The organism is Micromonospora sp. NPDC023633 (assembly GCF_040640035.1).
Lineage (GTDB): Bacteria > Actinomycetota > Actinomycetes > Mycobacteriales > Micromonosporaceae > Micromonospora.
Window position 1 is genome coordinate 1 of sequence record NZ_JBFABB010000040.1, and the last position, 55,673, is coordinate 55,673.

Below are 55,673 nucleotides of genomic sequence, written 5' to 3' on the forward strand. Positions count from 1 at the left end.
GCGAGGAACTCCTCGGCCCGCGCGGCCGGGTCCCCACCGTCGGCGGGGCGCCACTGCCAGCGGGCCCGCTCGACGAGCGTGCGGCGGCAGCCGGGCGGCGCCGCCGGCACCCGGACCCCTAGCCCTGGAAGCGTTTCCACGCCGTCCGGCCCATCGCCCCTCATCCGTTCAGTGGATTTCGGAAAAACCATGCGCGTACCTGCTCGATGCCGGCCGCTTTCGCTTGGTACTGTGCGTCACTGGTCATGTGAACCATGACACAGTGCCCCCACAGTCCGGAGATCCCGATGTGCCAGCACCAACCCACCTGCCCCTCCGCCGAAGCGACCGACCGGGAAGCCGCCCGGGTCCTCGCCTGCTTCCCTGAGCAGGGCTGGAGCCTGCTCTGCAACGGTGTCATCGTCTTCGAGGACACCGGCGAACTGCTCCCCGACGGCAGCAGCATCGCCCCGCACCGCGGCCCCGCCCGACACGCCCTCGTCGCCTGACCTGTCACGCTCCGTCACACACGTCAGACGCGTCGATCCAGGCTAGTCCCCCGGTCGGGACACCCCCCCGCCCAGGTCGGCGCACCGCCGGGGCGGCACCACGACCGCCCCGGCGTCACGCGACGTCAGCTCTCGAACGCCTCCGGCGCCGGGCAGGAACACACCAGGTTCCGGTCGCCGTACGCGCCGTCGATGCGCCGCACCGGCGGCCAGTACTTGCCGGCCCGGTCCACCCCGCCCGGGTACGCGCCCACCGACCGCGGGTACGGGTGCGGCCACTCGTCCGCGGACACCATCGCCGCCGTGTGCGGGGCGTTGGCGAGCGGGTTGTCGCCGGCCGGCCACTCCCCCGACCCCACCCTGTCGATCTCCGCCCGGATGGCAATCATCGCGTCGCAGAACCGGTCCAGCTCGGCCAGGTCCTCGCTCTCGGTGGGCTCCACCATCAGCGTCCCCGCCACCGGGAACGACATCGTCGGCGCGTGGAACCCGTAGTCGATCAGCCGCTTCGCCACGTCGTCCACGCTCACCCCGGTCGCCTTCGTCAGCGGCCGCAGGTCCAGGATGCACTCGTGCGCCACCAGGCCCTTGTTGCCCGCGTACAGCACCGGGAAGTGCCCACGAAGCCGCGCCGCCACGTAGTTCGCCGCCAGCACCGCCACCCCGGTCGCCCGGACCAGCCCCGCCGCGCCCATCATCCGCAGGTACGCCCACGGGATCGGCAGGATCCCCGCCGACCCGTAGCGGGCCGCCGAGATCGCCGGCCGGCCGTCGACGTGCGCGCCCAGCGGGTCGCCCGGCAGGAACGGCGCCAGGTGCGCCCGCACCGCCACCGGACCCACCCCCGGACCGCCGCCACCGTGCGGGATGCAGAACGTCTTGTGCAGGTTCAGGTGCGACACGTCCGCCCCGAACTTCCCCGGCTTGGCGAACCCGACCAGCGCGTTGAGGTTCGCCCCGTCGACGTACACCTGACCGCCGGCATCGTGGACCTTCGCGCACAGCGACGCGATGCCCGTCTCGTACACCCCGTGCGTCGACGGATACGTCACCATGATCGACGCGAGGGCGTCCCGGTGCTTGTCGATCTTCGCGTCGAGGTCCACCAGGTCGATGTTGCCCCCGTCGTCGCAGCCCACCACGACGACCCGCATGCCGGCCATCACCGCGCTGGCCGCGTTGGTGCCGTGCGCCGACGACGGGATCAGGCACACGTCCCGGTGCCCCTCGCCCCGGTCGCGGTGGTAGGCCCGGATCGCCAGCAGACCCGCCAGCTCACCCTGCGAACCGGCGTTGGGCTGCACGCTGACCGCGTCGTAGCCGGTCACCTCCGCCAGCCACCCCTCCAGCTGCGAGATCATCTCCCGGTAGCCGGAGGTCTGCGCGTCCGGCGCCAACGGGTGCACGTGGGCGAACTCCGGCCAGCTCACCGGCTCCATCTCGGTGGTGGCGTTGAGCTTCATCGTGCACGACCCGAGCGGGATCATCCCCCGGTCCAGGGCGTAGTCGAAGTCCGACAGCCGCCGCAGGTAGCGCAGCATCGCCGTCTCCGAGTGGTGACTGCGGAACACCGCGTGGGTGAGGAAGTCCGACGTGCGGGCCAACGCCGCCGGCAACGCGCCCTCGACCGGCGCGTCCGTCACGGCCACCGGCCGCCCGCCCACGGTGGCCCCGAACGCGTCGCACACCTTCCGCAGGTGCGACACGGTCGTCGTCTCGTCGCAGGACACCCCCACGTGGTCGGCGTCGACCAGCCGCAGGTTCACGCCCCGGGCGGCGGCGTCGGCGACGACCGCCTCGGCGCCACCGGGAACCCGCACCAGGACGGTGTCGAAGAACGCCTCGTGCACCACCTCGACGCCGTCCACACCCCCCAGCGCCGCCGCCAGCCGGGCCGCCATGTCGTGGGTACGGCGGGCGATGCCGCGCAGCCCCTCCGGACCGTGGTAGACGGCGTACATGCCGGCCATCACGGCCAGCAGCACCTGCGCGGTGCAGATGTTGCTGGTCGCCTTCTCCCGCCGGATGTGCTGCTCACGCGTCTGCAACGCCAGCCGGTACGCCGGGTTGCCGTCCGCGTCACGCGACACCCCGACCAGCCGGCCGGGAAGCATCCGCTCCAGCCCCGCCCGTACCGCCAGGTAGCCGGCGTGCGGACCCCCGAAGCCCATCGGCACGCCGAAGCGCTGGGTGGTGCCGGCGGCGATGTCGGCGCCGATCTCCCCCGGCGCCCGCAGCAGCGTCAGGGCCAGCAGGTCCGCCGCCACGGTGACCAACGCCCCGACGGCGTGCGCCGCCTCGACCAGACCCGCCTGGTCGCGCACCGCCCCGGACGCCCCCGGGTACTGCAGGTGCAGACCGAAGAACTCCGCCGGCAGCTCGTCGCGCCCGGTGTCGACGATCCGCACGTCGATGCCGAGCGGCTCGGCCCGGCTGGTGATCACCGCGATGGTCTGCGGCAGGGTGTCGGCGTCGACCACGTACACCGGGCTCCTGCTCTTCGACGCGCGGCGGGCGAGGGTCATCGCCTCGGCCGCGGCGGTGCCCTCGTCGAGCATCGACGCGTTCGCGGTGGCCAAACCGGTCAGGTCGGTGACCATGGTCTGGAAGTTCAGCAGCGCCTCCAGCCGCCCCTGGCTGATCTCCGGCTGGTACGGCGTGTACGCCGTGTACCAGGCCGGGTCCTCCAGCACGTTGCGGCGGATCACCGCCGGGGTGTGCGTGCCGTGGTAGCCCAGACCGATCATCGACACCACGACGGTGTTACGGGCCGCCAGGGCCCGCAGCTCGGCGAGGGCGTCGTGCTCGCTGGCCGGCTCCGGCAGGTCCAGGGTGCCGTGCCAGCGGATCACCTCGGGGATCGCCGCGTCCATCAGCTCCTCGATCGAGCCGTAGCCGACGGCCTCCAGCATCCGGCGCTCGTCGTCCGGATCCGGGCCGATGTGGCGGGCGGCGAACTGCTCTGCGGTCATGGGCGGCGCTCCCGGGGGGCGAGGTCGACAGGTCGGCCTCCCCCTCTGTCGCGCCCGCGAGGCGCTCCACAGTGCCTGCCCACGAGGTCCTTTTGCCTGAGAGGTTCCGGGGAGGATTTGCCCCTTCGGCGCCGCCCTGGATGCTGCTGGGCGGTCTCTCCCACGTGGGTGCTGCCGGCATGGTCAACGCTACCAGCGCCGCCCCGCCCACCGGAGGTCGGCCGCTACCGGCCCACGCCCGTCAACCCCGCCGCCACCGCACCCGGGTCGGCACCACCGCCCGCCCGGTCGGCCAGCGCCGGCAGCAGCCGGCCCAGCGGCGCGTCGACGGTCAACGCCGCGTACCCGTCGCCCCGGGTCGGCCCCTGGTTGACGATCACCACCGGGACGCCCAGCTTCGCCGCGCGCAGCACGAACCGGCGACCCGACATCACCGTCAACGACGACCCCAGCACCAGCAGCAGCCGCGCCCGGCCCACCAGGTCGAAACAGCGCGCCACCCGGGGCGCCGGCACCGTCTCACCGAAGAACACCACGTCCGGCTTCAGCATGCCGCCGCGGCAGAACGTGCAGTCGACCGTACGGAACGCCGCCACCTCGTCGTCGGCGAGATCCACGTCACCATCCGGGTTGACCGCAGCGACCCGCGCGTCGAACCCCGGATTCGCCTCCCGCAGCCGCCGGTCCAACTCCTCCCGGGACGTCTGGTTGCCGCAGTCCAGGCACACCACCTCGTCGAGGCGGCCGTGCAGCTCCACCACCCCCGCGCTGCCCGCGGCCGTGTGCAGCCCGTCCACGTTCTGCGTGATGATCCCGTCGACCAGCCCACCGCGTTGCAGCCGCGCCACCGCCCGGTGCCCCTCGTTCGGGGCCGCCCGCGCGATCACCCGCCACCCCAGGTGACTACGCGCCCAGTAGCGGCGCCGCGCCTGCGCGTCGCGCGTGAACACCTGGTACGTCATCGGGGTGTGCCGCCGCGCCGCGCCACTGGGCCCCCGGTAGTCCGGGATGCCCGACTCGGTGGACAGGCCCGCCCCGCTCAACACCACGACACCCCCGCCGGCCACCAGGCCAGCCAGCGCGTCGACCGTCTCCGTCACCCGTCCATGCTGCCTCAGGCAGCCGCCCCGCAGCGAACACCCGGGCACCCACGGCCCCCGCCGACCGGCCGCGCCGCACCGCGACGACGGCTAGGTTGACGGTATGCGCGTCGTCATCGCCGGAGGACACGGCAAGATCGCCCAGCTGACCCACCGCGAACTCGCCGGACGCGGCGACACCGCCGTCGGCCTGATCCGCAACCCCGACCACGCCGCCGCGCTGCGCGCCGCCGGCGCCCACCCCGTCGTGGCCGACCTCGAACACGTCGGCGTCGACGAACTCGCCGCGCACCTCCACGACGCCGACGCCGTCCTCTTCGCCGCCGGCGCCGGCCCCGGCAGCGGCGCCGCCCGCAAGGACACCGTCGACCGGGCCGCCGCCGTCCTGCTCGCCGACGCCGCGCAACGCGCCAACGTCCGCCGCTACCTGCTGCTGTCGTCGGTGGGCGTGCAGGACGAACCACCCGCCGGCACCGACGAGGTGTTCGCCGCGTACCTGCGGGCCAAGAAGGCCGCCGAGGACGACCTCACCGGCCGCGACCTCGACTGGACGATCCTGCGCCCCGGCCGGCTCACCGACGACCCACCCACCGGGCGGATCACCCTCGCCCGGCACGCACCCCCCGGCGCCGTGACCCGCACCGACGTCGCCCGGGTGCTGGTCGCCCTGCTCTACCACCCGCACAGCGCCGGCGCGATCCTGGAAGTCGTCGGCGGCGACACCCCCATCGCCGACGCCGTCGCCGCCGTCGACCGGCGCTGACCCGACGCCGCTACTCGCCGACGACGGCCCGCAGCTGCGCGCTGACCGCCCCGGCCGCCGCCGCGTCGGCCCGCAACTGCTCCGACTGCTCCGACAGGTACGCCTGCCACCGGCTCAGGTGCTGCTGCGCCGTCGCCACCGCCGCCACCAACGCCGCCTGCCGGCCCTCCAGCTCCCGCACCTGCCGCGGCAACTCCTCGCCCCCCGCCGAACCGGCCACACCCCCGGCCAACACGTGCGCCTCCGCGATGATCTCCTCGGCCTGCCGCCGCGCGTCGGCGATGATCTCCGCGCCCTCCGCGCTGGCCTCACTGATCGTCCGGTTCGCCTCGTCCTGCGCCCGCACCGCCAACTCGATCACCATCGGGTCCGGGCCCTGCGGCGCCGTGCTGGGCAACGCGCCGTGGCGCAACATCTCCACCTGCCGCGCCAGAGCCTCGTTCTCCCGCCGCAGCCGGTCCACCTCACCACCCAGCAACGCCACCCGCTCGTCCGCCGAGCGGACCAGGCCGGCGACCTGGTCGGCCGACAGCCACCGGCTGCCCCGGAACCGGCGCGCCTCCAACGCGGCCACAGCCCGGGTGAGCTCACCGTGCGGGTCGGCGACCACCCGGTCGCCGTGGTCAATGCTCATCGCGTACCCGTCCAACTCAAGTCACGGGGTGCGGCGGGAGCCGCACCTGTCCAAGTCAAATCGGACGGCGCGGCGGCAGCCGCGCTCGCCAGAGGCGGATAGAGGGAGTGATCGTAGCTTTCGGTCAGGATCCGCTCCGGCGCCACACCCGACGCGGCGAGGGCGCTGATCGTCTCCCGGGTCATCTCCGGGCTGCCACACACGAGCACCTCGGTGTCCCGCCACGGACCCAACCGCGCCGCGGTGTGACCGGCCGTACCGATCGCACCCTGCCACTGCCAGCCGCTCTCCACCGTCGGCACGTACCGGAGCCACCCACCGACCTCACCGGAGCGCCACGAACCCGCCGGAGGCATCCCCGCCAACTCCCGCAACGCCCGGTCGTCATACAGGTCGTCGGGCGTCTTGCCGCCCACCACCAGAGTCGTCGGACGCCCCGGCCCCTGCTGCAACGCCTCCACCACCGCCCGCAACGGCGCCAGCCCGGTGCCCCCGGCCACCAGCAGCAACGGCAGATGCGGCGACCGGTCGTACGACGCCAACGCCTCACCCACCGGCAAACCCAACAGCAACTGGTCGCCCTCGCGCACCCTGCGCACCAGATGGGTGGAGAACCGTCCCGTGGCGCGCACGTGGAACTCGATCGTCCCGTCCGGACGTGGCGCGTTCGCCGGCGACAGATAGCGCCACGTCCGCAGCTGCGGCACCTGCACCGGCAACGACTGCCCCGGCAGGTACTCGCACAGGTAGTTCGGGCGGACCGTGAACACACACACGTCGGACCGCCGCCGCTGCACCCTGAGCACCTCCGCCTCCCAGTACGGCGGCGACGTCCGCACCGCCTCCGCCGCACCGGTCAGCATCAACCGCGCCACCAACTCGTACGCCGCGGCCCACTCCGCGCGCAACGCCGGCGTCCACCGTGGCCCGAGGAACCGCTCCAACGTCAACAGCAACGCCTGCCCGACCTGGCTGTAGTGCCACTCCGCCATCGGCACCGGCCGACCCTGCCGGTCCTCCCCCCGGAACCGGCGGTGGTCAGCCCCCAACCGCTGCGCAAACGACGTCACCACCCGCTCGTCGTCGATGTGAGTGATCACGTGCCCCAACGCCGCGAGCAGCTTGTCCTGCTGATACTCCATGTTGGTCGGGAACATCGTGCGGACCTCGGGCGCGATCACGAACAACGTCGCGTAGAAGTGCTTCGCCGCCTCCGGACCAGCCACGCAGAACTGAGCCCAACTGTGGCGTAACGCCGCGACATCCATGCCTCAGCCCTCCTGCCAGCGAGCGACGTCATGACGCTGCCGCAGGGTCGGCTGCGTCACGCCCGACGTTCCGTACGCACGGTCCGCCTGCCACAGGTTCGGGTTCGGGATCCCCTCGTCGTAGTAGCGGTGGTGCACGGCATGCAACGCCGCCCACCCCACACTGCCGTTGAGCCACGACCAGTCACCATGCACCGGCCGACCCGCCCGCTCCTCGAACTCACAGAACCTCATGAACTGCTCCGATTCGGTGTGCGGATCCGACACCCGCACACCAGCCAGCCGGAACGAGTGCAACACCGCCTGATTGATCACCAACACGGCGTGCTCGCGCCACAGATTGTCCTCGCGGGAGGTGTCCAACCCCAGCCCCCGGGCCACCGGCAGCAACTGGTCGTAGCGGCCCCGGTCACCCATGTTGCGGGTACCGATCTCGTCACTCAGATAGTGACCGTTGAAGGGAGCACAGCTGTAGTCCACCCCACCGATCCGCAAGCGCATGTTGCTGATCACCGGCAGGGCATGCCAGCGCAGCCGCAGATCCTCGAACCACGGATAGTCCGGATGCACCAGGGCGACCTCCCGAACGAGGTCCCGGGACACCTCCACCACCGTCGGATCCTCGTACGCCGTCTCGATCACCCATGGCAACAGGTCGAACCGGCCCGGTACCGCCGGCGGACGCCACCCCAGACCCCGCGCCGCCTCGGTCATCGCCACCTGCGCCGGATCACCCCACACCGACCCGTCGTCCAGTCGATGCCCGCAGTACCGGATCAACTGGTCGTTCCAGATCCGCGCCCGCGGACCCACCCCCGGCCGGTCGGGCGCGAACACCGTCATCACCGACTGGATCCGCCCACCGTTGTCCGCCACCGCCAGGTGCTGCGCCAACTCCTGCGAGATGCCCGCCACCGTCGTCACCCCGCGCCGGTCCCGGACCTTCAACCCTGCCCACCGGACCCGCCCCACGCAACGCACCGACTGCCGCCAGGCGACCTTCGCCCCGTACGCCAACTCCTCCGTGGTGTGCCGGTACGTGCCGGTCAGCGCGATTTCCTGCCGGACCTCCGCGATCCGCCCGATCAGGCCCGGCAGCCGCCGCTCCGCGTGGTAGAGCTGCAGGAACTCGACGGCCTCCGCCGCGACGTCCTCCACCAGAGGTTCCTGCGGCCGGGAGGCATGAGCCACCGGACAGCCCGAGGCGTTGCCGTCCACGGCACGCTCACCGGCACCCAAGACCATTGGGTCGACGTGATAGTCAGTCTGCACTCTCGTCTAAATCCGATCGTCGGGCAGGCGTCGCCGCCGCCTTCTGCGTCGTCCCGTACAGGTTCGCCGAAACAACCCGGCACATCACCGAGGGTGATATGCGCGCAGAAGATCGCGAACGCCGCACACAGGATTCACGCAGACGCAATGACTGTCAACAAGGCGACTCGTCCCCAACGCGTCCACTGTCGGCATTTGCCTCCGAGCAGGCCACACTGGACATCGCCGCAGCGGCTCCTGGATCCCCCGGCCAGCCGCCGGAGATCAACCGGCCCGGCGCCGCGCCCGACGCGCCGCCAACTCGTCACCCACCGGATCCGCCGCCACCGGCGGCTCCGCCGGCGTCGCCGGCTCCGACGGCAGGTGCGACAGAGAACCCTGGATCTCCTTGAACGCCCCACCGATCGCGATGCCGAACACGCCCTGGCCACCCTGCAACAGGTCGACCACCTCCTCCGGCGACCGGCACTCATACACGGTCGTGCCATCGGAGATCAACGTGATGCCCGCCAGGTCCGCCACCCCACGCGAGCGCAGCGCCTCGATCGCCTTCCGGATGTTCTGCAACGACACCCCGGCGTCCAGCAGCCGCTTCACCACCTTCAGGACCACCAGGTCCCGGAACGAATACAACCGCTGCGTGCCCGAACCCGAAGCGTCGCGCACACTCGGCACCACCAACCCGGTACGGGCCCAGTAATCCAACTGACGGTAGCTGATCCCCACCGCGTGGCAGGCCGTCACGCCCCGGTACCCCACGGCACCGTCACCCTCGGTAGCCCAACCCGGCGGCGCCACACCCGGCTCGTCCAGCTCCGTACCCGGATCGGGATCTCGCGGCTCGTGCATCCGGACAACCTCCCCGCCAGTGCGGTGACACGTCGTTTCCGGGACGTGCACCCCTCGACAACGGCAACCCTATAGCCGCCTTCAGGAATTGCCCCGCAGGAACCGTCGCGACACGCCGCGCCACGACAAACGAAGATCACCCACAGCACCGGAACATCACCGAACGTGACACCCCCGGGCGAAGACCGGAATCAGCCGGCGAAGTCCTCCGGACGCACCTGGTCCAGGAACTCGCGGAACTTCTCCACCTCGTCCTCCTGCTCGTCCGGGATCACGATCCCCGCCTCGCTGAGGACCTCCTCGGCACAACGAATCGGCGCACCGACCCGCAACGCCAACGCGATGGAATCACTCGGCCGGGCCGACACCCGCACCCCGTCCCCCAGCAACAGATCCGCGTAGAAGACGTTCTCCTTCAACTCGGTGATCTCCACCGCCCGCAACGGCGCCTTCAACGCCGCCAACACGTCCCGCAGAAGATCATGGGTCAGCGGCCGGGCCGGCTTGACCCCCTGCTGCTCATAGGCGATCGCCGTCGCCTCGACCGCACCGATCCAGATCGGCAGATAGCGGTCCCCCTCGACCTCCCTGAGCAGGACGATCGGCTGGTTGCTGGGCAGCTCCACCCGAACTCCGACCACGCTCAGCTCGCGCACCGCCGCCTCCGTGTCGTTGTCACCTACGCCGCACCGCGCCCTTCCCTGCACGGTACACGGACCGCGACACGGCCGTCCCATGCGCTACCCGCACACGCCCGCGCCAGAAAGGGGTTACCCCGGCAAGCCTACGACACGCTTCCCGGGGAAGATCTTTCCGCACGGCCCCCGCCGGATCACCGACCCAACGTCGACCGCAACCCCACCCGCACCAACGCCGCATGCAACTGCTGCGACAGCGCCACCAACTCCCGCGCCGTCTCCGCCGCCCGCGCCCGCGCCGCAGGATCACTCTGCCGCGCCAACGGCGCCACCAACTGCGCGAACAGACCGACCTCCCGATCCGCCGCCGTCCGAAAGGCCCGCAGGTGCCGCGGCTCCAACCCGTACGCCGCCAGACCCGCCACCGCCCGCGCGATGATCAACGCGTCGCCGTCGTACCAACCCGGCGGATCCGACACCACCACACCGAGCCGCTCCAACTCGCCCAGCGTCGACTCGTCGATCCCGCTGCGCGCCACCAGATCCGTCCGGCCGAGCCGCACCTGCGGCGACCCGGCCGGCTCCTCCGGCGCCCGCCCCGGAACCTCACCGTCCGGACCCACCGCCACCAACGTCGGCCGCTGCCGACCCGGCGACTCCCCGGACGCGTCCCACTGCGCCAACTGGTCACGGATCACCCGCAAAGGCAGGTACTGGTCCCGCTGCGCGGTCAGCACGAACCGCAACCGCGCCACATCGTCCCAGCTGTACTTCCGGTAACCCGCCGCCGTCCGCTGCGGCTCCACCAGACCCTCGGCCTCGAGGAACCGCAACTTCGAAATGGTCACGTCCGGGAAATCGACCCGCAGCTGACCCAGCACCTCACCGATGCTCATCAACGGTCGGGCGCGGGCCGCCTCGGGCGGCGTGGAGGCCGCAGGCTCGTTCACCCCCGGCCGGCCCCCTCCTCGGGACGCGGACCGGCGATGAACACCACCCGGAACTTGCCGATCTGCACCTCGTCACCATTGCTCAACGTGGCCGCCTCGACCCGCTCCCGGTTCACGTACGTGCCGTTCAGGCTCCCCACGTCCCGCACCGTGAACGTCCCACCGTCACGGTGGAACTCGGCGTGCCGCCGCGACACCGTCACGTCGTCGAGGAAGATGTCACTGTCCGGGTGCCGACCGCTCGTCGTCACATCGTGATCCAACAGGAACCGGGCACCCGCGTTCGGACCCCGGCGAACCACCAGCAGCGCCATACCCGGCGGCAACGAACCGGACATCCGGCTCGGCACCACATCGGTGTCCGGCCCCTCCAGCACTTCGTCGAGCGAACCGAGATTGAGCGTCGAAGTGACGTCGAGTGGGGGGAACTCGTCGTCTGGGCGCGTCATGGGACCACCTCACGGATCTGTTCGGTCGGCGTCGGGTAATGGCGGGTCTGGCCGCCGGGCACTCCAACACCCGGCGGCTGGCTCCCCGTGCCCGGAAAGGCAATTCCGCAACGCTGAACTATTGGTTCTCGGTCGACTGGGCGAGCCTAGCCAGCGCCGAAATGCAGGGCAACCGGACGCGCGGAACACCCGCCGCGCCCGGAGGGGACGCACTCAGCTCTCGGTGAGCTCACGATACGCGTCCGCGGACAGCAGGCCGTCGACCGCCGCCGGATCGTCCGGGGTGATCTCCAGCAACCAACCCGCACCGTACGGATCGGTGTTGATCACCTCAGGGGTGTCGCCGAGCGCCTCGTTGCGCGCCGCCACCGTACCGCTGAGCGGCGCGTAGATCTCCGACACACTCTTGGTCGACTCGATCTCACCCAGCGACTCACCGGCCGCCACCACCGCACCCGCCTCGGGCAGCTGGACGTACACGATGTCACCCAGGGCGTCCTGCGCGAAGTGCGTGATGCCGACCCGGACAGTGCCGCCGCCGTCACCCGCCACCCACTCGTGCTCGGCGGTATACCGCAGATCCTCAGGAATCACCAGACGCGTCCTTCATCCATCGGCGCACCGGAAACCCGGTGCGAGCCGCGCCGGTCAGGAGACCGGACGGGCGTGTTCCAGCTTGATCGGCGCGTGCAGCGCCGAAACCTCGGCAGCCTCACGATCCTCGACGATCAACTTACCGCCGTCACCCGTCACCGACGCCACCACCCCGCCAGGAATGTTCAAGGCCGTACGCATCGTCGCCGGATCACCGATCACCGTGATCGTGAACGGACCCGTCAACCGACGCCCGTCCACCACCAACGACCCGCCCTCCCCGTCCAGGAAGAACGTCGACGCGATGATCCGCACCGTCGCCCGGTCACCACCGGAGATCTGCATCGCCTCCGCGCCCGCGCCCCGCAGCTCCTGCACCGCGTCCAGCACCCGCGACGCCGAGATCGGCTTCTCACCCGCCTCGAACCGCACCGACAGCCCCGGCCCCGTCGCCGGCAACGTCCCCGCCAGGATGCCCAGTTCGTCGGCCCGCCGCGTCGCCTCCTCCAACGCCGCCTGCCGCCCCTGCTGACCCGAACGCAACTGCCGCTGGCTCTCCTCCAGCGTCGCAATGTCCTGCCGCAGCCGGACCTCCCGCGAGTTCAGGTCGTACAGGATCCGGACCAGGTCCTCCTGCCGCGTCGCCGCCACCGTCGGATCCGTCGACGTCGTCTTGAGCTGCACCACCAGCGTGAACCCCAGCAACGCCAGCAGCGCCGCGATCATCACCCCGGCCGAGCTCACCCGCCGCCGCGGCGTCCCGCCGCCCCCGGACACCGGCCGCGTGACCGCACCCCCGGACACCGCCGGCGTAACGCCACCCGCACCGGCGGCGCGGCTCAGATCCACCGTCTCGCCGTCGTCGGGCTCCCGCACGGCAGGCTCCCGCGCCGGTGGCTCCACCGGCGGCGCGGACCGCTCCGGCGCCAACGGGCTCAACTCGTCCGGATCCGGCGCGTCCGGCCGCGGATCGGGCTCCCCCGCCGGACCCGCCGGCCGCCCCGGACCCGCCGGCTGCGGCCAACCCGTGCCCGTCTCCGTGTGCTCGTCGCTGCTCATCGCCACCAACCTACGCCCGGAACAGGTGCCGACGGATCGCCGCCACGTTTCCGAAGATCCGCACCCCGAGCACGACCACCACGCCGGTGGAGAGCTGACCGCCCACCCCCAACTGGTCGCCCAGATACACGATCAGACCCGCCACCAGCACGTTCGAAATGAACGACACCACGAACTGCTTGTCATCGAAGATCCGGTCGAGCTTCGCCCGCACCCCGCCGAACACCGCGTCCAGCGCGGCCACCACCGCGATCGGCAGGTACGGCTGCAACGCCGTGGGCACCGTGGGGTCGAGCCACACCCCGAGGACCACACCGGCGAGCAACGCCAGCACCGCGATCATCGACCACCTCCGGAGGGGCTGGGAGACGTCCTCGAACCGGCCGGCCCAGGACTGACGGAACCGTCGGCCCCCGACGGCGACGGCGTCGGGCTCACCGAGGGCTTCGCGTAGCGTAGCCGCGGGTCCGGAGCGGCCGGCAGGGTGAGGTCCTCGGCCTCGCGCACCCCGAACGACAACCCGGTGCCCTCGGCCACCTTCCGCATCGTCAACGCGCTGCGGCTGTCCTCGTACCGGTCCCGCATCGACCCCGGCCCGATCGCCGACACCTCGTACGGCCCGGTCACCGGCCGGAAGTCCACCAGGATCGCCTGCCCCGCCGAGCGGATCGTCGACATCGCCGTCAACCGCTGACCGTTGATCGAGATCGCCTCCGCCCCCGCCGCCCACAGGTCGTTGGCCACACCCTGCAGATCGCTGTAGATCACCCGGGGCGGACCCACGTCCGCACCGGTCACCGCGTCCGGATTCTGCGGCGCGTCCGCCAGGCGCACCACCACGCCGTCACCGCGCACCGGCCCCAGGCCGGTGCCCGCCTCCAGGTTGTGCAGCCGCGCAGCCTCCGAGCCACCCAGCGCCGCCGCCCGCTGCCGCGCCACCTCCGCCCGCAGCTCGTCGGCCCGCACCGACAACCGGTCGGTCTCGCTCTCCCGCTGCTTGATCTGCTCGACCAGGCCCGAGCGGGCCTGGCTGCGCCCCGGCTCGGCCTCCAGCGTCTGCCGGTACGCCACCGCGAACAGGAAACCCAGCAGCAGCACCACCACGAGGCTGACCGAGCGCGCCGACCAGCGCCACCACCGCGGGGCCGGCGCCTGCCGCTCCCGACGCCGGGCCGCCGCGTCGGCGTACCCGGGATCCAGCGGGTTGCGGAACAGCTCGGTGAGGAAGTCCGGGGCGTACACCCGGTCGGCGCGTCCCCGCCCGTCGCCCGGCGTACCCGTCATGCCGGCGCTCCCCCGGCCCGTACCGCCCTGACCAGCCGGCTGGCCTGCACGACGTAGAGCGCGCCGGCCACCCAGTAGAGCACCAGGCCCCACCAGGCCAGGCCCCAGCCGATCGCCCCCGCCACGGTCGCGGCGCCCGGCACCGCCGCGGCGAGCAGCAGGACCGGGAAGGCGGCCAGCAGCAGGAAGGTCGCGGTCTTGCCGACGTAGTGCACCGGCGGCGGGCCGTACCCGTACCGGCGCAGCACCGCCAGCGAACCGAGCAGGAGCAGTTCCCGGGCCAGCAACGCCGCGGTGAACTGCCAGGGCACCACGTCCCGCGCGGTGAAGGCGAGCAGGGTGGCGAGGATGTAGAGCCGGTCCGCGAGCGGGTCGAGCAGCTCCCCCAGCCGGCTGACCTGGCGCATGCGGCGTGCGACCCAGCCGTCCACCCAGTCCGTGGTGCCGCCGACGGCCAGCACCACGAGCGCGGCCACGTCGGCGTGCGCGACGAGCAGCAGGTAGAGGAAGAGCGGCACGCCGAGCAACCGGACGAAGCTGATGACGTTCGGCAGCGTGACGACCCGGTCGCCCACGGCCGACCCGCTCGTGCCGGCGGTGACCTCCGGGTGCTCTTCCCGAGCCGGCGGACGCGACACCGAACCTCCTCCGCGACACGCTCCGCCGCCCGGCCGAGGACGGGCGGCGCGGAGAACGTGGCCGCTGTCGGGCCGGCTGACGCCGGCGTCCCCTGCGGTCCCCGTACGGGACCTTCGCCTGACACGGCCCCCGATCGTGACGATCACGGGCCGGCTGATCGCGCTGCCACTATATCGGGCTCCCGCTGCCCGCCCCGGGCTCAGGCTTCTTCGCCTGTCAGCGGTTGGCTGTCGTGTCGTGACGCGTCACCACGCCTAGGGCATCCTAGGACACTAGTGGGACGGTTTCGGGATGGCGCGGATGAAGGGGAACCCGCCCGTCAGGCGGTGCGGGTCGAGGAGTCGGCCGGCGACTCGACCGGCGCGGCGGCGGCCGCGCGCTCGAAGGCCACCAGCGCCAGCAGCAGCTCGTGCTGGGCCCGACCGGGCATCCGGTCCAGCACGGCCTGCACCGCACGGTGCCGGCGCTCCTGCAGCTCGCGCAGCAACGTCTCGGCGGCGGGGGTCGGCACCAGCCGCACCTCCCGCCGGTCGCGGGGGTCAGGCACCCGGCGCAGCAGCCCGACGGCCTCCAACCGGTCACAGAGCCGGCTCGCCGAGGACGGTACGACGTCCAGCAACTCGGCCAGCCCGTTGACGTTGGTCTCCGGCCGGCCGCTGATCAGCGACAGCACCCGCAGCTGGGTCGGCGAGACGGCCATCTGGTGCCGGGACACCGCCGAGTCGAGCACACCGACGAGCGCCTCGGCGGCGGCGCCGACCGCCGCGGCGAGATTCGGAGGTCGCTCCACCCGGTGTCCCCTGCGATCGTCCCGCTCGTGCCCTGCCGTGGCGACGACGGCTCTCACCCGTCGCCCCGCCCGGCGGGGCCACGCCAGTCCAGGCAGACGACGACCGCGTCGTCGCGCAGGTCGGCATCCGCGTGCCAGGCGTGCAGTTCGCGCATCACCGTACCAACTGACTCCGCCGGCGGCTGCAGCCGTGTGGACCGCATCGCCCGCGCCATCGCCCGCTCGCCGTACGCCCCGCGGTCACCGGGGTCGGCGGCCCACACCCCGTCGCTGACCACGAACAGCCGGTCCCCCGGTTCCAGATCGAACTCCTGGACGTCGTAGCGGGCCTCGGCGAACATGCCCAGCGGCAGCTGCTGCTCGAGGTCGATGGGCGTCACCGTGCCGCCGCGCAGCCGCAGCAGGTGCGGGGAGCCGGCGTCCACCGCCCGCACCCGGCCGGTGACGGTGTCCAGTTCGAGCAGCAGCGTGGCCACGTAGCGGCGGCCGCGGTGCTGGTAGAAGACCGTGTCGGAGGCCAACTCGGCCTGCTCGACGAGGCCGCCCCCGGAACGCCGGGCGTTGCGCAGCGCGTTCACGGTGACGGCGGTCAGCAGCGACGCCGCCAGCCCGATGCCGGTGCCGTTGAGCACCGTCACCGTGAGCCGGTCGTCGTCCACGGACCAGTCGAAGTGGTCCCCGCCGACCGTGTACGCCGGCTCCAGCTGGCCGGCGAGCTCGAACGCCGCGTGGCTCACGCCGCGTCCCGGCAGCAGCTCCCACTGCATCTCCGCGGCCATGCTGAGCCGCTCCCGCCGGCGGATCCGGCGGTACCGGTCGGTCTCCCGGTCCGCCGCGCGCAGCACGACGGACAACTCACCGGCGATGTCCGCGGCCCGCTCGACGACGTCCGGGCCGACCGGGCCGGGCAGCTCGACCAGGAGCACGCCCAGCCGCTCCCCCCACACCGACAGCGGCAGGTAGAGCCGGCACGGACCCTCGTCGTCGGCGTCGGTCACCGGCTGCTGGCTGCTGAAGCAGCGCTGCGCCACGGTGTGGCAGGCGAGGAAGCCGCCGTCGGCGAGATCGGTGTCCAGCACCGGCCAGAGCCCGGTGATCCGGTAGTCGGCGATGAACACGTCCGTCCGGCAGGCGCCGAGCGCGGACCGGATGGCCCGGTCCGCCGCCTCCACCACCCGGTCGGGCGGAGCCGCACGAAGCGCACGCGAGACCTGGCCCGGTGCCTCCAACATGATCACCCTCCGGAAGCTTGCCGTAGGGCAAGCATCATACGGATGCCCCTCCCCCGTCCTCCGGGCGGGCGGGCGTAGGAAGCGCCGTCGCGGCGGGGCGTACGCACGGCGCGGGGCGCCGACGTCGCCTCGGGCGGCGCCGGCGCTGGCCGGGGTGCTGCGGTGGACGGTCGGTCAGGCCGACGAGCGGACGGCGAGCCCGCCGTGGAAGGCGTCCGGCACCTGCGCCGGCGGGCCGTCCGGACGCCACCGGTTGATCGGGACGATGCCGTCCCCGGTGGGCGTCCAGCGGCCCAGCAGCCGGGCGAACGCGGCCGGCGGGCGCATCCGGAACGCCGGCCCCATCAGCGCGAGGGCCTCCGGGAAAGCGGCCAGTTCCTCGGTGTCGAAGTCGACGGCGAGCAGGCTGCCCGGCGCGGTGGCCTCGTAGAGCTCGTCGAGGGTGCGCGCCAACGTCTCGTCGTCCAGGAACGCGGCCAGGCCGAGGAAGACCACGCCGACCGGTCTCCTGCCCCACCCCGGCACGAACCGGTGCAGCTGCGCGCGGTCGACCGTGCCGACGTCGGTGGCGTCGCCGTAGCCGTAGCCGGCCCGGTCGCTGCCGGCCAGCAGGCGCTGGCCGAGGCGGATGGCGACCGGGTCGACGTCGGTGTAGAGCACCGTGGCCTCCGGGGCGACCTCGTGCACGTTGCCCATGGTGGGCACCCCGGCGCCGAAGACGAGGAAGCTGTCCACCCCTTGCGCGACCATCGCCCGGACCGTCCGGCCGAGAAAGGCGCGCAGCTCGCGGAAGACCGGCGCGCACGGCCCGTACGCCTGCTCAAAGGCGTGGGCGGCAGCGACGTCGACCGGGAAGTGGTGCTCCCCGCCGAGCCAGAAATCGATCATTCGCGCGGTGCTCGGCTGGTCCGGCTCAACCATCGACGACGCTCCCTCCCCGGTGGGCGTGGACAGCGTACCCACCGGTCGGGCTGCGCGGTATCGGCCCGCCGACAGGCGGCCGGCCGCGATACTGGCCGGGAACCGGCAGGAGGTGGGCGGTGAACTCGGCGAACGGCGCGGCGGTGGTCGTCGGCGTGGACGGCTCGGAATCGGCGCTGCGCGCCGTGCGGCTCGCCGCCGTCGAGGCGGCCCGCCGACACCGGCCGCTGCGGATCGTGCACGGCTTCATCTGGCCCCTGCTGCACGTGCCGGTCAGCGCGCCCGCCGGCGGCCCACCCGGCGCCGGCCTGCGGCACCAGGCGGAGCAGGTCGTCGCCGCCGCGACGGACGAAGCCGAGGCGACGGTGCCCGGGCTGCGGATCTCCGGCGAGATCATCGACGGCGAGGCCGCCGCGGTGCTGCTCGGCGAGTCGCCGTCCGCCGCGATGATCGTGCTCGGCGACCGGGGGCTCGGCGGCTTCTCCGCCCTGGTGGTCGGGTCCGTCGCGGTGCAGGTCGCCGCGTACGCCGACTGCCCGGTGCTGGTCGCCCGGGGCACCGACCATCCCGGCGGGCCCGTGGTCGTCGGCGTGGACGGCTCCGAGACGGCGCGGCTCGCCGCGGAGTTCGCCATCGAGGAGGCGTCGGTGCGCGGCGCGCCGCTGGTCGCGGTGCACGCCTACCGGCATCCGACCTCCACCGGCCCCGGGGACATGCGACCACTGGTGTACGACGACACCGAGCTGCGCTCCGAGGAGGAGCGGGTGGTCGCCGAGTCGCTGGCCGGGCTGACAAAGCGGTGGCCGGACGTGCCGGTCAGCCGGGAGACCACCCGGGGCCGCCCCACCACCGTGCTCGCCGAGGCGTCCCGGCGGGCCCAGCTGCTGGTGGTCGGCCGGCAGGGGCGCGGCGAGCTGACCGGGCTGCTGCTGGGCTCGGTGAGCCAGTCGCTGCTGCACCACGCCGACTGCCCGGTCGCGGTGATCCGCGCGCCGCGCTGAACCGGTCGCGGGGTTGGTCCCGGCGCAGGCGGGTAGACGACCGCGGTACGCCAACGGCGACGACGACCGGAGGAGGCAGTGATGCCAGGACCACGGCCGGGCAGCAACGCCTACGACAAGCAGCGGGCGCGCATCCGGAACGCGATCGACGATTCGGGACGGCGGGTGCCGGACGACAAGGCCAACGACGTGGCCAACCGGATCCTGCAGTCCGACCGCGGGCAGCGGGGGGTCGTACGCGGCGAGCGGGTCTACGGCCCCAAGGGCGAGCGCGAACCGGGCGACCCGAAGTGAGGGCGACGGGCCTGGCCGACGGGGCGATCGCCGGCGCGGTCGGCAGCACCGCCCTGAACGTGGTCAGCTACCTCGACATGGTGGTCCGCGCGCGGCCGGCGAGCAGCACCCCGGAGCGGAGCGCGGGACGGGTGGCCGAGGTGGCGCACGTGGGTCTGGGGCCCGAGGACCGGGCGGCGAACCGCCGCTCGGGCCTCGGGCCGCTGCTCGGCTACGGAATCGGCGTCGCCGCGGGAGTCGGGTACGCCCTGCTCGCCCGGGGCCGGCGGATGCCACTGCCGCTGGCCGTCGGGGTGCTCGGCGGCGGCGTGATGACGATGTCCGACGGGTCGATGACCCTGCTCGGGGTGACCGATCCGCGCACCTGGCGCCGGTCGGACTGGCTGGCCGACATCGTTCCGCACCTCGCGTACGGCGTGGCGGCCGCAGCCACCTGGAACCGGCTGCGACCGCCCGCCTCGGGCCGGGGCTGTTAGCCCCCGGCGCTCTCGTCGTCGGCGACGGGCTCCGTGGCCGGGCCGTACGGGGACACCTGCCCCCGCGGCACCGGCCGCCCCTCGTCGCCGTGCGACGAGCCGCGGTTGAGCGGGTGCCCGGTCGGGCGCGGGCCCTTGCTGTCCTGGCTGGTGGCGCCCTTGTTGTTGCGGCGGAACTCCTCCTGCTGCGGGTTCACCACGGGTCTCTCCTTCCGGGGTCCGACCGTGTCCGACAACGGTTACCCGCCCGCCCCGGCCGCATACCCGCCCGGGAGCACGCTCGCAGGGGTGGCCGGGCGCAGGGCGGGTACACCCCGAGGATGGGCGACGACCAGAAGGTGGCGCGGGTCCTGCTGGACCGGCGGGGCCGCACGTACGCCGAGGAGGCGGGCATCACGCTCGCCGACCGGCCCGCCCCGCTCTACCAGTTGCTGGTGCTCGCCACGCTGCTGAGTACCCGGATCCGGGCGGGGGTGGCCGTGGCGGCCGCGCGGGAACTCTTCGCCGCCGGCTACCGGACCCCGCAGGCGATGGAGGCGGCGAGCTGGCAGGACCGGGTCGACGCGCTGGGCCGGGGCCACTACCGCCGCTACGACGAACGCACCTCGACGATGCTCGGCACCGGGGCCCGGCTGTGCCTGGACCGCTGGCGGGGCGACCTACGCCGGCTGCACCGCGACGCCGGCGGCGAACCGGCCGGGCTGCGCCGGCTGCTGACGGAGTTCCCCGGCATCGGCCCCACCGGCGCCGACATCTTCCTGCGCGAGGCGCAGGTGGTCTGGCCGGACCTGCGCCCGTTCGCCGACCGGCGGGCCCTGGCCGGCGCGAAACGCCTCGGCCTGCCCGGCTCGGCGGAGCGGCTGGCCGGGCTGGTCGACCCGGCCGACTTCGGCCGGCTCGCCTCGGCGCTGGTCCGGGTGGCCCTCGGCGAGGAGTCCGCCGGCGAGGTCACCCGCGCCGCCGCGTGACGGGGTCTACTTGACCGTCTTGTCGCCCGGCTTCGTCAGGTGCCACACCAGCAGCGCCGCCAGCAGCGCGAGCACGACGAGGCCGCCGGACACGCCTCGGCCGTCCTCCTCGCTGCGGCCGGTGGTACCGAAGTAGATCACCGCGAGCCCGGCCAGCACCGTGACGAACGTCCGCATCCCTCGGTCCTTCACACCCCGGACGGTAGGACCCGACCCGCGCCGGACGCAGCCGTTTCGTCCGTTTCAACCCGGGCGGGTGTCGGGTCGGGGGCCGGTGGGGAAGTCACGCAGCCGGACCCGGCGGATCGTCCGGCCGGACACCTGCACCACCTCGACGGTCAGCCCCGGCAGGTGCACGGTCTCCCCCGGGCCGGTCGGCAGGTGCCCCAGCCCGGCCAGCACCAGGCCGGCCACCGTCGTGTACTCCCGCGACGGCCGGAAGTGCAGGCGCACCCCGACGTCGGCCAGGTCGTGCAGCGGGAAGTCGCCGGGCACCAGCAGCGCACCGTCCGGTTCCCGGGTCACCCCGGTCACGTCCCGGTCGGTCTCGTCGTACAGCTCCCCGACGACCTCGGCCAGCAGGTCCTCCATGGTGATCATGCCGTCGACCCCGCCGTGCTCGTCGACGACGAGAGCGAGCTGCTGGTGGCACAGCCGCAGCTCACGCAGCGCGTCGGAGACGGGCAGGGTGCCGGGCAGCAGCAGCGGCGGACGGGCCCGGTCGGCGACCGTCGCCGCGTCCGCCTCGACGAGTTCGCGGATGTGCACCACGCCCCGCACCTCGTCCAGCCCACCCGGCCCGACGACGGGGGCGCGGGAGCGGCCGGCGGCGGCGAGCCGGCGCAGCCCGTCGGCGGCGGGCAGCGTCGCGGGGAGCACCGTCACGTCCAGCCGGGGCACCAGGATCTCCCGCAGCGTCCGGCCGGCGATGTCGAACGCGCCGGTGAGGATCTCCCGCTGCTGCGCGGACAGGCCCCGCTGGCTGACCAGCATCTCCCGCAGCTCGTCCTCGGTCATCTCCGTCCGGCTGGCGCGCGGGTCCCCGCCGGCGAGCCGCACCACCCCGTTCGTGGCCTTGCTGAGCAGCCAGACCGCCGGCCGCGACAGCCGGGCCAGCAGGTCCAGCGGACCGGCGCTGACCAGTCCCCAGCGCTCCGCACGCTGCATCGCCAGCCGCTTGGGGGCCAGTTCGCCGACGACCAGGGTGACGAACGTCAGCAGCACGGTGACCAGGACGACCGCGACGCCGCGCGCGGCCCCGCCGAGGAAACCCAGCGGCCCGACCAGCGGCTCGGCCAGGGAGACCGCGGCGGCGGCGGAGGCGAGGAACCCGGCGAGGGTGATGCCGAGCTGGATGGTGGCCAGGTACCGGTTGGGGTCGCGCACCAGCCGGGCCAGCCGCTCCCCCGACCCGCTGCGCCGGCCCAGCTGCCGCACCTGCCCCTCGCGCAGCGTCACCAGCGCCATCTCGCTGCCCGACAGGGCCGCGTTGACCAGCACCAGCACCGCCACCAGCGCGAGCTGACCGAGCTGCGCCCCCATGTCAGTCGACCTCCAGGTCGTCGAGGGAGATCTTGTGCGTCATCAGCCACCGGGCCAGCGCCGACATCCCGAACAGCCACAGCGGCGCGGACTCGGTGGTGCCGTTGGTGGCGAAGATCGCGAAGCGCAGGTCCGGCGCCCGGTACGCCTCGATCCGCCATTTGTGCTGCCTGTCCCGCCAGACCGCGGAAGGGTCCATGGCGCCACGCTAGGCGACCACCGGCCCCGCCGGGGCGGCTTCAGGACCGGGCCGTGACCACGACCCGCGCGTCGTCGGGCAGCCGCCGGGTGACGCCGCGACGGTCCAGCAGCTCCAGCAGCGGCACCGCGACCCGGCGGGTGGTGTCCAGCGCCCGCCGGGCGGCGCTGAGCGTGAACGGCTGGGGCAGCCCGGCCAGCACCCGCACGGCGTCGTCGGCCGCGCCGGGCAGCAGCACCACGTTCTCGGCGAGTCGCAGCAGCGCCCCCGCGCGCACGGCCGCGCCGATCTCCCGGGGACCCAGCCCCAGGTCGGCGAGGTGCTCGGCCTCGGGGGCCCGGAACGGGCGGTCGGCGTACTCGGCGCGGACCCGGGCCACGGCCCGGGCCACGGGTTCCGGCAGCGCGTCGGCCGCCGACGCGGTGACCCGGCCGGCGCGCAGCCGCAGCGGCGGCCGGACCAGCGCCTCGACCAGCGCCCGCTCGGGCAGGTCGAGGCGCTGGCGCAGCAGCTCGACCGGCGCGCCCGGCTCCAGCGGGTGCTCCCGGGCGTGCCGGGCGACCTCCTCGACCAGCCGGGCGCCGAGGCCCCGCCAGTGCTCCGGGTCGGCCAGCCAGTCGCCGGCCACCGGCCGGCCGGTGCCCTCGACCCCGGTGCGGAGCAGGTCGGCGGCCCGCGCCAGCCCCCGCCGGCGCAGCTCGCCGGCCAGGTCGGGGCGGCCGTCCACCGTCGCCAGCACGACCGCGCGGGCGGCCGCCGCGCCCCGACGAGTCAGCGGCGGCGGCGCCACGTCCAGCACGGTCACCCCGCCCGCGACGTGGTGCCGGCCCGGGTCGCGCAGCAGCGCCCGGTCGCCGACCAGCAGCGGCAGCGGCCGGGCCAGCCGCAGCCGGGCGGTGTCCGGGCCGAGGGGCCGGACCCGGGCCGGCACCGCCGCCGAGCCGATGTGCAGGGTCAGGGTGGCCGGTAGTTGCGCCGTCGGGTCGCCGGCCAGCCGGACGTCCAGCAGGTCCGTGCGGTGGAAGCGGCCGGGGGTGAGCAGCGCGTCGCCACGCCCGAGGCGGTCCCGGGGCGTGCCGCGCAGGTTCACCGCCACCCGGGCGACCGGAGCAACCTCGGGCCGGGCCACGCCGAGGGAGTGCAGGCCGCGTACCCGCACCGCCTCCGCGCCGCCGGCGAGCTCCAACTCGTCGCCCACGCGCAGCCGACCGGCGCCGAGGGTGCCGGTCACCACGGTGCCGGCGCCCCGGACGGTGAAGGCGCGGTCCACCCACAGCCGCACCGGGGCGTCGGTGCGCGGGGCGGGCAGCCGGGCGGCGAGCCGATCCAACGCCGCGCGCAGCTGCGGCAGGCCGGCGCCGGTCACCGCGCTGACCGCGACCGCGTCGACCGCGCCGAGGGAGGTGGCGGCCAGCTCCGCCCGGGCCCGGGCCGTCGCCGGGCCCGGATCGGCCAGGTCCGCGCGGGTCACCACCAGCAGGCCGTACGCCACCCCGAGCGCGTCCAGTGCCGCCAGGTGCTCGGCCGACTGCGGCATCCAGCCCTCGTCGGCGGCCACCACGACCAGCGCGGCGGGCACCGGGCCGACGCCGGCGAGCATGTTCGGCACGAACCGCTCGTGCCCCGGCACGTCGACGAACGCGACCGTCGCGCCGGAGGGCAGCGTGGTCCAGGCGAAGCCGAGGTCGATGGTCATGCCCCGGCGGCGTTCCTCGGCCCACCGGTCGGGTTCCATCCCGGTCAACGCCCGGACCAGGGTCGACTTGCCGTGGTCGACGTGCCCGGCGGTGGCCACCACCAACACGCCTCAGCCCTCCCCGGACACGCGCAGCACGGCGGCGTGGACCGCCGCGTCGGCGTCGGCGGGTACGCAGCGCAGGTCCAGCAGCAGCCGCCCGCGCACCACCCGGCCCAGCACCGGCGGCTCTCCGACGCGCAGCGGCTGCGCGTACCGCTCGGGCAGGCTGAGCGCCCACGAGGCCAGCTCGACGCCGGGCGCGCCACCGCCGCCGACGACCGCCCCGGCGGGCACCACCTCCGCCTCGCACCCGTCGGCGGCGAGCGCGTCGCGCAGCCGCTCGGTGCGCGCGCGCAGCGCGCCCGCGTCGGCGTGCAGCGCGGCCCGGGTGGGGGTGGCCGGGTCACCGAGGGTGGCGGCGAGCGCGGCGAGGGTCAGCTTGTCCACCCGCAACGCCCGGGCGAGGGGATGCCGGCGCAGCCGTTCGACCAGGTCGGCGGCGCCGAGCAGCAGCCCGGCCTGCGGGCCGCCGAGCAGCTTGTCGCCGCTGGCGGTGACCAGCGCCGCCCCGGCCCGCAGGGTGCTGGCGGCGTCCGGCTCGGCGGGCAGCAGCGCATCGGGCGCGAGCAGCCCCGAGCCGATGTCGGCGACGACGGGGACGCCGAGGGTGGCCAGCCGCCGCACCGGCACGGCGGAGGTGAAGCCGGTGACCTGGAAGTTCGACGGGTGCACCTTGAGCACGAACCCGGTGCGGGCACCGATCGCGGCGGCGTAGTCGTCGAGCGTGGTGCGGTTGGTGGTGCCGACCTCGCGCAGCCGGGCGCCGGTGCTCTCCAGCAGGTCGGGCAGGCGGAATCCGTCACCGATCTCCACCAGCTCGCCCCGGCTGACCACGATCTCTGCGTCGGCGGCCAGCGCGGTGGCGGCGAGCACCAGCGCGGCGGCGCCGTTGTTGACCACGTGCACCGCGCCCGCGTCGGGCACCGCGGCCGCGAGGGCGTCGAGGGCGTCGCGTCCGCGCCGGGCCCGCCGCCCGGTGCGCAGGTCCAGCTCGACGTCGGTGTGCCCGGTGGCGGCGACGACCGCCGCGACGGCGGCGGGCGACAGCGCGGCCCGACCCAGGTTGGTGTGCAGCACCACCCCGGTGGCGTTGAGCACCGCCTGGGGCGCCGACGCGGGCAGGGCGGCCAGCGCGGCGTCGCGTACCGCCTCGGGGGCGATCTCGCCCCGGCGGGCGCGCTCCTGGGCGCCGTGGACGGCGACCTTGACCCGCTCCCGGCCCAGGGTGGCCGCCGCGGCGGCCAGCCGGGGGTCGGCGAGCAGCGCGTCGGTGCGCGGCACCCGCCGGCGCGGATCGGCCGCGACGTCCCCCATGGCCCCCTCTTCCACAGCTTGGCGGAGACGGACGGGAATCGAACCCGCCTGGCCCGGATCCCGGACCACACCGGTTTTGAAGACCGGGAGGGGCACCAGCCGCCTGAACGCCTCCACGCAGCAGTGAACCACAGGCCCGACGGGCGTGCGCGGGAGGCGTCAGGCCCCGGCGGCGCGCCGCCGCTCGAGGCGCTCGCGCTGCGGCACCACCGTGTACTTCGGATCCTTCGCCGAGGCGACGCCGCCCTCGAAGATGCCGAACCGGGTCGCCACCGAGGCGCCCAGCAGGGCCGCCCCGGACAGCGCGGAGAGCGCCCGGCTGCGCCGGCCCAGCAGCGCGCCGGCCACCCCGACCACGGTCAGGGCCCGCCCGGCGCGCAGCAGCCGACCGGCCCGCCCGGTGCGGTAGGGCTCGCTGAGCAGCCCGAGGCGGGTCTCCACGCGGTGTGCGCCGTACAGCTCCAGGGCCGCGCCCGCCACCGCCATCCGGCGGGCGGGCCCGGCCTGTGCGGTGGGCGCGGCGATCAGCCCCACGCCCGCGCCACTGGCCAGGGCGCTGCCCGCGAAGATGACCGGCAGTTCCGGGTACGCCTCGTGCCAGGACGGCACGGCCGTGTCGGCCAGCAGCACCCCGGTGTACGTGGCCAGCGCCGGCGCGGTCGCCGCGGCGGCCAGCCCGGCGGCGTGCCCGACCGGCGGCAGCACCCGGCGGACGAGCCCCGGCAGGCCCCGCTCGGGCAGCCACGGCGCGCCCTCGGCCACCGCCGCGATCCCGGCGGCCGGGCCGAAGGCACTGAGGATCCAGGTGCCCACGGACATGGGCGAGGTGGGCTTGGCCACCCGCAGCATGTGGTGGAACCGGGCGGGCCGCCCCAGGTCCCTGATGAGGAAGACGGTGCTGGCGGTGACCGCCGCCAGCGAGGCGACCCGGCCGGCGTGGCGCAGCGCGGGCCGGCCGGTGAGCTGCCCGCCCGCCGCGAGCAGCGACGAACCGGCAGCCAGCCCGCCGGTGAACAGGTACGCGGCGATGTCCCACTTCCAGACCGGCGCCTTGAGGATCGGCCGGCCGTAGTAGGAGGTGAACTCGGCCTCCGGGACGGCCAGCTCCTCGCCGCCGCGCCGGCCGCCGCCCCGCCGTCGGACCTCGCCGGGTGCGCGGGTCGACGCCGGCGCGAGCCCGGCCGCCGCGCCGGACCCGCCGGGTGGCAACCCCGGCGAGCCGGCAGCGATCTCGCCGGCGCCGGCCGGCCCGCCAGGGACGGCGGCGTCGAGGCGATCGCGGAAGCGGCGGAACAGGTCGCCCACCGGGCGGTCCGGACTCACCGGATCACCGCCAGGATGCCCCGTCCTTCAAAGCGGAAAGGAATGGCGGACGCGTTGTCAACCATGATTGTCCTTTCTGGTATGACTGGTCCTGTGTCGGACGGCGTACAGGTGTCGGGCATACCCGACCCCGGAGCAGGCGGCGGTGCTGAACCGCACGTTCGGGTGTGTACGTGTCGTCTGGAATCGCACTCTCGCCGCCCGTCACGCCCGCTGCCACACCGAACGGAGATCCACCTCCTATGCGGAGACGGATCGGGCGCTGACCGGGATGAAGAAGCAGCCCGACCTGGCGTTTCTGGGTGAGGTGTCGTCGGTGCCGTTGCAGCAGACCCTGCGGCACCAGCACACCGCCATGACCGCTTTCTTTCAGAAGCGGGCTCAGTATCCGCGGTACAAGTCCCGGCACGGCCGCCAGTCGGCCTCCTACACCAGGTCGGCGTTCCGGTTGCGCGGCGGGAACCTGTCGTTGGGGAAGACACCGGGTGTGCTGCGGTTCGTGTGGTCGTGGCCAGGCGTGGATGTGACCGGGTTGGATCCGACGATGGTGACGGTGTCGCGTGACCCTGACGGCCGCTGGTTCGTGACCCTCGCCGTCGACGTCGACGCACCCGCCGCACCCCAACCAACGGGCGAGGTGGTCGGCGTGGACCTCGGCCTGACCGACTTCGCGGTGCTGTCCACCGGCGAGCGCACCCCCCACCCGAGGCACATGGAGCGCCGGGAGCGCCGGTTGAAGCGCTACCAGCGGATGATGGCCCGCCGACAGAAGGGCTCGGCCAACCGCGCCAAAGCCAAACGGAAGGTCGCACGGGCGCATTCGCGGGTACGCGACGCCCGCCGGGACTTCCTGCACCAGCAGTCCACCATCCTGGTGCGCCGGTTCGCCGCCATCGCCGTGGAGGACCTGGCGGTGGCAAACCTGGTCCGCAACCGCTGCCTGGCCAGATCCATCTTCCGTAGCGGCTGGGCCGAGTTCCGTACCCTGCTTGCCTACAAGGCGCACCGTGACGGCCGTACCCTCGCGGTGGTGGACCGCTGGTACCCGTCGTCGAAGACGTGTTCGGCGTGCGGGCACCTGCTCGCCCAGCTTTGCCTCGGCACACGCTATTGGGTGTGTCCGGGTTGCGGCACCCGGCATGACCGGGACGTCAACGCCGCCAAGAACATCGCCGTCGCGGCCGGGCTGGTCGAGACGCAAAACGCCTGCGGAGCGGACGTCAGACACGAAGGACCTCCTTCCGTGCGGTCTGCGGTAAACCAGGAACCCCCATCCGTGAGGGTGGGAATCCCCCGCCTCTAGGCGGGGGAGGATGTCAAGAGGAACCTCCCACGAACGCGGCCACGGCCGCCGCCGCCATCGCCAGCGCGGCCAGGCCAGCCCGCTTCCACATCTTCGGCAGGTCCCGGGTGGTGACCACCGGGTCCGGCGGCAGCCCGTACACCTCCGGCTCGTCGAGCAGCAGGAAGAACGCGCCGTCGCCGCCGACCCCGTCGCCCGGGTCGTGTCCGTAGAGCCGCGCCTCGGGTACGCCCCGCTCGTGCAGCGTCGCCACCCGGGCCGCGGCCCGCTCCCGCAACTCGTCGAGGGGGCCGTACTGGATGGACTCGGTGGGGCAGGCCTGCGCGCAGGCGGGGGTCCGCCCGGCGCCGATCCGGTCGTAGCACAGCGTGCACTTCCACGCCCGGCCGTCGCCCTCGCGCTGGTCGATGACGCCGTAGGGGCAGGCGGAGATGCAGTAGCCGCAGCCGTTGCAGATGTCCTCCTGCACCACGACCGTGCCGAACTCGGTGCGGAACAGCGAGCCGGTGGGGCAGACGTCGAGGCAGGCCGCGTGGGTGCAGTGCTTGCAGACGTCGGACATCATCAGCCAGCGGAAGTCGGTGCGCCCCTCCGCGCCCCCGGCGCGCCCCGGCGGCTGCGCCCCGGGCATCCCCAGGAACTCCGGCCCGGCGGTTCCGCCGGCCGTTGCCATGTCGGGGCCGTCGCTCGTGCCGGTGCTGGTCGCGCCGCCTGGGCCGGTGCCGGCGGCCATCCGCGCGGCCGCGTCCGCCGCGCCCGGCGGCACCCCCGGCTCGGTGCCGGTCCGGTTGTCGACGCTGGCGGCCACGGCCGCCGAGGAGGCGCTGACCGACGCGCCCGAAGGCGTGCCGGCGAACGGAGGGCTGCGGTGCCCGGCCGGGCGGGGCTGCTCGACGAACGCCACGTGCCGCCACGAGTTCGCGGTCAGCGCGCCGGTGTTGTCGTACGACATGCCGAGCAGGTCCAGCCCCGAGCCGGGGACGTCGTTCCACTCCTTGCAGGCCACCTCGCACGCCTTGCAGCCGATGCAGACGCTGGTGTCGGTGAAGAAGCCCATCCGGGGCGGGGCGTCGGTCCAGCCGGCCTCCGGGGCGGGATCCAGTGAACCGGAAAGGCTGTGCGGGTCAGGAAGCATCGCGGCCCTCCCCGGCCCCGTCGGCGGCGGGCGACGGCGGGAGCGCCCCCGGGGTGAGCGTCGGGGCCGGGTGGCCGGGGACGATGCCCGCCCGCCGCTGGTAGTCCGCCACCAGGTCCAGCAGGGCCGGGCCGGTGGGCCGCCGACCGGGCCGCACGTCACAGGTACCGATCTTGCTCTCCTGGATCAGCACGTTCGGGTCCAGGGTGATCCCGAACAGGTCGTTGGCCGAGTCGCCGGTCACCAGCCCCTCGAACCCGAAGTGGTACGGCAGCCACACCTGGTGGATCACCCGCCCGTCCACGCGCAGCGGGCTGAGCCGGTCGGTGACCAGCACCTTCGCCTCGATCACCGCCCGCCCGCTGACCAGGTGCGCCCAGCCCAGGTGCGCCAGGCCCACCTCCGCGGCCAGCTCCGGGGACACCTCGACGAACATCTCCGGTTGCAGCTCCGCCAGGGGCCGTACGGTTCGGCTCATCCCGCCCGCCGTGTGGTGCTCGGTGAGCCGGCTGACCGTGAACACGTACGGGAAGACTTGGCTGTGCTCCTGCGGCGGGCTCGGGTTCACCGAGTTCACCGGGTGCGCGTACACCTTGCGGGTGGGGTTGGCCTGCTGCCGGTAGAACGGGTTGCGCACCGGCGACTCGGCCGGCTCGTAGTGCGTCGGCAGCGGGCCGTCGAGCACGCCGCTCGGCGCGTACAGCCAGCCCTTGCCGTCGCCCTGCATGACGAACGGGTCGTCGCCGGCGATCCCCTCGGTGCCGGACGCGCCCTTTGGCGGCCGGTACGTCGGCGGCTTGGTCCGCTCGAAGTCCGGCACGTCGTAGCCGGTCCACTCCCCCGCGTCCGGGTCCCACCAGACGTAGCGCTTCCGCTCGCTCCACGGCCGGCCCTGCGGGTCCGCCGAGGCGCGGTTGTAGAGGGTGCGCCGGTTCGCCGGCCACGCCCAGCCCCACTCGGCGGCCACCCAGTCCTGCTCGTGGCGGGATTTGCGCCGCGCCGCCTGGTTGACGCCGTCGGCGTACACCCCGGAGTAGATCCAGCAGCCGACGGCGGTGGAACCGTCGTCGCGGGCCTCGGCGAACGCGGACAGCGGGCGACCGGTCGCCACCTCGTACCCGTTGATCTCGCGCAGCACCGCCTCGGCGATCGGCTCGGCGTGCCGGCCGTGCGTGGGGTAGTCCCAGGCCAGGTCGAGCAGCGCCCGGTCGCGCGGCAGGTCGGAGCCGGCCAGCTTCTCCCGCAGCCGTCGCCCGAGGTGGTAGAAGAACCACAGCTCGGAGCGGGCGTCGCCCGGCGGGTCGACGGCCTTCTCCCGCCACTGCAGCAGCCGCTGCGTCTGGGTGAAGGTGCCCTCCTTCTCCACGTGCGAGGCGGCCGGCAGGAAGAACACCTCCGTCCTGCACTGCTCCGGCACGATCTCGCCGGTGGCGACCTCCGGGCTGTTCCGCCAGAACGTGGCGCTCTCGATCATGAACAGGTCGCGGACCACCAGCCAGTCCAGGTTGGCCATGCCGAGGCGCTGCGCCCGGCCGTGCGCCGACCCCACCGCCGGGTTCTGGCCCAGCAGGAAGTAGCCCCGCACCTTCCCGTCGATCATGTTCAGCACCTGCTGGTACGTGCCGTGGTCGCCGGTCATCCGGGGCATGTACCCGTAGCAGAAGTCGTTCTCGGGCGTCGCCGCGTCTCCCCAGTACGCCTTGAGCAGGCTCGCCGCGTAGGCGCGGGCGTTGCCCCAGAAGCCCTTCTGACCCGGGTGGCGGATGCTGTCCACCCACGCGTCGAAGGTGGGGTGGTCGGCGTGGTGCGGCATCGGCAGGTAGCCGGGGAGCAGGTTGAACAGCGTCGGGATGTCGGTGGAGCCCTGGATGCTGGCGTGCCCGCGCAGGGCCAGGATGCCCCCGCCCGGGCGGCCCATGTTGCCCAGCAGCAACTGGATGATCGCGCCGGTGCGGATGTACTGCACGCCCACGCTGTGCTGCGTCCAGCCCACGGAGTAGATCAGCACACCGGTGCGCTCCCGGCCCGAGTTCGCCGTCCAGGCCTGGGCCAGCTCCAGGAACTTCTCCCGCGGGATGCCGCAGACCCGCTCCACCATCTCCGGGGTGTAGCGGGCGAAGTGCCGCTTCAGGATCTGGTAGACGCAGCGCGGGTGCTGCAACGTCTCGTCCCGCTCGGTCTGGCCGCCCACCTGCGCGCCGTGCGACTCGTGGCGCAGCCCGGCGGCGGTGTCCCGCTCCTTCGCGGTGTGCCCGCTGCCCGAATCCGACTCGTGGCCCGCGTACTGCCAGGAGTCCTGGACGTAGCTGCCCGTCTCGGGGTCGAACCCGGAGAAGAAGCCGTCGCCGTCCTCGGTGTCGACGAACCGCTCGCTGACGATCGTCGCGGCGTTCGTGTAGGCCAGCACGTACTCCCGGAAGTCCAGCTCGTTCTCCAGGATGTACCGCACCACGCCACCCAGCAGCGCGATGTCGGAGCCCGCCCGGATCGGCAGGTAGGCGTCGGCCAGCGCGCTGGTGCGGGTGAACCGCGGATCGACGTGGAACACCTTGGCGCCGCGCCGCTTGGCCTCCATCACCCACTGGAAGCCCACCGGGTGGGCCTCGGCCATGTTCGAGCCCTGGATGACGATGACGTCAGCGTTGGCGACGTCCTGCTGGAAGTCCGTCGCGCCACCGCGACCGAAGCTGGCCCCCAGACCGGGGACGGTGGCGGAGTGTCAAATACGCGCCTGGTTCTCGATCTGGAGCGCCCCCATCGCCGTGAACAGCTTCTTGATGAGGTAGTTCTCCTCGTTGTCCAGCGTCGCCCCGCCCAGGCTGGAGATGCCCAGCGTGCGGTTGAGCGGCCGGCCCTGCGCGTCGACGTCCTCCCAGGTCTCCGCGCGGGCGGCGAGGATCCGGTCGGCGATCATGTCGAGCGCGACGTCGAGCTCCAGATCCTCCCACTCGGTGGCGTAGGGCCGCCGGTAGCGGACCTTCGTCTGCCGCAGAGGGCTGGTGACGAGACTCTTGCTGGCCGACCCCTTGGGGCACAGCCGGCCCCGGGAGATCGGGCTGTCCGGGTCGCCCTCGATCTGGGTGACCTCGTTGTCCTTGACGAAGACACGCTGGCCGCAGCCGACCGCGCAGTAGGGGCAGACCGAGCGGGCCACGCTGTCGGCGGTCTCGGTGCGGGCGGTCAGCTCCGCCGACCGTCCGGACTGCGCCGCGGCGCCCCGGCCCAGCGGGTCGGTGCCGGTGAGTTGCCGGTAGACCGGCCAGCCCTGGATGAAGGTCCGCAGGCCCACGCGACACCCCCTCTCCCGGCCCGTCCGACGTCGCCAACATGAACATAGGCCAGGCCGCGCGGGACCGCGACCCGTGCCGCCCGATAACCACCCCGACGGTCGCCGCCCGCACTCCGCCGATGGACGGGTTGGGCGAGGCCACCCTGCGCGGCATGGGCAGGGGCGCGGCGCGGCGTCGCCCATCGCGTACGCGACGACAGCGGCCGGAACCCGCCCCCACGTTGGCCGAGGCCGGCGCCTCCTTGTCGCGGCGCCCGCGCCGGCGGGGTCGCCCCGCTCCGGCAGTGGCCGGCTCGCCGCTGAGTCGGAGCGGCTTCCTGGCCGAGGCGGCGCGGGGCTCTGGCCGAGTCGTCCGGGCGGCGGCGAGTGGTGCGGGGGCCGGCCGCCCCGGGTGCGGGCGCGACGACGAGACAGCGCCGCCCCCGGGCCCGGAGGCTCGGAGGCGGCGCTGGTGTCGGTGTGCAGGTCGCCTCTCGGCGAGTGGCGCGACGCGGCTCCAGCCGAACGGTATTCCGCGAAGGCAATTTAGGTGAGGCCCGGGGACACTGGACACACCGACACCTCATTCAACCAGCCGACGGGCCGCGATGTTCCATCGGTGGTGGATGTGCCGCTGGCCGGCACCCCGGGTTCGGGTGCCGGCCAGCGATCCCCCTTTGTGGTGGAAAGTCTGTGGTAGTCGGGTCAGTTGTTCCAGTGCTCGGCGACGAGGTCGGCGGCCTGCTGCTCCCACTGGGCGTAGTGGTCGGGGTACGCCGAGACCTGCACGGTCTGGGCGGCCTCGGTCAGCGGCATGTCCTGCCACCCGTCGACCTGCTTGAGGGCCTTGAGGAACGCCGTGGTCGAGTACTCGGGGTCGGTGATCTGCTCGACCGTGCCCCAACCCGAGGTCGGACGCTGCTGGAACAGGCCCTGCGAGTCGTGGTCGTTGCGCTCACCCAGGTGACCCAGGTTCTCCAACTTCGACTCCTGCAACGCGGTCGCGATCGAGACGACGGCGGCCCGCTCGTCCATGCCGGCCTTCTTCGTCGCCGCGATGATCGCCTTGACGTTGCCGACCTGCTCATCGGACAGCTCGATACGCGACTGCGCGCCCTGCACACCATGCGGCACCAGCTTGCCCATGTCCGGCTTGTCGGCCCGCACCGCGACGGCGACAGCAGTGGTGTCCACGGTCGGGGCGCTGGTGTGGGTGGTGTCGGTCATCGGGCCGGCGGCCACACCACCGGCGAACGCCAGACCGGCGATACCGAGCACGCTGTTACGAATGATCGTGTTCATCAAGATGCTCCATTCGGGGGTGGCACCCGCACCGAGGGGGATCGGCCACGCGGATGCAAGCACCGTCCGGCGCCCAAGGAACTCGGGGGATCTCCAGCGAAACTGGAGGGATCTCCGGCGTCGTACCGGAGGAAGCTCAGATCGGCCGTACCGGCCGGCTGCCCAAAGCCGTCGAGGCCGGGCACCGGGGCTGTCGCGTGGGGGCGGGGGTAGCCCTCACGTCGGTCGCGACCATGTGTAACCACGGGCGACCCGCCATCATTCCGGGGGCCGGGGCCCGCCAGCTTGTCGAGCGGCGTGGCCTTGCTCGGTCGTACGCAGGGTGTAACGACCCCGCCCCGGCCACGATTCCGCCCCCACGATGCCCCCGATCACACCCCCGAGCCGGACACCTCGCCTCACCCGGAACGGGACGATCGACGCGCCGGATCAGCTTGCACGTCCGGGATCTCGGTAGGTAACGCCCTCAGAGGGCCCGGCGACGGGCGGGCAACCCCTTACGTCGCGCAATCACCCACGTGCGCGCCACCACCCCGAACCGCACCCGGGAAGAGGACAGGAGTGACCGTCGACACATAAGATACGAACCCGTTCCGTATCGATAACCGGCCGCCTACTCTGACACCCTGAATTACGAGTCTGACCCGTATCGAAACGGGGCCGGGGGGAGAACACGAAGATGCCACCGCACGAGAACACGGGACACCCGAGAAGGTGGGCGATCCTCGGGGTGCTGGTGATCAGCCTCCTCGTGGTCGTCCTGGACAACACGATCCTCAACGTCGCGCTGCGCACGCTCGCCGACCCGGTGCACGGCCTCGGCGCGAGTCAGGGCGAGCTGGAGTGGTCGATCAACTCCTACACGCTGGTCTTCGCCGGCCTGCTGTTCACCTTCGGCGTGCTCGGCGACCGGGCCGGGCGCAAGCGCTTCCTGCTGATCGGCCTGGTGCTCTTCGGGCTGGCGTCGCTGCTGTCGGCGTACGCGCAGAGCCCCGCGCAGCTCGTCGCGGCCCGCGCGCTGATGGGCGTCGGCGGCGCGGCCATCATGCCGGTGACGCTCTCGATCATCTCCAACGTCTTCGACCCCCGCGAGCGGGGTCGGGCGATCGGCGTCTGGGCCAGCGCGGTCGGCCTGGCCGTGGCCATCGGCCCGATCCTCGGCGGCGCGCTGCTGGAGCACTACTGGTGGGGCTCGGTCTTCCTGATCAACGTGCCGGTGGTGGCGCTGGGCGTGGTGCTGGTGGCGTTGCTCGTGCCGGAGTCGCGGGACCCGGAGCCGGGTCGCGTCGACGTCGTCGGCGTGCTGCTGTCGGTGGTCGGGCTCGTCGCGTTGACGTACGGCATCATCGACGGCGGCGAGCACGGCTTCGGCCGCCCGCTGGTCTGGGCCGCGATCCTCGGCGGCCTGGCGGTGCTGGCCTGGTTCGTCGCGTACGAGCGGCGCAGCGACCATCCGTCGCTGGACGTGCGGCTGTTCCGGGTGCCCCGCTTCGCCGCCCCGGTGGCCATCGTCGGGCTCGTCTTCTTCGCCGCGATGGGCGTGATGTTCTTCAGTTCGTTCTACCTGCAACTGGTGCGCGGCTTCAGCCCGCTGGAGACCGGCCTGCTCTACCTGCCCTTCGCCGCGGCCCAGCTCGTCTTCGCCCCGAGCAGCGCGGCGATGGTTCGCCGGTACGGCGGCAGGGCGGTCGCGGCGGTCGGGCTGGCGCTGACCGTGGTCGCGCTCGGCGCGTTCGCCTTCGTCGACGCGACCACCCCGATCTGGGTGGTGCTGGTCGTCTTCTTCCTCCAGGGCACCGGGATGGCCAACATCATGCCCCCGGCCACGGAGTCCATCATGTCGGCGCTGCCCCGGGAGAAGGCCGGCGTCGGCTCGGCGGTCAGCAACACGGTCCGGCAGGTGGCCGGCGCGCTCGGGGTGGCGGTGCTCGGGTCGGTGCTCTCCGCGGTCTACCGCGCCGACGTCGACCCCGCCCTGCGGGACCTGCCCGCCGGGGCGCGCGAGGTGGCCGGCGAGTCCATCTCCGGCGCGTACGCCGCGGCGGGTCAGCTCGGGCCGGCGGCGCCGCAGCTGATCGCGGTCGCCGACGACGCCTTCCTGGCCGCGATGCACTGGGCGGCGGGCCTCGCCGCCGCGATCGCCGCGCTCGGCGTCCTCGTGGTGCTGCGCTGGATGCCCGGCCGGCCCGCCGCCCCGGCGGGGGAGCCGGCGCCGGCGGGGGAACCCGAGTTGGCCGGGACCGCCTAGCTTCGGGAACAATGTCCGACATGACTTCCACCGCCGACGCTCCTCGGCCGCCCGGGCGGCCGAGGAGCGTCCGCGCGGACGAGGCGATCGTCGAGGCCACCCTCGACCTGCTCGCCGACGGCAGCACGATCGAGGCGATCTCGATCGAGGCGATCGCCGCCCGCGCCGGGGTCGGCAAGGCCACCATCTACCGCCGCTGGCCCGGCAAGGACGCGCTGCTGCGGGACGCCCTGCGCACGCTCAAGGGCACCCCGCCCGAGCCCGCCGGCCACTCGGTCCGCGACGACCTGATCCTGCTGGTCGGCGCGGTCGGTCACCACATCGACCCGCGGGCGGCGCGGATCATGCCCTGCCTGGTGCCGGAGGTCAACCGCAGCCCCGAGCAGTACCAGCTCTACCAGAACATCATCGAGCCCCGGCGGGAGATGATGCGCGAGGTGCTGCGGCGCGGGATGCGCTCCGGCGAGCTCCGCGCGGATCTCGACGTCGAGGTGGTCATGGCGATGCTGACCGGCCCGATGCTGGTGCAACGCGTCATGCGCTGGCACCCCGACCTCGACGAGACCACGCTGCCGCAGCGCATCGTCGACGGCGTGCTGGACGGCATCCGCGCCCGCTGACCGCCCCGCCGCGCGACGGCGGGCGGTCAGGCGGCCGGCGTACGCAGGCGGTGCAGGCGCAGGGCCAACTGCACCTCCAGCGCCCGCTCCGGCTTCTGCCAGTCCGCGCCGAGCAGCTGCCCGACCCGCTCCAGCCGCTGGGTGACCGTGTTGACGTGCACGTGCAGCAGCTCGGCGGCCCGGGCCAGGCTGCCGCCCACCCCGAAGTACGCCTCCAGGGTCTTCACCAGCGCGGTGCCCCGCCGGGCGTCGTAGTCGACGACCGGCCCGACGGTGGCGGTCAGGAACCGGTTCACGTCCTTGTCGCCCCCGTCGCCCACCGCACCCAACAGCAGCCCGACGAAGCCCAGCTCGGCCGTGCTCGCCCCCTGCCCCGAGCGGCCCAGCGCACCGAGCGCGGTGAGGCACCGCTCCGCCTCGGCGAACGTCACGGCCAGCGACGCCGGCCCCGTCGACGGGCCGCTCGCCCCGGCGGTCACCGGCCGGCCGGTCACCCGGGACAGGTCCCGGGCCACCGCCCGGGCGCTGCCGCCCGCGTCCCGGCCCGGCAGCATCAGCACCACCCGCCCGTCGCGGGCCGCCGCCAGCCCGCCCCGGGTCGAGGCGTACGTGGTGGCCCAGGAGAGCACCCGCTGCCGGGCCGAGCCGGTCGCGGCGATCGCGTCGTCGCCGACCGCGACCAGCACGTGCGGGGCGTCCAGGTCCACGCCGAGCCGGCGGGCCCGGCTGCGCAGCGCGTCCGTGTCCCGCAGCGGCCGGGCGATGAGGTCGTCGAGCAGCTCGCCCCGGACCCGCCCCTCCGCCTCGGCGACGGTACGCCGGAACAGCAGCAGCAGCGCCGTCACCAGCGACGCCCGCTCCAGGATCCGCTGGTCGGCGTCGACCAGCTCGTCGTCGGGGCGCAGCACCAGCGCGCCCATGTTCTCCGCCCCGGCCACCACCGCGGCGTACCAGAGCCGGCCCCGGCGCACGCTGCGGCCCTCCGTACGCGAGGCGGCCACCGCCTCCACCATGTCCGCCCGGTCCGGCTCCTCGATCTCGCCGACCCGGGCCAGCAGCCGGCCCTCCGCGTCGAGCGCCAGCAGCGCCCCGCCCAGCACGTCCGTGACCGCCGCGGCGACGTCCTCCACTCCGCCGCCGCGCAGCACCAGCGCCGTCATCCGGTCGTGTGCCGCCGCGGCCCGCTCCACGGAGCTGCTGTGCGCGCGGATGGTGGTGTTCGCGAACGACAGCTCCTCCAGCGCCGCCCGCGTCTCCGCGAGCAGCCGCGCGGTGTCGATCGCCACCGCCGCGTGCGCGGCGAGGGAGACCAGCAGCGCCACCTCCTCCCGGACGAACGGCCGGGCCGAGCGGTTGGCCGCGTAGAGCACCCCGATCGAGGTGGAGCCGAGCCGCAGCGGCACCCCGAGAATGGCCACCAGGCCCTCCTCGCCCACGCCGGCGTCGATCTCGCCGGTGTGGTGGAAGCGGTCGTCATCGGGGTAGTTCGCGGTGACGTACGGGGCGCCGGACTGGGCCACCAGGCCGCCGAGGCCGGCGCCCATCGGCAGCCGCAGCTGCTGGAAGCGGGCGGAGACCGACCCGTCGGTGACCCGCATGTACGTGTCGCCGCGCTCGTCGTCGTCGAGGGTCATGTAGGCGACGTCCGCGCCGAGCAGGTTGCGCGCCCGGTGCACGATCGCGCGCAGCACGTCGTCCAGGTCGCGCAGCCCGGCCAGGTCGCTGACCGTGTCGTACAGCCCGGAGAGCTCGACCTCCCGGCGGCGGCGGCGTTCCAGCAGCGCGCGGACCCGCAGCGCCACCGTCTTGGCCTGCTCCAGCTCGGCGAGCCGCTCGGGTGGCAGCCCGGCGGCGCGCGCGGCGACGAGCGGCCCCTCGAACTCCACCGCGGCGGCCTCGCGGGCGAGCAGCTCCAGGAACTCCACCGGTGACGACATGACCGACATTGTGCGGCTTGCCACTAGTTCGCCGTCCAGCCCCCGTCGAGCGCGATGGACGCGCCCGTGATGAACGCCGCCGGCGGGGAGCAGAGGTAGGCGACGAGTTCGGACACCTCCTCCGGCTCGATCAGCCGCTTGATCGCCGCCCGCGCCAGCATGATCTTCTCGACCACCTCGCTCTCGGGGATGCCGTGGCTGGCGGCCTGGTCGGCGATCTGGCTCTCCACCAGCGCCGTGCGCACGTACGCCGGGTTGATGCAGTTGGCGGTGACGCCGTGCGCGGCGCCCTCCAGCGCGACCACCTTCGACAGCCCCTCCAGCGCGTGCTTGGCGGAGACGTACGCCGACTTGTACGGCGAGGCGCGCAGCCCGTGCACCGAGGAGATGTTCACGATCCGCCCCCAGCCCCTGGCGTACATGTGCGGCAGCGCCCGGCGGATGATCAGGAACGGCGCCTCCACCATCACCCGGTGCAGGTGGGCGAAGCGCTCCGCGGAGAACTCCTGCACCGGCGCCACGTGCTGGAGGCCGGCGTTGTTCACCACGATGTCCACGTCGGCGTCGAGCCGGCCCACCGCGTCCGGGTCGGCCAGGTCCACGCCCTCGGCCCGTCCGCCGGCCTCGGCCGCCACCGCCTTGGCCGCCTCGATGTTGCGGTCCACCACCAGGACCTCGGCGCCGGCGGCGGCCAGCCGCAGGGCGCAGGCCCGGCCGATGCCGCTTCCGCCCCCGGTCACCAGGGCGGTACGACCAGCGAGGTCGACGTGTACGACGTGGGGGACCGCCACGGGTTCTGCCGTCATGGCGCATGAAGTTACGAGCTGTGTGTCCGGGCGCACATGGGCCGGCGACACATACTCAACGGCCGGAGTGTGTGGTCGCCGCGCGCCCCGGCCGGCGTGTCGGCGCGCCCGGCGTGTCCCCGGCGGCGGGGTGTCGCCCGGCTCGGTAGGGTGTCGAACACACGTACTGCTGGCGGCTGGGGAGGAGGCGGCGTGCGGGTGCTGGGCGTCGACCCGGGGCTGACCCGGTGCGGGGTCGGCGTGGTCGAGGGCGTGCCGGGGCGGCCCTGCACGCTGGTCGCCTACTACGTCGTCTACACCGATCCGGGCGACGATCTGGCGCTGCGCCTGCTGCACCTGGACCGCTCGCTCACCGAGCTGGTGGCCGAGCACCGGCCCGACAGCGTCGCCGTCGAGCGGGTCTTCAGCCAGCACAACGTCCGCACCGTGATGGGCACCGCCCAGGCCAGCGGGATCGCCGTGCTCGCCGGTGCCCGCGCCGGGCTGCCCGTGCAGACCTACACGCCCAGCGAGGTGAAGGCGGCCGTGACCGGTTCCGGTCAGGCCGACAAGGCGCAGATGACCGCCATGGTCACCCGGCTGCTGCGGCTGGCCGAGCCGCCGAAGCCGGCCGACGCCGCCGACGCCCTGGCGCTGGCCATCTGTCACGTGTGGCGCGGCGGGACGCGCTCCAAGCTGGCCGCCGCGGCCGACCGGGCACGACGAGGAGGAGCCAGATGATCGCCAGCGTGCGCGGGGTGGTGACCGCGACCGGTCCGGACCACGCCGTGGTGGAGGTCGGCGGGGTGGGCCTGGCGGTGCAGTGCGCCCCGGGCACCCTCGCCGACCTGCGGGTCGGTCAGCCCGCCCGGCTGGCCACCAGCCTGGTCGTCCGGGAGGACTCGCTCACCCTCTACGGCTTCGCCGACGACGACGCCAAGCAGCTGTTCGAGCTGCTCCAGACCGCCAGCGGCGTCGGCCCCCGGCTGGCCCAGGCCGTGCTCGCCGTGCACACCCCCGACGCGGTGCGCAAGGCGATCGCCAACGCCGACACCGCCGCGCTGACCCGGGTGCCCGGCATCGGCAAGAAGGGCGCGGAGCGCCTGGTCCTGGAGCTGCGTGACCGCGTCGGCCCGGTGCCGGTCGGCGCCGACGGCGCGGCCGGGGTCACCGGCGGGGCCTGGCCCGAGCAGGTCCGGCAGGCGCTGGTCGGGCTCGGCTGGACGGCCGGGCAGGCCGACCAGGCGGTGGCCGCGGTGGCGGAGAGCGTCGACGGTGACGTCCCGCCGGTGCCGGTCCTGCTCAAGCAGGCCATCCGGCTGCTGGGACGCACCCGGTGACGGGGCCCGACGGCGGGCTGGTCTCCGCCTACGTGCACGACGCCGACCTGGACGCGGAGGCCACCGTCCGGCCGAAGCGGCTGGAGGAGTTCATCGCCCAGCACCGGGTCCGCGACCAGCTCGACCTGCTGCTCCAGGGTGCGATGCGCCGCGGCTCGCCGCCCGACCACATCCTCCTGTCGGGCCCGCCTGGGTTGGGTAAGACGACGCTGGCCAACATCGTCGCCGCCGAGCTGGGCTCGGGCATCCGGGTGACCAGCGGCCCGGCGATCGAGCGCTCGGGCGACCTGGCGGCCATCCTGACCAGCCTCGCCGAGGGCGACGTGCTCTTCATCGACGAGATCCACCGGATCGCCAAGCCGGCCGAGGAACTGCTCTACAGCGCGATGGAGGACTTCCGGGTCGACGTGATCGTCGGCAAGGGCCCGGGCGCGACGGCGATCCCGCTGGACGTCGAGCCGTTCACCCTGGTCGGCGCGACCACCCGCTCCGGCCTGCTCACCGGGCCGATGCGCGACCGGTTCGGCTTCGTCGCGCACCTCGACTTCTACTCGCCGGCCGACCTGGAGGTGCTGCTGCGCCGTTCGGCCCGGATCCTGGGGGTGCCGATCACCGACGACGGCGCGGCCGAGGTCGCCGGCCGCTCCCGGGGCACGCCCCGGATCGCCAACCGCCTGCTGCGCCGGGTCCGCGACTTCGCGGAGGTCCGGGCCGACGGGGTGGTCACCCTGGAGACCGCCCGGGCCGCCCTCAAGGTGTACGACGTCGACGCGCTGGGCCTGGACCGGCTGGACCGGGCGGTGCTGACCGCGCTGGTCGACTCCTTCCGGGGCGGGCCGGTCGGCCTGTCCACGCTGGCCGTGGCGGTGGGTGAGCAGCCGGACACGGTGGAGGAGGTCTGCGAGCCGTTCCTGGTCCGGGCCGGCCTGCTGGCCCGTACGCCGCGGGGTCGGGTCGCCACCGAGGCCGCATGGCGGCACCTGGGCCGTACGCCCCCGAATGGTACATTTGGCGCGGATGCCCCTCCCGCGCCCGATCTGTTCTCCGTGGATGCCGATCAGCCGTGATGTGAACGTGATCTGTGCCGCATTCGGCGTTCCCAGGTGCAGGGATTAGACTCGCGCCGGTCTGTACAGGACGTGAGAATCCGCCTCCGCTCCGACGCGCCCGCGCCGGGACGGCGGCCAATGGGAAGGTCTTTCACCGTGCTTTACGCAGCAGAGGGCGGCGGGGGTGCCGGCAGCCTGACGCCGATCCTCATGATCGCTCTGCTCTTCGGCGTCATGTACTTCATGATGATCCGCCCCCAGCAGAAGCGCCGCCGTGAGGCGGAGTCCATGCAGTCCGCCCTCGCCCCCGGCGACGAGGTGGTCACCATCGGTGGGCTCTACGGCACGGTCACCGGCGTCGACGACGACACCGTCCTGCTCGAGGTCGCGCCCGGTGTGCAGACCCGGTACGCCCGTCCGGCCATCGCCCGGGTCGTCAGCCAGGCGGAGCGCCCGGCCGACGAGGCGGTCACCGAGGACGCGGACGTCGTCAAGGAGTGACGGTCGCTCCCGCCCCGTGCGGGTGGTGGTCGCCGGGCTCCGGTGACGACTTCGCCCGACGGGGCAGCGGAGGCGACGTGAAAACTGGATAGTTGGGCCCGACGCCGGAAGTCGGCTCGTCCCGTTCCGCTCGGCGCCCCCGCGCCGAGCCTCGGAGCCGGATGCCGGCCTCCGACGCCGGCCCGTCGGAACCGCCGGCCGGACCGGCCGACACCCGCCGCACCAGCGGCGCGACCGTACAGGGAGACAGGACAGCCGTGGCACCACCTCAGGGACAGATGCGGCCCGGACGGCAACTGGCCGTGCTCGGGCTCATCTTTGTCGTCCTCTATCTTTTGGTGTTCTTCGCGGGCGGCGCCAGCGGCGGCTTGAAGGACAGGCTCGAGCCCAAGCTCGGCCTGGACCTCGTCGGCGGCACCCGGCTGACGCTGGAGGCGACCAACAGCATCGGTGGCCAGGCCCCGACGGCGGAGAACCTCGAAGAGGCCCGCCAGATCATCGAGAGCCGGGTCAACGCCTTCGGCGTCGCCGAGGCAGAGGTGGTCACCGAGGGTAACCGCAACATCGTGATCTCCCTGCCCGGTGAGAACCGCGACCTGACCGAGGTGGGCGACGCCGCCGAGCTGCGCTTCCGCAAGGTGCTCAAGGCCGCCGACGGCAGCGGCGCGGCCGCCGCCCCGCCGCCCGCCGCCACCCCGGCCCCCTCGGGCAGCGCGTCCCCGGCCCCGTCGGGCAGCGCGAAGCCCTCGGGCAGCGCCGCCCCGTCCGGCAGCGCCGCCCCGAAGGCGACCGCGTCGCCGAGCGGTGGTCAGGGCGGCATGGCCCCGGCTCCGAGCGCCAGCGCGTCGGCCGCACCGAGCGCCACCCCCTCGGCCGGCGCCGCCACCCCGACGCCGAGCGCCAGCGGCGAACCCGTGCCGCAGAGCGTCGAGGAGCAGCGCAAGGCCGTCGAGCAGAAGGTCGGCGCCGCCGCCTGGGCCGCCGCGAGCGGCCTGCAGGCCCCGGCCGACCTGGCCGCCGACCCGTCGCTTGCCGAGAAGCTCAAGCCGTTCGCCGCCCTGGACCCGCGCGAGGTCGCGGTGCTGCCGGCGACGATGCAGTTCAACGTGCCGCAGATCAGCTGCGCCCAGCTCGACAAGCGCCCGCCGGCGTCGATCTCCACCCCCGACCAGCAGGCGGTCGCCTGCGAGGACGGTGCCGCGAAGTACCTGCTCGACCAGGCGAAGGTGCTGGGCACCGACGTCAAGGGCGCCAGCGCGGTGCTGGACCAGACCAGCCAGTGGGTGGTGAGCCTCGACTTCACCGGCGACGGCCAGACGAAGTGGACCAACCTGACCCGCGAGGCGTTCAACAACGAGGGCCAGGCCTGCGACGCCACCGCCCTCGGCCAGGATGGCAAGTGCCGCGTCGCCGTCGTGCTGGACAACGAGATCGTCTCCTCGCCCGAGATCCAGGGCGTGCTGACGGGCAACTCGCAGATCACCGGCAACTTCAACCAGCGCGACGCCAGCGCCCTGGCCGGCCAGCTGCGCTACGGCGCGCTGCCGGTGACCTTCGAGGCGCAGGAGCAGCAGAACGTCACCGCCACCCTGGGCGCCAGCCACCTGCGGGCCGGTCTCCTCGCGGCGGGCATCGGCATGCTGCTGGTCATCATCTACTCGTTCTTCTACTACCGCCTGCTCGGCTCGGTGATCTTCCTGAGCCTGGTCCTGTCGGCGCTGCTGGTCTTCGGTGCGCTGGTGGTGCTCGGCCGGCAGATCGGCTTCACCCTCACCCTCGCCGGCATCGCCGGCATGATCGTGTCACTAGGTGTGGCGGCGGACTCGTTCGTCATCTACTTCGAGCGGCTCAAGGACGAGATCCGCGAGGGGCGCAGCCCGCGCAGCGCGGTGCCGCGCGCCTGGATCCGGGCCCGTCGGACGATCATCTCGGCCAACGCCATCACGCTGATGTCGGCGGTGGTGCTCTACGTGGTCTCGGTCGGCACGGTGAAGGGCTTCGCCTTCGCCCTCGGCCTGGCCACGGTGCTGGACCTGGTCGTGGTCTTCCTCTTCCGGCACCCGATCATGACGATGTTCGCCCGCACCTCCGCGTTCCTGTCCCCGCGGGTCAGCGGTCTCGGCCGGGCGCTTCCGCCGCGGACGGCCGAGCCGGCCAAGCCCCGCAACCCGCGCGTCAAGGAGGCCTGAGATGGCAAAGAGTGGTCTCGCGAGCCGCCTCTACCGCGGCGAGGCCGGCCTCGACATCATCGGCCGGCGCAAGCTCTGGTTCGGCGTCGCGCTCGCGCTGATCCTGCTGTCGCTGCTCAGCTTCGGGCTGCGCGGCTTCAGCCTCGGCATCGAGTTCGCCGGCGGCAACTCGTTCCAGATCCCGGCCAGCGTCGGGACACTGGAGCAGACCGAGGTGAAGGTCCAGGAGGCCCTGGACACGGCCGGCGACGAAGACGCCAAGGTCGTCACGGCCCAGAAGGTCGGCGGCACCGGCGGCGACTTCTACGAGGTGCGGACCACCCAGCTCGACACCGAGCAGGCCAACGCCGTCAAGGACGAGATCGCCGAGGAGTTCGGCATCGACGCCGCCACCATCAGCGGCAACCAGGTCAGCGAGGCGTGGGGCAGCCAGGTCACCTCCCGGGCGGTGCTCGGTCTGATCATCTTCATCCTGGTGGTGACGATCTACCTGGTCCTGCGCTTCGAGTGGCGGATGGCGGTCGCGGCCGTCTCCTCGCTGATCATGAATCTGATCCTCACCGCCGGCATCTACTCGCTGGTCGGCTTCGAGGTCACCCCGTCGACGGTCATCGGCTTCCTCACGATCCTGGGCTTCGCGCTCTACGACGTGGTGGTGGTCTTCGACAAGGTGCAGGAGAACACGCGCGGCATCACCGCCAACAACAACCAGACGTACGGCGAGGCGGCCAACCTGGCGATCAACCAGAGCCTCATGCGGTCGCTGAACACCTCGGTGGTCGCGCTGCTGCCGGTCGGTGGTCTGCTCTTCATCGGTGCCGGCCTGCTCGGCGCGGGCACCCTGAAGGACCTCGGCCTGGTGCTCTTCGTCGGTATGGCGGTGGCGTTCCTGACCTCGATCCTGCTGGCCACGCCGCTGCTGGTGGTGCTCAAGAACTACGACCCGCGCATCCAGGCGCACAACAAGCGGGTCATGGCCCGCCGGGGCGCGATCGCCCGGGGCGAGGTCACCCCGAAGGGTGCCGTCCGTAGCGACGAGTCCGACGACGAGCAGGTCGACCCGGAGTCGGCCGCGCTGGCCGGCGCCGCGCCGAAGGTGGGCGCCCGGCCGGCCGGGAAGCGGCCGACCGGCGCCCGGGGCGGCCGACCGGCCGGCGGCGGTGGCAACCGGCCGGGTGGCGGCAAGCGGCGCTGAGCCGGGCCGGGCAGACCCGGTAGGAACCGAACCGACGGCGTCCTTCATGCTGTGCGAGCAGCATGCAGGACGCCGTCGCCGAAAAGGGGAGCGAAACTGCCGTGACGGAGACCCACAGCACCGTGGTCCGGGGGGACAGCGGCCCGGACGCCGCCGCGCTGGTCGCCAGCCGGGTGCTCGACGTGCCCGACTTCCCGAAGCCCGGTGTCATGTTCAAGGACCTGATGCCGCTGTTCGCCGACGGCGACGCGTTCCGCGAGGTGATCGACGGGATCGTCGCGTACCACGGGCGGGACTCGTTCGACGTCGTCGTCGGCATCGAGGCGCGCGGGTTCGTGGTCGCGGCGGCCATCGCGTACGCGACGGGGGTCGGCGTCGTGCCCGTGCGCAAGGCCGGCAAGCTGCCCCGTCCGGCCTACTCGGCCTCCTACGCCCTGGAGTACGGCGAGGCCACGCTGGAGGTGCACGAGGACGCCTTCACGGCCGGGCACCGGGTGCTGGTGGTCGACGACGTGCTGGCCACCGGCGGCACCGCCGAGGCGACGCTGGACCTGGTGGAGCGGGCCGGCGGGACCGTGGCCGGCTTCACCGTACTGCTGGAACTCGCCGTGCTCGGCGGCCGGGAGCGGCTGGCCCCGCGTCCGGTGCATGCCCTGTTGACCGTTTGACGCTGCCGACCGTCGGGCGGAGGCGGTGCGGACCGTCCGGCGGAGCGGCGGGGCACCGTCCGTGCGGGTAGCATTGCCCTTTGCTGACCGGGCGGGACCCGTCCGGGCGGCGCGAGACCAGGCCGGCCGGCGCACGGTCGGTGACTTCCCGGCGAGCGGTGAGGAGGCCGGTGTCCCACGATGTCGCCCCTCCGGTGGAGGGCACGGTGTACCCGACAGGCGACGCGGACGGCTCGGTGACCGCACGGAACGGTGACGTGCAGGCCCCGGAGTCGGGCCCCGGCGTGACCGTCCCGGCCGAGCCCGTACGCCCCGACCCGCCGGCCGCGACGGCCGGCGGCGCGGGCGCGGCGACCGAGGGGGTCGTGCTTCCCTTCCCCACCGACGGCCTCGGCGACCACATGCCGAGCGCCGGTTTCGCGCTCTCCACCGCGCCCACCGGCCGCAGGGTCCGGGCGCGGCTGGCGCGGTTCAACGCGCCGTGGCAGTCCTCGCAGGTCAGCGAGGTGCTGGAGCCGCTGATCTCGACCCACCGGGACGCCCACCCCAAGGCCGACGCGCGGCTGCTGCAGCGCGCCTTCGACACCGCGGCCCGCTGGCACTCCGGGCAGTACCGCAAGTCCGGCGACCCCTACATCACGCACCCGCTCGCGGTCGCCACGATCCTGGCCAACCTGGGCATGGACACCACCACCCTGGTCGCCGCGCTCCTGCACGACACCATCGAGGACACGGAATACACCCTCGACCAGATGCGGGCCGACTTCGGCGGCGAGGTGGCGCTGCTGGTCGACGGGGTGACCAAGCTCGACAAGGTCAAGCTGGGCGACGCGGCCAAGGCCGAGACGATCCGCAAGATGGTCGTCGCGATGGCCAAGGACCCGCGGGTGCTGGTGATCAAGCTGGCCGACCGGCTGCACAACATGCGCACCCTCACCTTCCTGCCCCGACCGAAGCAGGAGCAGAAGGCGAAGGAGACGCTGGAGATCCTGGCCCCGCTGGCCCACCGGCTGGGTATGAACACCATCAAGTGGGAGCTGGAGGACCTGGCCTTCGGCACGCTCTTCCCGAAGCGCTACGAGGAGATCAACCGCCTCATCGGGGAGCACCAGCCGCAGCGCGAGGCGCTGCTGCGCCAGGTCACCCAGAAGGTGCAGACCGACCTGAAGGCCGCCAAGATCAAGGCGGAGACCACCGGCCGGCCGAAGCACCTCTACTCGATCTACCAGAAGATGATCGTGCGGGGTCGCGACTTCAACGACATCTACGACCTGGTCGGGGTGCGGATTCTGGTCGACACGGTGCGGGACTGCTACGCGGCGCTGGGCGTGATCCACGCCAACTGGCAGCCGGTGCCGGGCCGGTTCAAGGACTACATCGCGATGCCCAAGTTCAACATGTACCAGTCGTTGCACACGACGGTCATCGGGCCCACCGGCAAGCCGGTGGAGATGCAGATCCGCACGTACGCGATGCACCGCACCGCCGAGTTCGGCATCGCCGCGCACTGGAAGTACAAGGAGCACAAGGGCACCCAGATCGTCGGCCCGCCCGCCCACATCGACGAGATGACCTGGCTGCGCCAGCTGCTGGACTGGCAGCGGGAGGCGGCCGACCCGAGCGAGTTCCTCGACGCGCTGCGCTTCGACCTGTCCAGCCAGGAGGTGTACGTCTTCACCCCCAAGGGTGACGTCATCCCGCTGCCGACCGGCTCGACGCCGGTGGACTTCGCGTACGCGGTGCACACCGAGGTGGGGCACAAGTGCATCGGGGCGCGGGTCAACGGCAAGCTGGTGCCGCTGGAGTCGACGCTCTCCAACGGCGACGTGATCGAGATCTTCACCTCGAAGTCCGACACCGCCGGCCCGACGCAGGACTGGCTGGGCTTCGTCAAGAGCCCGCGCGCCCGCACGAAGATCCGCCAGTACTTCAACAAGGAGCGGCGCGAGGAGGCGATCGAGGCCGGCAAGGACGCGATCGTCAAGGCGATGCGCAAGCAGGGCATGCCGTTGCAGCGGATGCTCACCTCCGACGCGCTGATGGCGATCGCCCGGGACCTGCACCTCGCCGACGTGGCCTCCCTCTACGCCGCCGTCGGCGACAGCCAGGTATCCGCCCAGTCGGTGGTGCAGAAGCTGATGGCCGCGTACGGCGGCGAGGAGGGCGCGGCGGAGGACATCGCCGAGACCGCCGTCGCCACCCGGCCGCCCCGCAGCCGGCAGAGCAGCGCCGACCCCGGCGTGGTCGTACGCGGGGTCAGCGACGTGTGGATCAAGCTGGCGCGCTGCTGCACGCCGGTACCGCCGGACTCGGTCTTCGGCTTCGTCACCCGCTCCGGCGGGGTCAGCGTGCACCGCGACGACTGCGCCAACGCCGAGGACCTGCGTGCGCAGGCCGAGCGGGTGGTCGAGGTCAGCTGGAAGCTCACCTCGGCGTCGACCTTCCTGGTCGCCATCCAGGTCGAGGCGCTGGACCGGCACAAGCTGCTCGCCGACGTGACCCGGGTGCTCTCCGAGGAGCGGGTGAACATCCTCTCCGCGACGGTCACCACCACCCGCGACCGGGTGGCCGTGAGCCGGTTCAGCTTCGAGATGGCGGACCCGAAGCACCTGGGCCACCTGCTGGCCGCGGTCCGCAAGGTCGACGGCGTCTTCGACGCCTACCGCGTCACCTCCGGCGCCTGACCCCGCCGCCCCTGGCACACCTGCGCCCCGGCCCGGCACCGACCGAGCCGGGGCGCCGCCCCGCGGCCCCTACCCGCCCGCCGCCCCCCGAACTTTGTCGATCATGAGGTCGGCCGCAGCCAGCCAGACCGAGACCGCCGCCAACCTCATGATCGACGAGGGGAGGCGGGCCGCAGCGGGGTGGGGTGGGCACAAAGGGGAGCGCCCGCCGGCGGGCCGGCGGGCGCTTCGTCGTACGGCGGAAGGTGTGGGTCAGCCCTGGGGGGCGCTCATGGTGAGCTTCTTGATGACGACTTCCTTCTTCGGGTGGCCGCCGCCGGCCTGCTTCGCGAAGGCCTTGTCGTCGCCCGCCGCCGCGACCTGCTTGACGAGGTCCATGCCGCCGGTGATGGTGCCCAGGACGGTGTAGTTCGGGTCCAGCGGCGAGTCGCCGTAGACGATGAAGAACTGGCTGCCCGTGCTGCCCGGCTGGCCGGAGTTGGCCATCGCGATCACGCCCTCCGGGTACGGGGGCCGCTTGTCGGTGGGCAGGTTCTCCTCGGCGAGCCGGTAGCTCGGGCCGCCGGTGCCGTCGGTCTCGCGCCAGCCCTTGCCCGTCGCGCTGGGGTCACCGCACTGGAGCACCTTGATGCCCTCGGTCACCAGCCGGTGGCACTTGCTGTTGTCGAAGAAGTTCTTCTCCGCCAGGTGGGTGAAGCTGCCCGCGGTGCAGGGCACCGCCGCGCGGTCGACCGTGGCGGTGATCGGGCCCAGGTTGGTGTCGATCGTCATCGTCTGGGTGCCCGTGTTCGCCTGTTGCACGGCCGGCAGCCCGACGTCCTTGATCTGCTTGGTCCGCTGGTCGGTGGGGACCTCGGTCCAGGCGCACTGCACGTTGCCGGCCGCCGGGCCGGCGGTGTCGGTCTTGTCGTCGTCGCCGAGGGCGGTGACGAGCCAGACCGTGCCGGCGACGACGAGGACCAGGACCGAGGCGGCCCCCACGATCGCCTGGGTCTGCCGGCGCTTGCGGGCCCTGGCCGCGCGCTCGGCCATCTCCTTCTCGAGCCGGGCCCGCGCTGCCGCGCGCTGCCGCTCTCTGGTGGACGTCACGCCTGGATCCTCCTGGGCTGTCTGTGGCGCGGTCGGTGCCGCTGAGGTTGGTGGGGCGGCCGGGTCAGCCGGCGCTCGGGCTGGCCGCCGGAGCGCCCGAAGCGGACGGCGCCGGCGCCGAGGTCACCTGCGCCACGGGCTCACCGACGGTCAGGCTCTGCACGACCACGTCGTCGTCCTTGGGCTTGACCTTGGCCCCCGTCCCATTGTCCACGGTCGGCTTGGCCCCGATCTTCGCCACCACGTCGATCCCACCGGTGACCCGACCGATGATCGGGTACTTCGGGTCGGCCGTGGTGAAGTCCTTGAAGAACATCAGGAACTGGCTGCCGTTGGCGCCCGGCGGGTTGGCGACCATCGCGACCGTGCCCTTCGGGTAGGTCGCGGGCTGCCCGGCCGCGGGGCTCGCCGACGGCGACGGCGCGGTGGGGACGTTCTCGTCGTAGAACGAGTAGGTGGGGCCGCCGAGCCCGGTGCCGCTCGGGTCGCCGCAGCGCACCGCGCCCTCGGCGGTGATCTCGTGGCACTTGGTGTTGTCGTAGAACGACCGGCTGGCCAGGTGGGCGATGCTCGCCGCCGCGCACGGGGCGCCGGCGAGGTCGAGCTCGACGGTGATCGGCGCGCCCTGGTTGGTGGTGACCGTCATCGGGCGTACGCCGTCGGTGGGCAGCCCCTGGGTGGCCGGGGTGCCGACGTCCTTGAGGTTGGTGTTCGCGGTGGCGTCCTGGGGGGTCCACAGGCAGACGTCCTCGGCGGCCGTGTTCTCCTTCGGCTCGTCGTCGAAGGCGCCCAGCGCCCACGCCGAGCCGGCCACGATCAGCGCGAGGACGACGGCGACGCCGACGCCGGCCTGGATCTGCCGACGACGCTTGACGGCGGCGGCCCGGCGGGCGAGTTGCCGGTCGAGCTTGGCGCGCGCCAGTTTGCGCTGCCGGTCCCTGCTGGAAGCCACCCGTGCTCCCCTTCCTCTACCCTGGTCGTCACCGGTGGTCGGGCGTCCTGCGCCCGTTGGGCGGCAAGTGCGCCACGCCACACGCCCGCCAGAGTGTACGGCTACCGGCTGGGAAAGTGGTGTACGAGGTCCGGGCCGGGTTTATCGGAACGCGTCACTGTGCCCCGAGGGGCGTCCGGACCGTGCCCCCGAGGGGCGTCCGGAACGGGCGCGGGCGTCGCCCGTGGGACGCCCGGGACGGACGCGCAGAACCTCCTCGCGCCGCCCGATAGGCTGCTGACAGCGAACAAGCTCGACGGAAAGGGGAGCGGACGTGCTCGTGGCCGGCTTTCCCGCGGACGCCTTCGGCACCAACTGCTACGTGGTCGCCGCCGCGCCGGGGGAGCAGTGCGTGGTGGTCGACCCCGGCATCGGGGTGCTCGACCGGCTCGACGCCCTGCTGGCCGAGCATCGGCTGCACCCGGCCGCCGTCCTGCTCACCCACGGCCACCTCGACCACACGTTCTCGGTGGCGCCGGTCTGCGGCGCCCGGGGCATCACCGCGTACGTGCACCCCGGCGACCGGGAGATGCTCGCCGACCCGGCCAAGGGGCTGTCGGCGGACCTCACCTCGCTCTTCGGCGGGCGGCTGCCGTACACCGAGCCGGAGGACGTCGCGGAGTTGGCCGACGGCGCCACGCTCGCCCTCGCCGGGTTGGAGATCACCGTCGACCACGCCCCGGGCCATACCGGCGGGTCGGTGCTCTTCCGACTGCCGGCCGCCGGCTCGTCGTGGGAGGCGGAGCAGCTCTGCCTCTCCGGCGACGTCCTGTTCGCCGGCTCGATCGGCCGCACCGACCTGCCGGGCGGCAGCATGACGAGGATGGTCACCAGCCTCCGGGACAAGATCCTCCCGCTGGCCGACGACACCGTCGTGCTGCCCGGCCACGGCCCCGCGACCACCATCGGCCGCGAGCGCGCCACCAACCCGTACCTCGTCGAGGTGGCGGGGGGCGCCGGCGCGCGACCGGCCGCTCCCACCCGCGGCCTGTAGCCCGGCCGCCGACTCTCCGCCCCGCGGCCGATGACCGGCCGCACCGACTTCCCCGCCCCGCGGCCGGTGGCCGGCCGCGCCGACTCTTCGCCCGCGCCGAGCGCGCGGGACCGCGAACGGAGCATCATGAGCAAGCCCACGCCCATCTCCGGCTTCCCGGAGTGGACGCCCGCGCAGCGGATGATCGAGCAGTACGTCCTCGACAGGATCCGTGGCACCTTCGAGCTGTACGGCTTCGCCCCGCTGGAGACCCGCGCGGTGGAGCCGCTGGACCAGCTGTTGCGCAAGGGGGAGACCTCCAAGGAGGTCTACCTGATCCGGCGCCTGCAGGCCGACGCCGACGGCCCGGCCGGCGACGACGCTCTCGGCCTGCACTTCGACCTGACCGTGCCGTTCGCCCGCTACGTGCTGGAGAACGCCGGCAAGCTGCAGTTCCCGTTCCGCCGCTACCAGATCCAGAAGGTGTGGCGGGGCGAGCGACCGCAGGAGGGGCGTTACCGCGAGTTCCTCCAGGCCGACATCGACATCGTCGACCGGGACACCCTCGCCCCGCACCACGAGGCGGAGATGCCGCTGGTCGTCGGCGACGCGCTGCGCTCGCTGCCGATCCCGCCGGTGCGGATCCAGGTCAACAACCGCAAGATCTGCGAGGGCTTCTACCGGGGCGTCGGGCTCACCGACCCGGAGGCGGCGCTGCGCGCGGTCGACAAGCTCGACAAGATCGGCCCGGCGAAGGTCACCGAGCTGCTCGCCGAGACGGCCGGGGCCAGCGAGGCGCAGGCCAAGGCGGTCCTGTCGCTGGCGGAGATCTCCGCCCCGGACGCCTCCTTCGCCGACGCCGTCCGCGCCCTGTGCGTCAGCGACCCGATGCTCGACGAGGGGATCGAGGAGCTGGTCCGGGTGGTGGAGACCGCCGCCGCGCACTCCCCGGGTCTCTGCGTGGCCGACCTGCGCATCGCCCGCGGCCTGGACTACTACACCGGCACGGTCTACGAGACGCAGCTGGTCGGCTACGAGCGGTTCGGCTCGATCTGCTCCGGCGGCCGGTACGACAACCTGGCCAGCGCCGGGGCCACCCGGTTCCCGGGGGTGGGCATCTCGATCGGGGTGACCCGGCTGCTGGGGCTGCTCTTCGGCGCCGGCGCGCTGTCGGTGTCACGGGACGTGCCGACCTGCGTCCTGGTCGCGGTGACCAGCGAGGAGCAGCGCGCCGCCAGCAACCGGGTGGCCGACGCGCTGCGCTCCCGGGGCGTGCCGACCGAGGTGTCGCCGAGCGCGGCGAAGTTCGGCAAGCAGATCCGCTACGCCGAGCGGCGGGGCATCCCGTACGTCTGGTTCCCCGGGGTGGACGGCGCGGCCGACGAGGTGAAGGACATCCGTTCCGGCGAGCAGGTCGTCGCGGCGGCGGGGGAGTGGACGCCGCCCCGGGCGGACCTCAGGCCGCTGGTCAGCTGAGACGTTACTGGCGCGTACGCGCGATCGGACCTACGGTGGCGTAAGTTACGCCACCGTAGGGAGATCGTCGTGACCGCACTCAGCCAGACCGCCCTGCTCCTCGAACTGGAACCCGTCGTCGAGCGGAACCTCGACCGGCACCTGGCCGTCGCCAAGGAGTGGTTCCCGCACGAGTACGTGCCGTGGAGCGAGGGGCGAACCTTCGACGGGCCGCTGGGCGGCGAGGCGTGGTCCGAGGGCGACTCGACGATCCCCGACGTGGCCCGCACCGCGCTGATCGTCAACCTGCTGACCGAGGACAACCTGCCCTCGTACCACCACGAGATCGCCACCCTGTTCGGCCGGGACGGCGCATGGGGCACCTGGGTGCACCGGTGGACCGCCGAGGAGGGCCGCCACGGCACCGCCATCCGCGACTACCTCACCGTCACCCGGGCGGTCGACCCGGTGGCGCTGGAGCGGGCCCGCATGGTGCACATGTCCGCCGGCTACGCCAACGTGCACGACGACGAGGTGCTGCACTCCCTGGCGTACGTCTCGTTCCAGGAGCTGGCCACCCGGATCTCGCACCGCAACACCGGCCGGGTCACCGGCGACCCGGCGTGCGAGGCGCTGCTGGCCCGGGTCGCGGCCGACGAGAACCTGCACATGGTCTTCTACCGCAACCTGCTGGCGGCGGCCTTCGAGCTGGCCCCCAGCCAGGCGATGCGCGCGGTCGCCGACGTGGTGGCCGACTTCCAGATGCCCGGCAACGGCATCGACGGCTTCGCCCGCAAGTCGGTGGCGATCGCCCTCGCCGGCATCTACGACCTGCGCCAGCACCGCGACGAGGTGGTGGCGCCGGTGCTGCGCCAGTGGGACGTCTTCAACGTGACCGGCCTGGACGCCGACGGCGAGGCCGCCCGCGAGGCGATCGCCGCCCACCTCGACGAGCTGGATCGCGCCGCGTCCCGCTTCGAGGAGAAGCGCGCCGCCCGCGCGGCCCGTCTCGCCTCCCGCTGACGGCGACAGGGCCGTCGATCATGCAGTTGTGGCGGGGGACGGAACGCCTGAACCACCGGGATCCCGGCACCACAACTGCATGATCGGCTACTCGGTGGGCGGGGGGTCGAGGGGGATGAGGAGGCAGGTCGAGGTGGCGTGGGCCACCAGGCGGGACTTCGCGTCGAGCAGCCTCGCCTCGGCGAGGGCGGTGCGGCGACCGCGCTGGAGGACGGTGCCCTCGCAGCGCAGGGTGCCGCTCGCGACGGTGACCGGGCGGAGGAACTTCACGTTCAGGTCCAGCGAGGTGTAGCCGATCCCGGCCGGCAGGGTGGTGTGCACCGCGCACGCCGCGGCGGTGTCCAGCAGGGTGGAGATGACCCCGCCGTGCACGGTGCCGAGCGGGTTGTAGTGGAACTCCTGGGGGACCAGTTCGACGGCCACCCGGCCCTCGTCGGCCTCCATCCGGGACATGTCGACCAGGTGCATGATGGGCGGCGCCGCCAGTTCCCCGGCGATCATCGCGCGGAGCAGCTCCAGGCCGCCGCGCCGGCCGACGTGCGCGGCGTTGATGCCCGGGTCGGACCACGAGAAGGTACGGCTGCGCGCCGGATCCTGCGTCTGCGTCATGGACCCAGCCTCGCAGCGCGTTGCTGAGTCTGTCAATCAGACCTAGCCTGGAGCGCATGAGACCCGCGGCACTGGACTGGTCGGTGGAGAACTGCACCATCGCCCGGGCGATGGAGATCCTCGGCGAGCGGTGGACCCTCGTGGTCCTGCGCGAGGTCTTCAACGGCGTCCGCCGCTTCGACGACATGCGAGTCCGCACCGGCGTCCCCCGGCAGGTGCTGACCAACCGGCTGGCGATGCTGGTGGAGCGCGGCGTCCTGCGGCGCGAGCCCTACCGGGAGCCCGGCAGCCGGGAGCGGCACGAGTACCGGCTGACCGAGATGGGGCTCGACCTGTGGCCGGTGCTGGTCGCCGTGCTCGGCTGGGGGGACCGCTACCTGGCCGACCCCGAGGGCTCGCCGTTGACGGCCGCGCACCGCGACTGCGGCGCCGAGATCCGTGTCGCCCTGCGCTGCGAGCGCGGGCACGAGGTCGCCCGGCCGCGCGACGTGG

General features: G+C 73.3%; 53 protein-coding genes, 1 tRNA gene, 1 pseudogene and 1 riboswitch. Of the genes and pseudogenes, 21 read left to right on the forward strand and 34 right to left on the reverse strand.

Annotation, left to right across the window (positions count from 1 at the left end; all coding sequences use genetic code 11):
* Window positions 1-191 (reverse strand): annotated as a pseudogene (locus tag AB0G13_RS14755) (anthranilate synthase component I family protein); the annotation flags it as partial.
* A gap of 96 nt (window positions 192-287) precedes the next feature.
* On the opposite strand from AB0G13_RS14755, the gene AB0G13_RS14760 reads away from it, so the two are divergent.
* The gene (locus AB0G13_RS14760; RefSeq protein WP_089000314.1) at window positions 288-488 is read left to right on the forward strand and encodes a DUF5999 family protein; all 201 of its coding nucleotides are present in this window, start codon (window positions 288-290) and stop codon (window positions 486-488) included.
* A gap of 125 nt (window positions 489-613) precedes the next feature.
* On the opposite strand, the gene gcvP is transcribed toward AB0G13_RS14760, so the two are convergent.
* Window positions 614-3,460 (reverse strand): aminomethyl-transferring glycine dehydrogenase, encoded by a 2,847-nt coding sequence (gene gcvP, locus AB0G13_RS14765; RefSeq protein WP_357873931.1) that lies wholly within the window; start codon window positions 3,458-3,460, stop codon window positions 614-616.
* 74 nt (window positions 3,461-3,534) lie between these two features.
* A riboswitch (glycine riboswitch) is annotated at window positions 3,535-3,633 on the reverse strand.
* A gap of 51 nt (window positions 3,634-3,684) precedes the next feature.
* The gene (locus AB0G13_RS14770) at window positions 3,685-4,560 is read right to left on the reverse strand and encodes an NAD-dependent protein deacetylase (protein WP_357873934.1); all 876 of its coding nucleotides are present in this window, start codon (window positions 4,558-4,560) and stop codon (window positions 3,685-3,687) included.
* A 103-nt stretch (window positions 4,561-4,663) separates the two neighbouring features.
* On the opposite strand from AB0G13_RS14770, the gene AB0G13_RS14775 reads away from it, so the two are divergent.
* Window positions 4,664-5,323, forward strand: a complete 660-nt coding sequence (locus AB0G13_RS14775; protein ID WP_357873937.1) for an NAD(P)H-binding protein — start codon at window positions 4,664-4,666, stop codon at window positions 5,321-5,323.
* A 10-nt stretch (window positions 5,324-5,333) separates the two neighbouring features.
* Here the strand turns inward: AB0G13_RS14775 and AB0G13_RS14780 are convergent, their stop codons facing one another.
* From AB0G13_RS14780 to AB0G13_RS14850, 15 genes are all read right to left on the reverse strand, one after another.
* Window positions 5,334-5,957 (reverse strand): hypothetical protein, encoded by a 624-nt coding sequence (locus AB0G13_RS14780; RefSeq protein ID WP_357873940.1) that lies wholly within the window; start codon window positions 5,955-5,957, stop codon window positions 5,334-5,336.
* Complete coding sequence (locus AB0G13_RS14785) at window positions 5,954-7,225, reverse strand: globin domain-containing protein (RefSeq protein ID WP_357873943.1); 1,272 nt, start codon at window positions 7,223-7,225, stop codon at window positions 5,954-5,956. Before AB0G13_RS14785 ends, AB0G13_RS14780 begins: the two co-directional genes overlap by 4 nt.
* Before the next feature lie 3 nt (window positions 7,226-7,228).
* Window positions 7,229-8,443 (reverse strand): nitric oxide synthase oxygenase, encoded by a 1,215-nt coding sequence (locus AB0G13_RS14790; RefSeq protein ID WP_357874048.1) that lies wholly within the window; start codon window positions 8,441-8,443, stop codon window positions 7,229-7,231.
* A gap of 318 nt (window positions 8,444-8,761) precedes the next feature.
* Entirely contained in the window at window positions 8,762-9,346 is a 585-nt protein-coding gene (locus tag AB0G13_RS14795) for a MerR family transcriptional regulator (protein ID WP_357873946.1), read from the reverse strand.
* A 191-nt stretch (window positions 9,347-9,537) separates the two neighbouring features.
* Window positions 9,538-10,002, reverse strand: coding sequence for a bifunctional nuclease family protein (locus AB0G13_RS14800; RefSeq protein WP_101409915.1), 465 nt, complete (start codon window positions 10,000-10,002; stop codon window positions 9,538-9,540).
* Between the two features lie 176 nt (window positions 10,003-10,178).
* Window positions 10,179-10,880 (reverse strand): MerR family transcriptional regulator, encoded by a 702-nt coding sequence (locus AB0G13_RS14805; protein ID WP_357874051.1) that lies wholly within the window; start codon window positions 10,878-10,880, stop codon window positions 10,179-10,181.
* A gap of 50 nt (window positions 10,881-10,930) precedes the next feature.
* Window positions 10,931-11,383, reverse strand: coding sequence for an FHA domain-containing protein (locus tag AB0G13_RS14810; RefSeq protein ID WP_089000305.1), 453 nt, complete (start codon window positions 11,381-11,383; stop codon window positions 10,931-10,933).
* A gap of 213 nt (window positions 11,384-11,596) precedes the next feature.
* Complete coding sequence (gene gcvH / locus AB0G13_RS14815) at window positions 11,597-11,977, reverse strand: glycine cleavage system protein GcvH (protein ID WP_357873949.1); 381 nt, start codon at window positions 11,975-11,977, stop codon at window positions 11,597-11,599.
* A 54-nt stretch (window positions 11,978-12,031) separates the two neighbouring features.
* A complete protein-coding gene (locus tag AB0G13_RS14820; protein ID WP_357873953.1) occupies window positions 12,032-13,036 on the reverse strand; it encodes a DUF881 domain-containing protein in 1,005 nt (334 codons plus the stop codon).
* A gap of 10 nt (window positions 13,037-13,046) precedes the next feature.
* On the reverse strand, window positions 13,047-13,379 hold the full coding sequence (locus AB0G13_RS14825) for a small basic family protein (protein ID WP_089000302.1): 333 nt from the start codon (window positions 13,377-13,379) through the stop codon (window positions 13,047-13,049).
* Complete coding sequence (locus AB0G13_RS14830; RefSeq protein WP_357873956.1) at window positions 13,376-14,320, reverse strand: DUF881 domain-containing protein; 945 nt, start codon at window positions 14,318-14,320, stop codon at window positions 13,376-13,378. The genes AB0G13_RS14825 and AB0G13_RS14830 overlap by 4 nt, the downstream gene beginning before the upstream one ends.
* Window positions 14,317-14,895, reverse strand: coding sequence for a CDP-alcohol phosphatidyltransferase family protein (locus AB0G13_RS14835; RefSeq protein WP_357874053.1), 579 nt, complete (start codon window positions 14,893-14,895; stop codon window positions 14,317-14,319). The genes AB0G13_RS14830 and AB0G13_RS14835 overlap by 4 nt, the downstream gene beginning before the upstream one ends.
* 383 nt (window positions 14,896-15,278) lie before the next feature.
* Entirely contained in the window at window positions 15,279-15,749 is a 471-nt protein-coding gene (locus AB0G13_RS14840; RefSeq protein WP_357873957.1) for a MarR family transcriptional regulator, read from the reverse strand.
* A gap of 53 nt (window positions 15,750-15,802) precedes the next feature.
* On the reverse strand, window positions 15,803-16,981 hold the full coding sequence (locus AB0G13_RS14845; RefSeq protein WP_357873959.1) for a PP2C family protein-serine/threonine phosphatase: 1,179 nt from the start codon (window positions 16,979-16,981) through the stop codon (window positions 15,803-15,805).
* Between the two features lie 174 nt (window positions 16,982-17,155).
* Window positions 17,156-17,902 (reverse strand): SAM-dependent methyltransferase, encoded by a 747-nt coding sequence (locus AB0G13_RS14850; protein ID WP_357873962.1) that lies wholly within the window; start codon window positions 17,900-17,902, stop codon window positions 17,156-17,158.
* 119 nt (window positions 17,903-18,021) lie between these two features.
* Here AB0G13_RS14850 and AB0G13_RS14855 point away from each other — a divergent pair, with 119 nt between their 5' ends.
* From AB0G13_RS14855 to AB0G13_RS14865, 3 genes are all read left to right on the forward strand, one after another.
* Window positions 18,022-18,903: a universal stress protein gene (locus AB0G13_RS14855; RefSeq protein ID WP_357873965.1), complete on the forward strand. Its 882-nt coding sequence runs from the start codon at window positions 18,022-18,024 to the stop codon at window positions 18,901-18,903.
* A gap of 81 nt (window positions 18,904-18,984) precedes the next feature.
* Window positions 18,985-19,197 (forward strand): phosphatidylethanolamine-binding protein, encoded by a 213-nt coding sequence (locus AB0G13_RS14860; protein ID WP_101409922.1) that lies wholly within the window; start codon window positions 18,985-18,987, stop codon window positions 19,195-19,197.
* Window positions 19,194-19,673 (forward strand): hypothetical protein, encoded by a 480-nt coding sequence (locus AB0G13_RS14865; protein ID WP_357873968.1) that lies wholly within the window; start codon window positions 19,194-19,196, stop codon window positions 19,671-19,673. Before AB0G13_RS14860 ends, AB0G13_RS14865 begins: the two co-directional genes overlap by 4 nt.
* Here AB0G13_RS14865 and AB0G13_RS14870 read toward each other — a convergent pair.
* On the reverse strand, window positions 19,670-19,873 hold the full coding sequence (locus AB0G13_RS14870) for a hypothetical protein (RefSeq protein WP_121398373.1): 204 nt from the start codon (window positions 19,871-19,873) through the stop codon (window positions 19,670-19,672). The genes AB0G13_RS14865 and AB0G13_RS14870 overlap by 4 nt on opposite strands.
* A 120-nt stretch (window positions 19,874-19,993) precedes the next feature.
* On the opposite strand from AB0G13_RS14870, the gene AB0G13_RS14875 reads away from it, so the two are divergent.
* Window positions 19,994-20,641, forward strand: a complete 648-nt coding sequence (locus tag AB0G13_RS14875; protein ID WP_357873972.1) for a hypothetical protein — start codon at window positions 19,994-19,996, stop codon at window positions 20,639-20,641.
* Window positions 20,642-20,647: 6 nt separating this feature from the next.
* On the opposite strand, the gene AB0G13_RS14880 is transcribed toward AB0G13_RS14875, so the two are convergent.
* The 7 genes from AB0G13_RS14880 to nrfD all read right to left on the reverse strand — a co-directional run bounded on the left by AB0G13_RS14880 (window position 20,648) and on the right by nrfD (window position 26,817).
* Window positions 20,648-20,818 carry a hypothetical protein gene (locus AB0G13_RS14880; protein ID WP_199184494.1) on the reverse strand — a complete coding sequence of 57 codons (171 nt, stop codon included), beginning with the start codon at window positions 20,816-20,818 and terminating at the stop codon, window positions 20,648-20,650.
* A gap of 66 nt (window positions 20,819-20,884) precedes the next feature.
* Window positions 20,885-22,183, reverse strand: coding sequence for a hemolysin family protein (locus AB0G13_RS14885; RefSeq protein WP_357873975.1), 1,299 nt, complete (start codon window positions 22,181-22,183; stop codon window positions 20,885-20,887).
* 1 nt (window position 22,184) lies between these two features.
* Window positions 22,185-22,382: a hypothetical protein gene (locus tag AB0G13_RS14890; RefSeq protein WP_089000292.1), complete on the reverse strand. Its 198-nt coding sequence runs from the start codon at window positions 22,380-22,382 to the stop codon at window positions 22,185-22,187.
* A gap of 40 nt (window positions 22,383-22,422) precedes the next feature.
* Window positions 22,423-24,186, reverse strand: a complete 1,764-nt coding sequence (selB, locus tag AB0G13_RS14895; RefSeq protein ID WP_357873978.1) for a selenocysteine-specific translation elongation factor — start codon at window positions 24,184-24,186, stop codon at window positions 22,423-22,425.
* A 3-nt stretch (window positions 24,187-24,189) separates the two neighbouring features.
* Complete coding sequence (gene selA, locus AB0G13_RS14900) at window positions 24,190-25,494, reverse strand: L-seryl-tRNA(Sec) selenium transferase (RefSeq protein ID WP_357873981.1); 1,305 nt, start codon at window positions 25,492-25,494, stop codon at window positions 24,190-24,192.
* A gap of 19 nt (window positions 25,495-25,513) precedes the next feature.
* Window positions 25,514-25,609, reverse strand: a tRNA-Sec gene (locus tag AB0G13_RS14905).
* Between the two features lie 44 nt (window positions 25,610-25,653).
* Window positions 25,654-26,817: an NrfD/PsrC family molybdoenzyme membrane anchor subunit gene (gene nrfD / locus AB0G13_RS14910; RefSeq protein ID WP_357873984.1), complete on the reverse strand. Its 1,164-nt coding sequence runs from the start codon at window positions 26,815-26,817 to the stop codon at window positions 25,654-25,656.
* 91 nt (window positions 26,818-26,908) lie between these two features.
* Between nrfD and AB0G13_RS14915 the strand changes: the two genes are divergently transcribed.
* Complete coding sequence (locus tag AB0G13_RS14915; RefSeq protein ID WP_357874055.1) at window positions 26,909-28,120, forward strand: transposase; 1,212 nt, start codon at window positions 26,909-26,911, stop codon at window positions 28,118-28,120.
* 13 nt (window positions 28,121-28,133) lie between these two features.
* Here the strand turns inward: AB0G13_RS14915 and AB0G13_RS14920 are convergent, their stop codons facing one another.
* From AB0G13_RS14920 to AB0G13_RS14930, 3 genes are all read right to left on the reverse strand, one after another.
* Entirely contained in the window at window positions 28,134-29,255 is a 1,122-nt protein-coding gene (locus tag AB0G13_RS14920; RefSeq protein ID WP_357873987.1) for a 4Fe-4S dicluster domain-containing protein, read from the reverse strand.
* Complete coding sequence (gene fdh / locus AB0G13_RS14925; RefSeq protein WP_357873990.1) at window positions 29,245-32,544, reverse strand: formate dehydrogenase; 3,300 nt, start codon at window positions 32,542-32,544, stop codon at window positions 29,245-29,247. The genes AB0G13_RS14920 and fdh overlap by 11 nt, the downstream gene beginning before the upstream one ends.
* Before the next feature lie 684 nt (window positions 32,545-33,228).
* Entirely contained in the window at window positions 33,229-33,825 is a 597-nt protein-coding gene (locus AB0G13_RS14930; RefSeq protein ID WP_357873993.1) for a hypothetical protein, read from the reverse strand.
* Window positions 33,826-34,504: 679 nt separating this feature from the next.
* Here AB0G13_RS14930 and AB0G13_RS14935 point away from each other — a divergent pair.
* Together AB0G13_RS14935 and AB0G13_RS14940 are read left to right on the forward strand one after the other, a co-directional pair.
* Window positions 34,505-36,073, forward strand: coding sequence for an MFS transporter (locus AB0G13_RS14935; protein ID WP_357873996.1), 1,569 nt, complete (start codon window positions 34,505-34,507; stop codon window positions 36,071-36,073).
* A gap of 11 nt (window positions 36,074-36,084) precedes the next feature.
* Window positions 36,085-36,693 (forward strand): TetR/AcrR family transcriptional regulator, encoded by a 609-nt coding sequence (locus AB0G13_RS14940; protein ID WP_357873999.1) that lies wholly within the window; start codon window positions 36,085-36,087, stop codon window positions 36,691-36,693.
* Window positions 36,694-36,719: 26 nt separating this feature from the next.
* Here the strand turns inward: AB0G13_RS14940 and AB0G13_RS14945 are convergent, their stop codons facing one another.
* Together AB0G13_RS14945 and AB0G13_RS14950 are read right to left on the reverse strand one after the other, a co-directional pair.
* Window positions 36,720-38,639 (reverse strand): helix-turn-helix domain-containing protein, encoded by a 1,920-nt coding sequence (locus tag AB0G13_RS14945; protein ID WP_357874058.1) that lies wholly within the window; start codon window positions 38,637-38,639, stop codon window positions 36,720-36,722.
* Window positions 38,640-38,653: 14 nt separating this feature from the next.
* The gene (locus AB0G13_RS14950; protein WP_357874002.1) at window positions 38,654-39,436 is read right to left on the reverse strand and encodes a 3-hydroxybutyrate dehydrogenase; all 783 of its coding nucleotides are present in this window, start codon (window positions 39,434-39,436) and stop codon (window positions 38,654-38,656) included.
* Between the two features lie 192 nt (window positions 39,437-39,628).
* On the opposite strand from AB0G13_RS14950, the gene ruvC reads away from it, so the two are divergent.
* The 8 genes from ruvC to AB0G13_RS14990 all read left to right on the forward strand — a co-directional run bounded on the left by ruvC (window position 39,629) and on the right by AB0G13_RS14990 (window position 49,041).
* Window positions 39,629-40,156 carry a crossover junction endodeoxyribonuclease RuvC gene (gene ruvC, locus AB0G13_RS14955; RefSeq protein ID WP_357874005.1) on the forward strand — a complete coding sequence of 176 codons (528 nt, stop codon included), beginning with the start codon at window positions 39,629-39,631 and terminating at the stop codon, window positions 40,154-40,156.
* A complete protein-coding gene (gene ruvA, locus AB0G13_RS14960; protein ID WP_357874008.1) occupies window positions 40,153-40,755 on the forward strand; it encodes a Holliday junction branch migration protein RuvA in 603 nt (200 codons plus the stop codon). Before ruvC ends, ruvA begins: the two co-directional genes overlap by 4 nt.
* Window positions 40,752-41,822, forward strand: a complete 1,071-nt coding sequence (gene ruvB / locus AB0G13_RS14965; protein WP_357874011.1) for a Holliday junction branch migration DNA helicase RuvB — start codon at window positions 40,752-40,754, stop codon at window positions 41,820-41,822. Before ruvA ends, ruvB begins: the two co-directional genes overlap by 4 nt.
* A gap of 138 nt (window positions 41,823-41,960) precedes the next feature.
* Complete coding sequence (gene yajC, locus AB0G13_RS14970) at window positions 41,961-42,305, forward strand: preprotein translocase subunit YajC (RefSeq protein WP_357874014.1); 345 nt, start codon at window positions 41,961-41,963, stop codon at window positions 42,303-42,305.
* Between the two features lie 257 nt (window positions 42,306-42,562).
* Complete coding sequence (gene secD / locus AB0G13_RS14975; RefSeq protein ID WP_357874018.1) at window positions 42,563-44,494, forward strand: protein translocase subunit SecD; 1,932 nt, start codon at window positions 42,563-42,565, stop codon at window positions 44,492-44,494.
* A gap of 1 nt (window position 44,495) precedes the next feature.
* Window positions 44,496-45,689 (forward strand): protein translocase subunit SecF, encoded by a 1,194-nt coding sequence (gene secF, locus AB0G13_RS14980; RefSeq protein WP_357874021.1) that lies wholly within the window; start codon window positions 44,496-44,498, stop codon window positions 45,687-45,689.
* A 101-nt stretch (window positions 45,690-45,790) separates the two neighbouring features.
* Window positions 45,791-46,357, forward strand: a complete 567-nt coding sequence (locus AB0G13_RS14985) for an adenine phosphoribosyltransferase (protein ID WP_357874024.1) — start codon at window positions 45,791-45,793, stop codon at window positions 46,355-46,357.
* Between the two features lie 194 nt (window positions 46,358-46,551).
* Entirely contained in the window at window positions 46,552-49,041 is a 2,490-nt protein-coding gene (locus AB0G13_RS14990; RefSeq protein ID WP_357874061.1) for a bifunctional (p)ppGpp synthetase/guanosine-3',5'-bis(diphosphate) 3'-pyrophosphohydrolase, read from the forward strand.
* Window positions 49,042-49,293: 252 nt separating this feature from the next.
* On the opposite strand, the gene AB0G13_RS14995 is transcribed toward AB0G13_RS14990, so the two are convergent.
* Both AB0G13_RS14995 and AB0G13_RS15000 read right to left on the reverse strand, forming a co-directional pair.
* On the reverse strand, window positions 49,294-50,130 hold the full coding sequence (locus AB0G13_RS14995; protein ID WP_357874027.1) for a peptidylprolyl isomerase: 837 nt from the start codon (window positions 50,128-50,130) through the stop codon (window positions 49,294-49,296).
* A 64-nt stretch (window positions 50,131-50,194) separates the two neighbouring features.
* The gene (locus AB0G13_RS15000) at window positions 50,195-51,082 is read right to left on the reverse strand and encodes a peptidylprolyl isomerase (protein ID WP_357874030.1); all 888 of its coding nucleotides are present in this window, start codon (window positions 51,080-51,082) and stop codon (window positions 50,195-50,197) included.
* 313 nt (window positions 51,083-51,395) lie between these two features.
* Here AB0G13_RS15000 and AB0G13_RS15005 point away from each other — a divergent pair, with 313 nt between their 5' ends.
* The 3 genes from AB0G13_RS15005 to AB0G13_RS15015 all read left to right on the forward strand — a co-directional run bounded on the left by AB0G13_RS15005 (window position 51,396) and on the right by AB0G13_RS15015 (window position 54,572).
* Window positions 51,396-52,115 carry an MBL fold metallo-hydrolase gene (locus AB0G13_RS15005; protein WP_357874033.1) on the forward strand — a complete coding sequence of 240 codons (720 nt, stop codon included), beginning with the start codon at window positions 51,396-51,398 and terminating at the stop codon, window positions 52,113-52,115.
* 126 nt (window positions 52,116-52,241) lie between these two features.
* Window positions 52,242-53,570, forward strand: a complete 1,329-nt coding sequence (hisS, locus tag AB0G13_RS15010) for a histidine--tRNA ligase (protein ID WP_357874036.1) — start codon at window positions 52,242-52,244, stop codon at window positions 53,568-53,570.
* 69 nt (window positions 53,571-53,639) lie between these two features.
* Window positions 53,640-54,572 (forward strand): acyl-ACP desaturase, encoded by a 933-nt coding sequence (locus tag AB0G13_RS15015; RefSeq protein WP_357874039.1) that lies wholly within the window; start codon window positions 53,640-53,642, stop codon window positions 54,570-54,572.
* A gap of 87 nt (window positions 54,573-54,659) precedes the next feature.
* On the opposite strand, the gene AB0G13_RS15020 is transcribed toward AB0G13_RS15015, so the two are convergent.
* Window positions 54,660-55,181: a PaaI family thioesterase gene (locus tag AB0G13_RS15020; RefSeq protein WP_357874042.1), complete on the reverse strand. Its 522-nt coding sequence runs from the start codon at window positions 55,179-55,181 to the stop codon at window positions 54,660-54,662.
* A gap of 56 nt (window positions 55,182-55,237) precedes the next feature.
* Between AB0G13_RS15020 and AB0G13_RS15025 the strand changes: the two genes are divergently transcribed.
* On the forward strand, window positions 55,238-55,673 hold a 436-nt coding region (locus AB0G13_RS15025), incomplete at its 3' end, for a helix-turn-helix domain-containing protein (protein WP_357874045.1).

What these genes read in the sequence shown, in the direction of transcription:
- AB0G13_RS14760 (WP_089000314.1), top strand. Translation starts at nt 288, where the DNA reads ATGTGCCAGCACCAACCCACCTGCCCCTCCGCCGAAGCGACCGACCGG.
- gcvP (WP_357873931.1), bottom strand. Translation starts at nt 3,460, where the DNA reads ATGACCGCAGAGCAGTTCGCCGCCCGCCACATCGGCCCGGATCCGGAC.
- AB0G13_RS14775 (WP_357873937.1), top strand. Translation starts at nt 4,664, where the DNA reads ATGCGCGTCGTCATCGCCGGAGGACACGGCAAGATCGCCCAGCTGACC.
- AB0G13_RS14780 (WP_357873940.1), bottom strand. Translation starts at nt 5,957, where the DNA reads ATGAGCATTGACCACGGCGACCGGGTGGTCGCCGACCCGCACGGTGAG.
- AB0G13_RS14785 (WP_357873943.1), bottom strand. Translation starts at nt 7,225, where the DNA reads ATGGATGTCGCGGCGTTACGCCACAGTTGGGCTCAGTTCTGCGTGGCT.
- AB0G13_RS14795 (WP_357873946.1), bottom strand. Translation starts at nt 9,346, where the DNA reads ATGCACGAGCCGCGAGATCCCGATCCGGGTACGGAGCTGGACGAGCCG.
- AB0G13_RS14805 (WP_357874051.1), bottom strand. Translation starts at nt 10,880, where the DNA reads ATGAGCATCGGTGAGGTGCTGGGTCAGCTGCGGGTCGATTTCCCGGAC.
- AB0G13_RS14810 (WP_089000305.1), bottom strand. Translation starts at nt 11,383, where the DNA reads ATGACGCGCCCAGACGACGAGTTCCCCCCACTCGACGTCACTTCGACG.
- AB0G13_RS14820 (WP_357873953.1), bottom strand. Translation starts at nt 13,036, where the DNA reads ATGAGCAGCGACGAGCACACGGAGACGGGCACGGGTTGGCCGCAGCCG.
- AB0G13_RS14825 (WP_089000302.1), bottom strand. Translation starts at nt 13,379, where the DNA reads ATGATCGCGGTGCTGGCGTTGCTCGCCGGTGTGGTCCTCGGGGTGTGG.
- AB0G13_RS14830 (WP_357873956.1), bottom strand. Translation starts at nt 14,320, where the DNA reads ATGACGGGTACGCCGGGCGACGGGCGGGGACGCGCCGACCGGGTGTAC.
- AB0G13_RS14845 (WP_357873959.1), bottom strand. Translation starts at nt 16,981, where the DNA reads ATGTTGGAGGCACCGGGCCAGGTCTCGCGTGCGCTTCGTGCGGCTCCG.
- AB0G13_RS14850 (WP_357873962.1), bottom strand. Translation starts at nt 17,902, where the DNA reads ATGGTTGAGCCGGACCAGCCGAGCACCGCGCGAATGATCGATTTCTGG.
- AB0G13_RS14860 (WP_101409922.1), top strand. Translation starts at nt 18,985, where the DNA reads ATGCCAGGACCACGGCCGGGCAGCAACGCCTACGACAAGCAGCGGGCG.
- AB0G13_RS14875 (WP_357873972.1), top strand. Translation starts at nt 19,994, where the DNA reads ATGGGCGACGACCAGAAGGTGGCGCGGGTCCTGCTGGACCGGCGGGGC.
- AB0G13_RS14880 (WP_199184494.1), bottom strand. Translation starts at nt 20,818, where the DNA reads ATGCGGACGTTCGTCACGGTGCTGGCCGGGCTCGCGGTGATCTACTTC.
- AB0G13_RS14885 (WP_357873975.1), bottom strand. Translation starts at nt 22,183, where the DNA reads ATGGGGGCGCAGCTCGGTCAGCTCGCGCTGGTGGCGGTGCTGGTGCTG.
- AB0G13_RS14890 (WP_089000292.1), bottom strand. Translation starts at nt 22,382, where the DNA reads ATGGACCCTTCCGCGGTCTGGCGGGACAGGCAGCACAAATGGCGGATC.
- selA (WP_357873981.1), bottom strand. Translation starts at nt 25,494, where the DNA reads ATGGGGGACGTCGCGGCCGATCCGCGCCGGCGGGTGCCGCGCACCGAC.
- AB0G13_RS14920 (WP_357873987.1), bottom strand. Translation starts at nt 29,255, where the DNA reads ATGCTTCCTGACCCGCACAGCCTTTCCGGTTCACTGGATCCCGCCCCG.
- AB0G13_RS14930 (WP_357873993.1), bottom strand. Translation starts at nt 33,825, where the DNA reads ATGAACACGATCATTCGTAACAGCGTGCTCGGTATCGCCGGTCTGGCG.
- AB0G13_RS14935 (WP_357873996.1), top strand. Translation starts at nt 34,505, where the DNA reads ATGCCACCGCACGAGAACACGGGACACCCGAGAAGGTGGGCGATCCTC.
- AB0G13_RS14940 (WP_357873999.1), top strand. Translation starts at nt 36,085, where the DNA reads ATGTCCGACATGACTTCCACCGCCGACGCTCCTCGGCCGCCCGGGCGG.
- AB0G13_RS14945 (WP_357874058.1), bottom strand. Translation starts at nt 38,639, where the DNA reads ATGTCGGTCATGTCGTCACCGGTGGAGTTCCTGGAGCTGCTCGCCCGC.
- AB0G13_RS14950 (WP_357874002.1), bottom strand. Translation starts at nt 39,436, where the DNA reads ATGACGGCAGAACCCGTGGCGGTCCCCCACGTCGTACACGTCGACCTC.
- ruvA (WP_357874008.1), top strand. Translation starts at nt 40,153, where the DNA reads ATGATCGCCAGCGTGCGCGGGGTGGTGACCGCGACCGGTCCGGACCAC.
- secF (WP_357874021.1), top strand. Translation starts at nt 44,496, where the DNA reads ATGGCAAAGAGTGGTCTCGCGAGCCGCCTCTACCGCGGCGAGGCCGGC.
- hisS (WP_357874036.1), top strand. Translation starts at nt 52,242, where the DNA reads ATGAGCAAGCCCACGCCCATCTCCGGCTTCCCGGAGTGGACGCCCGCG.
- AB0G13_RS15020 (WP_357874042.1), bottom strand. Translation starts at nt 55,181, where the DNA reads ATGACGCAGACGCAGGATCCGGCGCGCAGCCGTACCTTCTCGTGGTCC.